General features: G+C 63.2%; 53 protein-coding genes and 1 pseudogene (2 of these 54 cut by a window edge). 20 read left to right on the plus strand and 34 right to left on the minus strand.

Annotation, left to right across the window (positions count from 1 at the left end; translation table 11 throughout):
* From Q8L25_RS26465 to Q8L25_RS26495, 7 genes are all read right to left on the minus strand, one after another.
* Positions 1-1,752, minus strand: partial view of an EAL domain-containing protein gene (locus Q8L25_RS26465; protein WP_308922220.1) — the 5' end (the start) only. It extends 1,872 nt beyond the left edge of the window; the window shows 1,752 of its 3,624 coding nt (coding positions 1-1,752); its start codon is at positions 1,750-1,752; the stop codon falls past the left edge of the window.
* 343 nt (positions 1,753-2,095) lie between these two features.
* On the minus strand, positions 2,096-3,040 hold the full coding sequence (locus tag Q8L25_RS26470) for an alpha/beta fold hydrolase (RefSeq protein ID WP_308922221.1): 945 nt from the start codon (positions 3,038-3,040) through the stop codon (positions 2,096-2,098).
* Entirely contained in the window at positions 3,037-4,671 is a 1,635-nt protein-coding gene (locus Q8L25_RS26475) for a GMC family oxidoreductase (protein WP_308922222.1), read from the minus strand. Before Q8L25_RS26475 ends, Q8L25_RS26470 begins: the two co-directional genes overlap by 4 nt.
* 10 nt (positions 4,672-4,681) lie before the next feature.
* Positions 4,682-5,188 carry a hypothetical protein gene (locus tag Q8L25_RS26480; RefSeq protein WP_308922223.1) on the minus strand — a complete coding sequence of 169 codons (507 nt, stop codon included), beginning with the start codon at positions 5,186-5,188 and terminating at the stop codon, positions 4,682-4,684.
* An 89-nt stretch (positions 5,189-5,277) separates the two neighbouring features.
* The gene (locus Q8L25_RS26485; protein ID WP_308922224.1) at positions 5,278-6,420 is read right to left on the minus strand and encodes an MFS transporter; all 1,143 of its coding nucleotides are present in this window, start codon (positions 6,418-6,420) and stop codon (positions 5,278-5,280) included.
* Between the two features lie 81 nt (positions 6,421-6,501).
* Positions 6,502-7,416: a LysR substrate-binding domain-containing protein gene (locus Q8L25_RS26490; RefSeq protein ID WP_308922225.1), complete on the minus strand. Its 915-nt coding sequence runs from the start codon at positions 7,414-7,416 to the stop codon at positions 6,502-6,504.
* Positions 7,413-8,177 carry an RNA methyltransferase gene (locus tag Q8L25_RS26495; RefSeq protein WP_308922226.1) on the minus strand — a complete coding sequence of 255 codons (765 nt, stop codon included), beginning with the start codon at positions 8,175-8,177 and terminating at the stop codon, positions 7,413-7,415. The genes Q8L25_RS26490 and Q8L25_RS26495 overlap by 4 nt, the downstream gene beginning before the upstream one ends.
* Positions 8,178-8,371: 194 nt before the next feature.
* Between Q8L25_RS26495 and Q8L25_RS26500 the strand changes: the two genes are divergently transcribed.
* Positions 8,372-9,151, plus strand: coding sequence for an inositol monophosphatase family protein (locus tag Q8L25_RS26500; protein ID WP_065307196.1), 780 nt, complete (start codon positions 8,372-8,374; stop codon positions 9,149-9,151).
* A gap of 66 nt (positions 9,152-9,217) precedes the next feature.
* Here Q8L25_RS26500 and Q8L25_RS26505 read toward each other — a convergent pair whose 3' ends face one another.
* Together Q8L25_RS26505 and Q8L25_RS26510 are read right to left on the minus strand one after the other, a co-directional pair.
* On the minus strand, positions 9,218-9,871 hold the full coding sequence (locus Q8L25_RS26505; protein WP_308922227.1) for a hydrolase: 654 nt from the start codon (positions 9,869-9,871) through the stop codon (positions 9,218-9,220).
* Positions 9,872-10,109: 238 nt separating this feature from the next.
* Positions 10,110-10,859: a hypothetical protein gene (locus tag Q8L25_RS26510; protein WP_308922228.1), complete on the minus strand. Its 750-nt coding sequence runs from the start codon at positions 10,857-10,859 to the stop codon at positions 10,110-10,112.
* Positions 10,860-10,891: 32 nt separating this feature from the next.
* Here Q8L25_RS26510 and Q8L25_RS26515 point away from each other — a divergent pair.
* Both Q8L25_RS26515 and Q8L25_RS26520 read left to right on the plus strand, forming a co-directional pair.
* Positions 10,892-10,942: pseudogene (locus Q8L25_RS26515) on the plus strand (hypothetical protein); the annotation flags it as partial.
* 24 nt (positions 10,943-10,966) lie between these two features.
* Positions 10,967-11,260, plus strand: a complete 294-nt coding sequence (locus Q8L25_RS26520) for a hypothetical protein (RefSeq protein ID WP_308922229.1) — start codon at positions 10,967-10,969, stop codon at positions 11,258-11,260.
* A gap of 62 nt (positions 11,261-11,322) precedes the next feature.
* Here Q8L25_RS26520 and Q8L25_RS26525 read toward each other — a convergent pair whose 3' ends face one another.
* From Q8L25_RS26525 to Q8L25_RS26535, 3 genes are all read right to left on the minus strand, one after another.
* The gene (locus Q8L25_RS26525) at positions 11,323-12,738 is read right to left on the minus strand and encodes a M23/M56 family metallopeptidase (RefSeq protein ID WP_308922230.1); all 1,416 of its coding nucleotides are present in this window, start codon (positions 12,736-12,738) and stop codon (positions 11,323-11,325) included.
* Between the two features lie 3 nt (positions 12,739-12,741).
* Positions 12,742-13,119 (minus strand): BlaI/MecI/CopY family transcriptional regulator, encoded by a 378-nt coding sequence (locus tag Q8L25_RS26530; protein ID WP_308922231.1) that lies wholly within the window; start codon positions 13,117-13,119, stop codon positions 12,742-12,744.
* A gap of 98 nt (positions 13,120-13,217) precedes the next feature.
* Positions 13,218-14,942, minus strand: coding sequence for a methyl-accepting chemotaxis protein (locus Q8L25_RS26535; protein ID WP_308922232.1), 1,725 nt, complete (start codon positions 14,940-14,942; stop codon positions 13,218-13,220).
* 250 nt (positions 14,943-15,192) lie between these two features.
* Here Q8L25_RS26535 and Q8L25_RS26540 point away from each other — a divergent pair, with 250 nt between their 5' ends.
* The gene (locus Q8L25_RS26540) at positions 15,193-16,566 is read left to right on the plus strand and encodes a DEAD/DEAH box helicase (RefSeq protein WP_308922233.1); all 1,374 of its coding nucleotides are present in this window, start codon (positions 15,193-15,195) and stop codon (positions 16,564-16,566) included.
* A gap of 58 nt (positions 16,567-16,624) precedes the next feature.
* Here Q8L25_RS26540 and Q8L25_RS26545 read toward each other — a convergent pair whose 3' ends face one another.
* Both Q8L25_RS26545 and Q8L25_RS26550 read right to left on the minus strand, forming a co-directional pair.
* Positions 16,625-17,722 carry a histidine kinase gene (locus tag Q8L25_RS26545; protein ID WP_308922234.1) on the minus strand — a complete coding sequence of 366 codons (1,098 nt, stop codon included), beginning with the start codon at positions 17,720-17,722 and terminating at the stop codon, positions 16,625-16,627.
* On the minus strand, positions 17,722-18,471 hold the full coding sequence (locus Q8L25_RS26550) for a LytTR family DNA-binding domain-containing protein (protein ID WP_308922235.1): 750 nt from the start codon (positions 18,469-18,471) through the stop codon (positions 17,722-17,724). The genes Q8L25_RS26545 and Q8L25_RS26550 overlap by 1 nt, the downstream gene beginning before the upstream one ends.
* A 153-nt stretch (positions 18,472-18,624) precedes the next feature.
* Between Q8L25_RS26550 and Q8L25_RS26555 the strand changes: the two genes are divergently transcribed.
* Together Q8L25_RS26555 and Q8L25_RS26560 are read left to right on the plus strand one after the other, a co-directional pair.
* Positions 18,625-19,143 carry a hypothetical protein gene (locus Q8L25_RS26555; RefSeq protein ID WP_308922236.1) on the plus strand — a complete coding sequence of 173 codons (519 nt, stop codon included), beginning with the start codon at positions 18,625-18,627 and terminating at the stop codon, positions 19,141-19,143.
* Complete coding sequence (locus tag Q8L25_RS26560) at positions 19,140-21,506, plus strand: CHAT domain-containing protein (protein ID WP_308922237.1); 2,367 nt, start codon at positions 19,140-19,142, stop codon at positions 21,504-21,506. Before Q8L25_RS26555 ends, Q8L25_RS26560 begins: the two co-directional genes overlap by 4 nt.
* A gap of 3 nt (positions 21,507-21,509) precedes the next feature.
* Here the strand turns inward: Q8L25_RS26560 and Q8L25_RS26565 are convergent, their stop codons facing one another.
* Complete coding sequence (locus tag Q8L25_RS26565) at positions 21,510-21,941, minus strand: hypothetical protein (protein ID WP_308922238.1); 432 nt, start codon at positions 21,939-21,941, stop codon at positions 21,510-21,512.
* A 266-nt stretch (positions 21,942-22,207) separates the two neighbouring features.
* On the opposite strand from Q8L25_RS26565, the gene Q8L25_RS26570 reads away from it, so the two are divergent.
* Positions 22,208-22,984, plus strand: coding sequence for a hypothetical protein (locus tag Q8L25_RS26570; protein WP_308922239.1), 777 nt, complete (start codon positions 22,208-22,210; stop codon positions 22,982-22,984).
* Positions 22,981-23,427, plus strand: coding sequence for a histidine kinase (locus tag Q8L25_RS26575; protein WP_308922240.1), 447 nt, complete (start codon positions 22,981-22,983; stop codon positions 23,425-23,427). The genes Q8L25_RS26570 and Q8L25_RS26575 overlap by 4 nt, the downstream gene beginning before the upstream one ends.
* A gap of 169 nt (positions 23,428-23,596) precedes the next feature.
* On the opposite strand, the gene phbB is transcribed toward Q8L25_RS26575, so the two are convergent.
* Positions 23,597-24,355 (minus strand): acetoacetyl-CoA reductase, encoded by a 759-nt coding sequence (phbB, locus tag Q8L25_RS26580; protein ID WP_308922241.1) that lies wholly within the window; start codon positions 24,353-24,355, stop codon positions 23,597-23,599.
* A gap of 163 nt (positions 24,356-24,518) precedes the next feature.
* On the opposite strand from phbB, the gene Q8L25_RS26585 reads away from it, so the two are divergent.
* Positions 24,519-25,394 (plus strand): universal stress protein, encoded by an 876-nt coding sequence (locus tag Q8L25_RS26585; protein ID WP_308922242.1) that lies wholly within the window; start codon positions 24,519-24,521, stop codon positions 25,392-25,394.
* 6 nt (positions 25,395-25,400) lie between these two features.
* On the opposite strand, the gene Q8L25_RS26590 is transcribed toward Q8L25_RS26585, so the two are convergent.
* The 10 genes from Q8L25_RS26590 to Q8L25_RS26635 form a co-directional block, all read right to left on the minus strand.
* The gene (locus Q8L25_RS26590; protein ID WP_308922243.1) at positions 25,401-25,763 is read right to left on the minus strand and encodes a hypothetical protein; all 363 of its coding nucleotides are present in this window, start codon (positions 25,761-25,763) and stop codon (positions 25,401-25,403) included.
* Between the two features lie 169 nt (positions 25,764-25,932).
* A complete protein-coding gene (locus tag Q8L25_RS26595) occupies positions 25,933-26,508 on the minus strand; it encodes a glycine zipper domain-containing protein (protein WP_308922244.1) in 576 nt (191 codons plus the stop codon).
* 122 nt (positions 26,509-26,630) lie between these two features.
* Positions 26,631-27,359, minus strand: a complete 729-nt coding sequence (locus Q8L25_RS26600) for an amino acid ABC transporter ATP-binding protein (protein WP_308922245.1) — start codon at positions 27,357-27,359, stop codon at positions 26,631-26,633.
* A complete protein-coding gene (locus Q8L25_RS26605; RefSeq protein ID WP_308922246.1) occupies positions 27,356-28,048 on the minus strand; it encodes an amino acid ABC transporter permease in 693 nt (230 codons plus the stop codon). The genes Q8L25_RS26600 and Q8L25_RS26605 overlap by 4 nt, the downstream gene beginning before the upstream one ends.
* Positions 28,045-28,731, minus strand: a complete 687-nt coding sequence (locus Q8L25_RS26610) for an amino acid ABC transporter permease (protein WP_308925812.1) — start codon at positions 28,729-28,731, stop codon at positions 28,045-28,047. The genes Q8L25_RS26605 and Q8L25_RS26610 overlap by 4 nt, the downstream gene beginning before the upstream one ends.
* A gap of 16 nt (positions 28,732-28,747) precedes the next feature.
* Complete coding sequence (locus Q8L25_RS26615) at positions 28,748-29,578, minus strand: ABC transporter substrate-binding protein (RefSeq protein WP_308922247.1); 831 nt, start codon at positions 29,576-29,578, stop codon at positions 28,748-28,750.
* A 96-nt stretch (positions 29,579-29,674) separates the two neighbouring features.
* Positions 29,675-30,652 carry a D-glycerate dehydrogenase gene (locus tag Q8L25_RS26620; RefSeq protein WP_308922248.1) on the minus strand — a complete coding sequence of 326 codons (978 nt, stop codon included), beginning with the start codon at positions 30,650-30,652 and terminating at the stop codon, positions 29,675-29,677.
* Positions 30,649-32,973 carry an NADP-dependent malic enzyme gene (locus Q8L25_RS26625; protein ID WP_308922249.1) on the minus strand — a complete coding sequence of 775 codons (2,325 nt, stop codon included), beginning with the start codon at positions 32,971-32,973 and terminating at the stop codon, positions 30,649-30,651. The genes Q8L25_RS26620 and Q8L25_RS26625 overlap by 4 nt, the downstream gene beginning before the upstream one ends.
* A gap of 52 nt (positions 32,974-33,025) precedes the next feature.
* Positions 33,026-34,381: a C4-dicarboxylate transporter DctA gene (dctA, locus tag Q8L25_RS26630; RefSeq protein ID WP_308922250.1), complete on the minus strand. Its 1,356-nt coding sequence runs from the start codon at positions 34,379-34,381 to the stop codon at positions 33,026-33,028.
* A 98-nt stretch (positions 34,382-34,479) separates the two neighbouring features.
* Positions 34,480-35,646 (minus strand): mandelate racemase/muconate lactonizing enzyme family protein, encoded by a 1,167-nt coding sequence (locus Q8L25_RS26635; protein ID WP_308922251.1) that lies wholly within the window; start codon positions 35,644-35,646, stop codon positions 34,480-34,482.
* A gap of 88 nt (positions 35,647-35,734) precedes the next feature.
* Between Q8L25_RS26635 and Q8L25_RS26640 the strand changes: the two genes are divergently transcribed.
* Positions 35,735-36,628, plus strand: coding sequence for a LysR family transcriptional regulator (locus tag Q8L25_RS26640; RefSeq protein ID WP_308922252.1), 894 nt, complete (start codon positions 35,735-35,737; stop codon positions 36,626-36,628).
* A gap of 9 nt (positions 36,629-36,637) precedes the next feature.
* On the opposite strand, the gene Q8L25_RS26645 is transcribed toward Q8L25_RS26640, so the two are convergent.
* Together Q8L25_RS26645 and Q8L25_RS26650 are read right to left on the minus strand one after the other, a co-directional pair.
* Positions 36,638-37,510 (minus strand): zinc-dependent peptidase, encoded by an 873-nt coding sequence (locus Q8L25_RS26645; protein WP_308922253.1) that lies wholly within the window; start codon positions 37,508-37,510, stop codon positions 36,638-36,640.
* Positions 37,511-37,789: 279 nt separating this feature from the next.
* Positions 37,790-38,287, minus strand: coding sequence for a winged helix-turn-helix domain-containing protein (locus Q8L25_RS26650; protein ID WP_308922254.1), 498 nt, complete (start codon positions 38,285-38,287; stop codon positions 37,790-37,792).
* 569 nt (positions 38,288-38,856) lie between these two features.
* Between Q8L25_RS26650 and Q8L25_RS26655 the strand changes: the two genes are divergently transcribed.
* The 10 genes from Q8L25_RS26655 to Q8L25_RS26700 all read left to right on the plus strand — a co-directional run bounded on the left by Q8L25_RS26655 (position 38,857) and on the right by Q8L25_RS26700 (position 47,282).
* A complete protein-coding gene (locus Q8L25_RS26655) occupies positions 38,857-39,105 on the plus strand; it encodes a hypothetical protein (RefSeq protein ID WP_308922255.1) in 249 nt (82 codons plus the stop codon).
* 405 nt (positions 39,106-39,510) lie between these two features.
* The gene (locus Q8L25_RS26660) at positions 39,511-40,521 is read left to right on the plus strand and encodes an ABC transporter substrate-binding protein (RefSeq protein WP_308922256.1); all 1,011 of its coding nucleotides are present in this window, start codon (positions 39,511-39,513) and stop codon (positions 40,519-40,521) included.
* Positions 40,522-40,549: 28 nt separating this feature from the next.
* Entirely contained in the window at positions 40,550-41,359 is an 810-nt protein-coding gene (locus Q8L25_RS26665) for an ABC transporter permease (protein ID WP_374694206.1), read from the plus strand.
* Positions 41,360-41,370: 11 nt separating this feature from the next.
* Positions 41,371-42,162, plus strand: coding sequence for an ABC transporter ATP-binding protein (locus Q8L25_RS26670; RefSeq protein WP_308922258.1), 792 nt, complete (start codon positions 41,371-41,373; stop codon positions 42,160-42,162).
* Positions 42,163-44,052 (plus strand): ATP-binding protein, encoded by a 1,890-nt coding sequence (locus Q8L25_RS26675; protein ID WP_308922259.1) that lies wholly within the window; start codon positions 42,163-42,165, stop codon positions 44,050-44,052. It abuts the gene before it with no gap.
* Between the two features lie 20 nt (positions 44,053-44,072).
* The gene (locus tag Q8L25_RS26680; protein ID WP_308922260.1) at positions 44,073-45,419 is read left to right on the plus strand and encodes a sigma-54 dependent transcriptional regulator; all 1,347 of its coding nucleotides are present in this window, start codon (positions 44,073-44,075) and stop codon (positions 45,417-45,419) included.
* Between the two features lie 113 nt (positions 45,420-45,532).
* A complete protein-coding gene (locus Q8L25_RS26685) occupies positions 45,533-45,892 on the plus strand; it encodes a hypothetical protein (RefSeq protein ID WP_308922261.1) in 360 nt (119 codons plus the stop codon).
* 170 nt (positions 45,893-46,062) lie between these two features.
* Positions 46,063-46,437: a hypothetical protein gene (locus Q8L25_RS26690; protein WP_308922262.1), complete on the plus strand. Its 375-nt coding sequence runs from the start codon at positions 46,063-46,065 to the stop codon at positions 46,435-46,437.
* A gap of 120 nt (positions 46,438-46,557) precedes the next feature.
* The gene (locus Q8L25_RS26695; RefSeq protein WP_308922263.1) at positions 46,558-46,839 is read left to right on the plus strand and encodes a hypothetical protein; all 282 of its coding nucleotides are present in this window, start codon (positions 46,558-46,560) and stop codon (positions 46,837-46,839) included.
* Positions 46,836-47,282: a hypothetical protein gene (locus Q8L25_RS26700; RefSeq protein WP_308922264.1), complete on the plus strand. Its 447-nt coding sequence runs from the start codon at positions 46,836-46,838 to the stop codon at positions 47,280-47,282. Before Q8L25_RS26695 ends, Q8L25_RS26700 begins: the two co-directional genes overlap by 4 nt.
* A gap of 7 nt (positions 47,283-47,289) precedes the next feature.
* Here the strand turns inward: Q8L25_RS26700 and Q8L25_RS26705 are convergent, their stop codons facing one another.
* The 6 genes from Q8L25_RS26705 to pbpC form a co-directional block, all read right to left on the minus strand.
* On the minus strand, positions 47,290-49,023 hold the full coding sequence (locus Q8L25_RS26705) for a M14 family metallopeptidase (protein ID WP_308922265.1): 1,734 nt from the start codon (positions 49,021-49,023) through the stop codon (positions 47,290-47,292).
* Between the two features lie 411 nt (positions 49,024-49,434).
* A complete protein-coding gene (locus Q8L25_RS26710) occupies positions 49,435-51,480 on the minus strand; it encodes a peptidase domain-containing ABC transporter (RefSeq protein WP_374694207.1) in 2,046 nt (681 codons plus the stop codon).
* A gap of 241 nt (positions 51,481-51,721) precedes the next feature.
* Complete coding sequence (locus tag Q8L25_RS26715; RefSeq protein WP_308922267.1) at positions 51,722-52,228, minus strand: hypothetical protein; 507 nt, start codon at positions 52,226-52,228, stop codon at positions 51,722-51,724.
* 96 nt (positions 52,229-52,324) lie between these two features.
* On the minus strand, positions 52,325-52,681 hold the full coding sequence (locus Q8L25_RS26720) for a phospholipase A2 (protein WP_308922268.1): 357 nt from the start codon (positions 52,679-52,681) through the stop codon (positions 52,325-52,327).
* A 217-nt stretch (positions 52,682-52,898) separates the two neighbouring features.
* Positions 52,899-54,239: an HlyD family efflux transporter periplasmic adaptor subunit gene (locus Q8L25_RS26725; RefSeq protein ID WP_308922269.1), complete on the minus strand. Its 1,341-nt coding sequence runs from the start codon at positions 54,237-54,239 to the stop codon at positions 52,899-52,901.
* A gap of 206 nt (positions 54,240-54,445) precedes the next feature.
* Positions 54,446-56,567 carry the 3' portion of a penicillin-binding protein 1C gene (gene pbpC / locus Q8L25_RS26730; protein ID WP_308925813.1) on the minus strand. 23 nt of this gene lie beyond the right edge of the window, so the window shows 2,122 of its 2,145 coding nt (coding positions 24-2,145); its start codon lies off the right edge, out of view; it ends in the stop codon at positions 54,446-54,448.

Here is a 56,567-nt window from a genome sequence, read left to right on the forward strand (position 1 = left end):
CGCGCCCTGGTCGCCGGCCAGCAGTTTTTCATACAGCTCGTCGAGCTGCGACTGGCCGTCGTGGGCGCGGCCCGGGCCCACCTGCAGGAAGTCTTCGCGCTCGAAACCCAGCATGCGGCAGGCCGTCTGGTTGACGTCGACGAAGCAGGCGCCGGCGCGGTCGACCAGGAAGATGGCGTCGGCGGTGGCATCCATCGCCAGGCGGAAGCGGCGCAGGTCTTCGTCGAGGCGGATGCGGGCCGCCATGTCGAGCGTCAGCTGTTCGTGGTGGCGCTTGATTTCGTCGTACAGCAGCAAGTTGTCATAGGCCACCGCGATCTGCGCGGCAACCGTGGCGGCGACGCGCTCGTCGACTTCGGAAAACTCGTGCGCGCCGAGCTTGTCGACCAGGTACAGCCAGCCGTGCACGCGCTCGCGCGAGGCGATCGCCACGCCCAGGAAGGAGTGCACGGACGGATGCGTGGCGGGCAGGCCCAGCGCGGCGGGGTCGCCCTTGAGGCCATTGACGCGGTGCGGTTGCTGCTGTTCCAGCAAGCGCGACAGCACGCCCACGCGCGGCGTGGTGGCGATCTGCTCGATGTTCTTTTCGGTGCCGCACGAGGAAAAATAGCTGAGCTTGTCGGCGCCCTCCTCCAGCACGCCGATGCAGGCATAGCGGGCCACACAGATATTCTGCGCCACCTTGCAGCCGGCCTCGATCAGCGCACGCGGATCGCGCTCGGCACCCAGGTCCATGCCCAGCTCGATCAGGGCCGTCAGGCGCAGGCTGACCGCCTGCAGGCTGGACAATGAACGCGACAGGCGCTCGGTCATGATCGCCAGATCTTCCGGCACCGGCGCCGCGCCATCGCCGGCCAGCTGCGAGATCTGCTGGCGGCTCGATTCGAGTTCGTCAAGGTAGCCGCTGACATGCTGTTCGATGCCGGACAGCTTGTTTGTCTCGGGCGCGCCGGCCGCGCGCGGCCTGGCGCCGGCCTGGGCCGCCGGCGCCACCAGGCCCAGCGCTTCATTGACGGTGCGCACGATCACTTCGGGGTCGGACGGTTTCGGCAGCACCCAGCGCACGCCGCAGGCTTGCGCCAGCAGGATGGCTTCCTGTTCGCGGTAGGTGGCCGTGTAAAAAATGATGGGCACGTCGGCCAGCACGGGATTTTCATGCACGCGCGTGACGAATTCGTAGCCATCCATATTGGGCATCAGGATGTCGGAGATGATCAGGTCGGGCCGCTCGGTGCGCATGATGTCGAGGCCTTCGACGCCATTGGCCGCTTCCAGCAGGCGGTGGCCGCTGTAGCCCAGCAGCGCAGTCAGGAACTCGCGGTTGAGCACATGATCATCAACGATCAGGATAGTGCAGATGTCGTTTTTAACTGGCGTCGACGGCGCCCCGGGTAAAAAAGATTCTAGCTCCGCCACGAACAGGTCGGGTTCGATCGGTTTGCCGATATAGCCGTTGAAGCCCGCTTCGAGCAGGCGCTCGCGGTCGCCCACCATCGCCAGCGCGGTGACGGCCAGCGCGGGAATCTTGCGCAGCACCGGGTCCTTCTTCAGTTCGGCCACCACGCCATAGCCATCGAGCTTGGGCAGGTGGACATCGCAGATGATGAGGTCGGGCACTTCGCTGCGCGCCATGCGCACGCCCTCTTCGCCATCGTAGGCGGCCAGCGGCGTGTAGCCGAAGGCGCGCAGCAGATACACCATCAATTCCATATTGGTGGCGTTATCTTCAATAATCAGGATTCGTGCGGACAATTAGCACTCCCACCAAAAATGACTTTCACTATAAACACCCGTATACCCTTATACACGTAACCTGGCCGGTGCTCTGTGCGTTCCAGCGCACATCCACGCCCAAGCCTGCCTGCCCATCCTACAATACGGCGTCGCCATTCTCAGTATAAATCGGCAGGCAGCGCTTTCACCACATGCCTGCTCGTCCGCCAGCCGCACGAGCACCGTGCGCGACAGCTGCCAGCTTAAACCAGGTAGCCACTGGACAACAGGCTTTTGTGAGGGGCAAGCTATTAAAAATGGGCAACAAAGGCGTCAAAAACGACACCCTTGTCAGCTTGATAAAAGACTGGCGAACTCAGCATTAATAATGCGCAAAAGCCGCCGCGCCGACTTCGGAAACGATAGTGATTTCTGACAGTACCTGGCGCAGCACGCGCGGGTCCGAGGCCAGCGCCACATGGCCCAGGCCGGCATAAGCGCTATTGCGGGCGCCGGGCAGGCGCGCCGAATCCTGCGGCGCGACGATATTGTCGTGCTGCGAATAGATCGAGGTGATCAGCGCGCGTGTTCCCGGCGATTCGTCCGCGTCCAGTTGCGCCAGCCAGGCGTTCGGCCGGCCGCCGGGCCGGCTCATCTGGCGCGCATTGCTGCCCAGCGCCAGGTTGGCCAGCGCCGTGCCGTGGTGCGGCGTGCCCAGGGTAATCACGCGCGCCACCTGCGCGCCGCCATGCCGGCGCAGATACGCGCGCGCCACCAGGCCACCCATGCTGTGCGCGACGATCACCACCTGCCCGGCGCCGGCCTGCGCCAGCAGTTCCCCGATCGCCTGCGCCACCAGCGGCACCACATCGTCGATGCCGGCGTTGACCGGCTCCAGGTCGACCGCGCCATGCACCACGCCGGCCTGCGCCAGCTGGGCGCTCAACGGCGCCCAGAAGCCCCGGTTGCACACATAACCGTGGATCAGCAGCACCGGCAAGCTGTTGCGCCCCGGCGCGGCCGGCACGCTCAGGCGCGGGCGCAGCATGCCCCACGACGAGGTGCGCAGATTGGCGCCCAGCTCGCCCACGAACAGGCGCGCCGCCGCCCCTGCGCCCAGCCGTGGTGGCGCCGCGCCACCCGCAATGCGCCGGCTATGCCAGAAATTGCGCGCCACGATCAGCGCGCGCAGCAGCAGCACGCCGAGCATGCCCAGCAGCAGCGCCACCCCGGCCTGGCGCACGCCGGCCTGCCACAGCAGCCAGGCCAGGCCCGGCACCGCCAGCACTTGCAGCAGCATCAGCCAGCGCAGGGCGCGCGCGATCATGCCGGCGCCCCGGTAGCGAAGCCGGGTGCGGCCTTGCCCGTCAGCTCTTGCGCCAGGCCGCTGGCCAGGCGCGCGGCCAGTGCATAGATCGACAGCTGCGGATTGGCGCCGATCGAGGTGGGAAACAGCGAACCGTCATGCACCGACAGATTCGCCAGGCCCCGGTAGCGCCCTTGCGCATCGCACACGCCGAGGCGCTCATCGTCGGACATGGCGCAGCCGCCCATCACATGGGCCGACACCACGCGCGCCAGCAGCGGCTTGAAAGGCAAGTCGTCGATGGCCTGGCGCGCCTGCGCCCAGCTGGTGTAATGGCGGGCCAGTTCATGCACCGGGTAGACGCTGCGCGCGCCGGCAGCGAACTGGATCTCGGCCATGGACAGCAGCGCGCGGCGCACGCCGTCCCAGATGAACGGCGTGAGCGGATAATCGAGCACCGGATTGCCATGGCTGTCGAGGCTGACCGCGCCGCCCGCCGCCTGCTCGTGAAAACCGTCGCGCAGCAGCGCCAGCAAGCCATGCGCGTGCGGAAACTGGCGCATCGTCTGCGCGTGTTCGTCGCCAAAGCCGCCCATGGTGGTGGCCATCAGCAGCGGATGCAGGGGCGGCGCTTCGAGCTTGTAGCCGATGGGACCATCGATGGCGTCGACACCCAGGAAATGGTCGGAATAGATCGTTTGCGGCGCGCCGGCATAGGCGTCGACCCGCTGCGCGAACAGGGCGGCGGAAATGACCGTGGGATGCAGAAAGGTGCGCCGGCCCAGCAGCTTGGCCGGATCGGGCGCGTTCGAGCGCAGCAGCAGCGCCGGTGTATTGATGGCGCCGCCGGCCAGCACATAGTGCCTGGCGCGCAAGGTCAGCTTGACGCCGGTGGGCGCCTGGCCGGCCGCGTCGAGGGCGGTCACTTGCAGGCTGGCGATGCGCTCGCCCTGCACGATGAAACGCTCGGCGCGCGCATGGGTCACGAGGTGGGCGCCCAGCGCCAGCGCGGCAGGAATGGTGGTCACCAGCATCGACTGCTTGGCATTGGTGGGGCAGCCCATGCCGCAATAGCCGAGGTTCCAGCAGCCGTTCACATTGCGCCGTATGGCGGCCGTCGGTATGCCCAGCTGCCGCGCGCCGCGCCGTAATAAATCGTTGTTTTCGTTCGGCGGCACGGGCCAGTCGCCGACCTGCAGGCGCCGCTCGACCAGCTCGAACCACGGCGCCATCGACGCCTGCGTATAGCCGGGCAGGCCGTGGTGGCGCTGCCAGTGCGCCAGGGTGGCGGGCGGGGTGCGGAAACTCGAGGTCCAGTTGACGGTGGTCGAACCGCCCACGGTGCGGCCCTGCAAAATATTGATCGCCTTGTCGCGCGTCTTGCGGGCGGCGGACTCCTGGTACAGCGCGGGGTAGGCGTCGGCTTCGCGCATCTTGAAGTCTGTCGAGGACTTCAAGCCGCCCTCTTCGACGATCAATACGCTCAGGCCGGCGCGCGCCAGCAGTTCGGCCGTGATGCCGCCGCCGGCGCCGCTGCCGATGATCACCACGTCGGCCTCCAGCGTGCGCTCAAGCTGCAGGGTGGAAGCGTCGGTGACGCGCCAGCCGGCGGCCAGGCCGGCCGTGATCGGATCGGGTATCGGTGAACTCATGCTGGCGCCTTCATGACAATTCGGGCAGCGGCCCGGGATAGCCGATGACGGCCCAGCTGGCGCTGTCGGCATACCAGGCGCCCAGGATCAGGTCGTGCAAGGCCAGGTAGGCCGTCTGCAAGGTGGCAAGGCGGTGCAAGCGCCAGTTTTGCAGGAATGCCGCCACCTGGCGCGGATCGGCATTCTGCCAGCCGCCTTCGACGCCAGCGACAAAACGGCGCGCGGGCGCCAGCGCCAGCAGGCCGAACAGATCCTGCACCTCGCCCTGCTGGGCCAGCGGCAAGCCGTGGATCGCCGTGCGCACGCCGTCGATCGAGCGCGCCAGGGCCGGCGCGCCGGGCGGCAAGGCGCTGCCCAGCATGGGCGGCACGATGGCGGCCAGCGCCGCGCGCGCCTCGCCGTCGAGTTTGAACCGGCGCAAGGGCGCCGGCCCGCGCGCCAGGCGGTACACGGCGCCGCCGGCCGCCACGGTGCAGGCGCCCAGCAGGCCCAGCTTGAAAAACGATCTGCGTCGCATGATGTTGTCTCCCCTGTTGAACGGCTTTTTTCCGGCCAGTGTACGCCAGGAGCGCGGGTCAGGCACGCGCAAAAACTGGAGCGCGGAGTCTAACTCGTGCGCAGCAGCAGGAGCATCGCCAGCAGCGCGGCCGCCATGCCACCCAGGCTGATGAAGGGCAAGCCCCAGCCGGCGATCAGCGCGCCGCCGAGCAGCCCGCCGGCCGCCGTGCCCAGGTTGAACGAGGCGATATTCAGACCCGCCGCCACCGCCGCCACGCCGGGGTCAAGCTTCAGGGCCAAGCGCAGCAGCCGCATGGTCGACAGGGTGACGATGGCAAAGAACAGCAGGCCCAGGCTGCCGCACAGGGCCAGCATGGCCAAGGGCTGCGCACGCAACAGGTAAAAGCCCAGCAGATTGAGGGCCAGCGCGGCCAGCGCCAGCAGGGTCCAGCCGCGCGCGTGCGAGCCGTCGGCGAGCTGGCCGCCGAGCAGGTTGCCGCCGATGGCGCACACGCCAAAGCTCAGCATGGCGGCGCCCAGCCAGTTGGCGTCCAGCCCGCTGACCTGCAGCAAGAACGGCGAGATATACGTAAAAAAGCTGAAGGTGGCCACGCTGACCAGCGCCGCGATACCGGCCGCCAGCAGCATGGCCGGCTGCGACAGGGCGCGCAGGCTGGCCAGCGCGGACAAGGTCTGCGGCGGTTGAGCTGTCCTCGGCATGGCCCACAGCAGCCCCATGGCGCCGGCCAGCGCCAGCACGGCGATCGCGGCAAACACGGCGCGCCATGACCACAGTGCGCCGAGCCAGGTGCCCAGCGGCACGCCGCAAGCCAGTGCCAAAGTCAATCCCAGCCAGACGACAGCCAGCGCCCGTCCCGAGCGCGACGGTTCAACCAGCCTGGTGGCGGCGTTCGAGGCCACCGCCATGAACACGCCATGCGCCAGGCCGACCAGGAAGCGCAGCAACAGCAAGCTGGTCAAGCCCGGCGCAGCGGCCATGCCGACGCTGCCCACCGCCAGCACCAGCATGGTGGCGGCCAATACACGCCGGTCGGACCGGCACGCCAGCAGCGCCGTCAGGATCGGCGCGCCGATGGCCGCGCCCAGCGCATAGGCGGCAATCGCGCCACCGGTCGCCGCCACGCTGGCGTGCAGCTCGCGCGCCATGCCGGACAACAGTCCGGCGGCGACAAATTCGGACAGGCCAAAGGCAAAGCTGCACAGCGACAGCAAATAGATGGCAATCGGCATGATGACTCCTCGATACGAAACCACCATGCTGGCGCGTGCCAACTGATCTGTAAAATAGTTTGTTTGTCTCGGATTGAGACGTCAAAAGTCTTGTTGTTCACCGGCAGAAAAGCGCAGCTGTGCCAGCAGCCGCTCGCGTACCGGCAAGGCCTGACGTGCATTCCACGCCATGGACAGATCCAGCCGCACCAGCGGCCCGGGCGCATCGGTGATCAACGGCAGCATCACGGCGCCGATTGGCAGCATGCCCGCCAGGCTGGCCGGCAGCAGCGCCACGCCAAAGCCGGCCGCCACCAGGCCGGCCACCGTTTGCAAGCGCCGCGCCTGCTGCACCACCTTCGGCACGAAACCGGCATGCAGGCACAGGCTGGCCAGCTGGTCGTGAAAGCCCTGCCCCAGGGCGCGCGGCGAGGCGACAAAGTCTTCGTCCTGCAACTCGGACAAGGCCACCGCCGGCCGCCCCGCCAGCCGATGACCGGCCGGCAGCGCCGCCATGATCGCTTCGCCGGACAAGCGCTCGAACATCAGCGCCGGCGTACTGCGCCCCGGTGCGCGCAGCAGCGCGATATCGAGCTGGCCCGCTTCCAGCAGCTCCACCAGTTCCTGGGTCGGCGCTTCGCGCAGGGTCAGGTGCACATCGGGAAAATCGGCACGGAAGCGGCGCAAGGCATCGAGCACGTGGGCATACGGCGTGACCTGGATAAAACCCAGGCGCAAATGTCCGGCGCTGCCCTGCGCCACGCGGCGCGTCTCGGCCACGCCCTCTTCCAAGGCGAGCAATACTTGCCTGGCGGTGGCGAGAAAAGCCGTGCCGGCGGCCGTCAGGCCGACCTTGCGATTGCTGCGTTCGAACACCGCATAGCCCAGCTGGTCTTCCAGCCGCAGGATCGCCTGCGACAGCGGCGGCTGGGCCATGTGCAGCCGTTCGGCGGCGCGGCGGAAGTTCAGTTCTTCGGCCACCGCGATAAACTGGCGCAACAGCCGCGTTTCAATCATCGCGGCTTTTTCGCCATCACCAGGATATGGCGGGCGATGCCGCGCAGGATATTGACTTCTTCCGTTTCCAGCCCGGTGCGTGAAAACAGGCGTTTCAGGCGCGGCATCAGTTTTTTCGGATTGTCGGCGTCGAGGAAATCGATGGCCACCAGCGCTTCCTGCAAATGCACATACATGCCGTCGACCTGGGCCAGGCTGGCCGCGTCGCCATGGAAACCGACCGGGCTGGCCGCCTGAGAGTCACCCAAGGCGGCCACCCGGCATTCATAGGCGACTACCTGCGCCGCCTGCGACAGGTTCAGCGAGGAGTATTCGGGGTTGGCAGGAATATTGATCAGCACATTGCACTGCTCGACGATCTCGTTGGGCAGGCCGAAGCGCTCGTTGCCGAAAATCACGGCCGCGTGCAGCTCGGTGCCGGCGGCCAGCTGGGCCGCAATCGCGCGCGGCGCGGTCACCGGCGGCGAAAATTCGCGCAGGCGGGCCGAGACGGCGGCCGCGTAGTTGCAGCCTTCCAGCGCCTCGGCGATCGAGCCGACGATGCGCGCGCGGGCCAGGATATCCTGCGCGCCGCTGGCAAAGGCCACCGCTTCCGGGTCGCTCAGGGCGTCGGCAAAGCGCGGGTTGACCAGCACCAGGTCGGAAAAGCCCATCGTTTTCATGGCCCGCGCGACGGCGCCGATATTGCCGGAACGGCTGGTCTCGACGAGGATAAATCGGAGGCGTTTGAAAAGAGACGTATTGATTTCGGGCAGATTCATTTAAAATAGCGCCATTGCGCGGTATCGATACAGGAAATGTCGGGGACGACGTCACAAAACGCTGACGCCAGGCCGGGATTTTAACCACTTCGCCACCGCTTTGCTCTTTAATTCATTCTTGCACTCCTGCGCTCCAGTACACACCGGTACTGCCGGGCGCTCGCGTGCTTTTAACGGAAGCTCACATGCACCCAATGCTCAATACGGCCATCAAGGCCGCCCGCCGCGCCGCCACCGTCATCAACCGCGCGTCTTTCGACCTCGACCGCGTCGTCGTCACGGAAAAACAACATAACGATTTCGTCACCGACGTCGACCAGGCGGCCGAACAAGCCATCATCGAGGTGCTGTCCAAAGCCTACCCGGACCACGCGTTCCTGGGCGAGGAATCGGGCGCTTCCGCCAACTCGCACGACGAGAATGAATTTCAGTGGATCATCGACCCGATCGATGGCACCACCAACTTTATCCACGGCTTCCCGCAATACTGCATCTCGCTGGCGCTGGCCCAGCGCGGCATCGTCACGCAAGCCGTGATCTATGACCCGGTACGCAACGACTTGTTTACGGCCAGCAAAGGCGCCGGCGCCTTCCTGAATGAAAAGCGCATCCGCGTCACCAAACTGGACCGCGTTGCCAACGCCATGCTGGGCACCGGCCACGGCGCCGGCCCGCGCGCGCTCGACGAATACCTCAAAATGTACGCCATCATGGGCGAACGCAGCCAGGGCGTGCGCAGCGCCGGCTCGGCCGCGCTGGACCTGGCCTACGTCGCCTGCGGCCGCCTCGACGGCTTCTATCAAAAGGGCCTGAAGCCGTGGGACATCGCCGCCGGCGCGCTGATGATCACGGAATCGGGCGGCATCGTCGGTGAATTCTCCGGCGAGTCGGACTATCTGTACAAGGGCGACGTGATCGCCGCCAGCCCGAAAGTGTTTGGCCAGATGGTGAGTTTGCTGGCGCCATTTGCCTGATCATCATACGCAGCATAAAAAACCGGCCTCGGCCGGTTTTTTTACGCCTGCTTGGCGTGAAGAAAATCAATGCCCTTCGCTGGCGTTAAACATGGTCTTGGCGTAGATCAGGCCCAGGCCATAGCCGCCGCCGTGCGCCACGGCCGTCGCCACGGTCTCATTGTAGGTCTCGCCACGGGCCCAGTCGCGCTGCAGTTCCAGCAGGTATTGCACCGACGTCATCGGCTGGGCGCCCGCCTGTATCATGCGCTGCATCGCCATCTGGTGCGCTTCGTCCGACACGTCGCCGCTGGCGTCGGCGATCACATACACCTCGAAGCCCTGCTCCAAAGCCGACAATGCCGGGCCGACGATGCATACCGAGGTCCACAAGCCGGCCAGCACGATCTTGGCCTTGCCGTGGGCGTTGACGCGCTCGGCGATGCGCGGGTCTTCCCAGGTATTCATGCTGGTGCGGTCGATCGGGGCCAGGTCCGGGAAGACCGACTGGATTTCGTTGAAGATGGGGCCGGAGAACGATTTTTCCGCCACCGTGGTCAGGATCGTCGGCACCTTGAATTCAGACGCCGCTTTCGATACCAGCGCCGCGTTATTGCGCAGCAGGGCCAGGTCGATCGAGCGGGTGGCGAACGCCATCTGCGACTGGTGGTCGATCATGATCAGGGTGTGGTCGTTCGGGGTCAGCAGTTTTTGAGCGGCTTGGGCGGTGGCGATAGGCATGATGGCGTCCTTTGAATAGAAAAATAGTCGAAAAAATTGAATATGGTAAAGCGTGCTTCATGATGCTGAACTTCCCTGCTGTATCAGTGTGTGCCGAGCGAGTGCATGCAGTATGCAGCAAGCAGCGCATAACTTAAAACGCAAAGTTTGCGAAGTCATATTCGATTTTTTCGATTATTGTTTTCAGCCAAAAAAAAGCTGCCGAGACATCCGGCAGCTTGCAAGGCATGACTCTCCATCAATCCGACACGGGATAGCTCTCGATGGTGGTGATGCCGGAAGGCGTGGTCACCTTGACCGTCAGCACGCCGTTGCGCGCAGTGTTCTGCTGGCAACTGGTGCCGACCTGGCCGACGTCGCTGATCATCTGCACCACATGGATCCAGTTGGCCGCCACTTCGCTGTCGTTGTTCGGCACGATGATGTCGCGCGTGCCGACGATGACGCCATTGCTGGTGGAAAAATTGATGGTGGTGCCCGCCGGCAGCGGATTGCCGGGCAAGTCGATCGCCTGCCCCGTCACGGCCGCGCGGTTGACCGGAAACACGGTCGGGTTGCTGTCGCGGATGGCGAGCGGGAAGCTGCGCACGGCGTTTTCAAACGCGGTGCCGTCGACGCAATGGTCGAGCGCGATCGAGGTGCCGTTCAGCGGCGTGATGCGCGCAGTGCTGGTTGACAGCACCTGCACCAGGGCGCGGCGTACGTGGACAGTATTGGCGGCGGTGGTATTGACGCTGGAGGCGGCGCGCAGTACACCATTGTATTGCCCGTCACCAGTGGCGTTCCAGGCGCCGCTGCCGTTCGAATCGATATACGCTTCGCCGCTGGCGCGCGTGGCGTTGCCGGTGTTGTAGGCGTCGTCGCGGAAATCGGCATTGCTGCCCGTGACGGCGCGGTCATTGCGGAACGGTTCGCCCAGGTCGGCATAGCCTTCGCCCGCATCGTAGACATGGTTGCCGTTGGCGTCAGTGAAGCTTTCTTCGCCCAACGTTCGGTGACCTCTACCATCAACGCTGGCGCATCGAGGAAGCCTTCAAGCGTCTCAAACACCGACTCCATCTGGAGCACGTGACGGGACTGTCACAGCAGGCCCTGATGCAGAATCTCGCCGCCAAGGTACTGTGCGATAACCTGCAGGCGCTGGCGAACTGCGCCGCCGGCCAGCAACATGCATTGCCGCCGGACAGACACGTCAACCATACCTATGCCCATTCGGTACTCAAGCCGCTCTTGCCATCGTTGCTGCTTGGGCTGGCGGCAGCCCACTTGCTCACCGACGCGTTGGCGCTGATCGCCAAGCGAACGTTTAAACATCGCCCAGGACAATCAAAGTCAGGGCACACCAACGCCTACAAGCCCCATAAATACATGGCCTACAAGGCTGCCTGATGGCAGCCTATCGCTTAACTTGGGTGGATTGGGTCGGACCCCATTCCTTGCTTTGGGGTTAATTAACGGCCGAACTGCTCCTTGCGCATGCGCAGGGCGCGCGCGGTGGCGTTGGCGTCGAGGCCGGCCAGCCACTGTTGCGGGTCCTGCAGGCGCCCGTTGCGGCTGACCTGGAAATGCAGGTGCGGTCCCGTCGCCAGGCCGGTATCGCCCACCGTGCCGATGGCCTGCCCGGCCGTGACGGCCATGCCGGTCGTCAGCGTGACCCGGTCCAGATGGGCGTACAGCGACTCGATGCCGCCGCCATGGTCGATACGCACGGCCTTGCCCAGGCGCGCATCTTCGCTGACGCTGGCGATGCCGTCGGCCGCCGCATGCACCGGCGTGCCGCGCCGGGCGCCCAGGTCGATGCCGCGATGGCCTTGTGGCGTCATCTGGCGCACCACGCCAAAGAACCCCGTGACGCGCATGGTGTCCAGCGGGTTGCGCCAGGCAGCTGGCGCAGTGAGCATGGCGGCGGGCGTGGCCGCCACCGACCAGGCCAGTGCCGGCTGCAGCGCCAGGCTGGCCGCGCCGATGGCGCACAGCAGCAGCGCCGTCAGCGCGCGCAGCAGCGGATGCGGGCGCGCCTGGCCGTCGCGCAGATGGCTCAGGCGCTCCGCCATGCGGCCGCCGCCAAAGGCCAGGCCCGGCAGCGGCTGGGCCTGCAGGCCCAGCTGCTTCACCAGCGCCGCCGCATATTGCTGGCGCTCGCGGTGCTGCCGTCCGGCCAGCACCTGGCGGTCGCAGCCCAGTTCCTGCGCCCAGGCCAGCTTGCCCGCCAGCCAGCGCGCGGCCGGATTGAACCACAGCAGCGCCCGCAGCAAGGTTGCCAGCAAGAGCATCAGCGGATCGCGGCGGCGGGCATGGGTCAGCTCATGGGCGATCACCAGTTGCTGCTGCTCTGGGGTGAACTGCGCCAGGTGCGCCGGCAGCAGCAAGCGTGGCCGCCAGATTCCCACCAGCATCGGCGAAATCGGCGCGTCCACCTCCAGCACGTCGACGCCATGCAGCCGGCGCCGCCGCGCCAGCGCGAGCAAGGTGCGCAATATGGCGCGGCCACGCCGCCAGCGCCAGGCCGTGACAGCCACGCCCAGCAGATACACCAGGCCCCAGGCGGCCGGCACCAGCGCCAGCCAGGAAGCAGCGGAGGGCAGCGGGGCGGCTGGCGCATCGCTGGGCATCGTCACGTCGGGCGCCGCGCCGGCCAGCGCCACCGGCACGCTCAGCTCGGGCACCATGCTCAGCTGTTGCGTGTCGGGCAGCAGCGGCAGCACGAACGCGGCGGCCAGCACCAGCTGCGCGACTAGCCAGACGCCGCGCTGGGCGGCCAGCGCGGGCCAGCGCCGTTGCGCCAGGCTCAGCAAACACCACAGCAACAGGCCGGTGACCAGGCAGGCGGCGCTGGCCTGCAGCAGCGTGAGAGAAAACAGCAGCATCGCTTATTCCTTCGCGTCGAGTGGCCAGTCCTGCAGCAGTTGTTCCAGCTGCGCCAGCTCCTGCCGGTCGACCAGTTTGCTGCCGGTAAACATCGTCACCGGCAAGGGACTGTCCAGCTCCATCACGCGCCGGCCGAAATCATGGGCAAACGCGGCCAGGGTGGCCACCTTGTCGGCGCCGGTTTCATATACCTGCACGCCCTGCTCGCTGCGCTGCACCAGCATGCCTTTTTCCAGCATGCGCTCGACCGTCTTGCGGGTCGATGAAAACGACCAGCCCAGCTCGGCCTCCACGCTGGCGTGCAGCGCGCGCGCCGACAGCGGCTGGCCTTTCCACAGGGCTTTCAACAAGGTCAGTTCGGTAACGGATGGCGTGGCCATGGCACTCCTTTGCGGTAACATATGCAACGATTATGCGACAACCGTCACATGGTGCGCAAGCCATTTCCGCGACAAGTGTCACATGCTTTTTATTTGCCTTAGAATTCTTCCCATTCATCTTCGCCGGGACGCGGCTTGCCGGCTGGCGCATGCGGCGCCAGCGATGGCTTGACCACCCTGGCAGCCAGCGTTTTTACCGGCGCCCGCGGCGCGGCGCGCGTCAACGCGGGACGCCTGGCGACCGGCGCCGGCATGACGGTGGCCGCCGCTTCGCCGGTGCGGAACACGCTCACGGCCTCGGCCAGCCGCGCCGCCTGGTCCTGCATCGCTTCGGCGGCTGCGGCCGCCTGTTCCACCAGCGAGGCGTTCTGCTGGGTCACCTGGTCCATCTGGACGATGGCCTGGTTGACCTGCTCGATGCCGGCGCGCTGCTCGTCGCTGGCGGCCGCTATCTGCCCGACGATGCCGCTGACCTGCCGCACGCTGTCGACGATCTCGCGCATGGTGACGCCCGCATCGTCGACCAGGCGCGCGCCGCTTTCCACCTGCGCCACCGAATCATTGATCAGCTCCTTGATTTCCCTGGCGGCCTGGCCTGAGCGCTGCGCCAGGTTGCGCACTTCGGTGGCGACCACCGCGAAACCGCGCCCCTGCTCGCCGGCGCGCGCCGCCTCGACCGCCGCATTCAGCGCCAGGATATTGGTTTGAAAGGCGATGCCGTCGATCACGCCGATGATGTCGACGATCTTGCGCGACGAGGCATTGATGGCGCCCATGGTGTCGACCACCTGCGCCACCACCGCGCCGCCCTTGCCCGCCACCGTGGAGGCCGAGGCGGCCAGGCCATTTGCTTCACGCGCGTTCTGGGCATTCTGCTGCACCGTGCCGGTCAGCTCTTCCATCGACGAGGCCGTTTCTTCCAGCGAACTGGCCTGCTGCTCGGTGCGCGACGACAAATCGAGGTTGCCGGCGGCGATCTGGCGCGAGGCGGTGGCGATGCTGTCGGTGCCGCCGCGCACTTCGGTGACGATGCGCAGCAGGCTGGCCGCCATCTCGCGCAGGGCCTGCATCAGTTCGCCGGTTTCATCTTGTGATGTCACCTCGACGCGCACCGTCAGGTCGCCCTCGGCCACCTGCCGCGCCACCTCGATGGCCGAGCGCAAGGGCCGGCTGATATTGCGCGCCAGCCACATCGCGATCATCGCCGCCAGCAGCATCGTCAGGGCGCCGCCACCGAGCAGCACCCAGCGCGTCTGCGCCTGCAGCGATGCCGCCGCGCTGCTGCGCCCGGCCAGCAGGCTTTCTTCCGCATCGCCGATTTGCGTCAGCAGCGCGCGCATGGCGTCCATGCCCTGCTTGCCCTTGCCCTGCCGTTCCAACGCCAGCACCGGTTCGATCTCCGCCGTGCCTTGCGCCGCCGCGCGCCGCAGGGCGATCACCGGGTCGAGCGCGCCACTCAGCCACGCCTGCTGCGCCGTCTCCAGCTGCGCCAGGCGCTGCTGCTGGGCCGGGTTGTCACTGGTCAGCGCGCGGATCTCGCCCAACTGCCGCAGGAAGGCGGCCTTGCCCTTCGTATACGGGTCGAGCGAACTGTCCAGGCCGGTGGTCACATAGCCGCGCTCGCCCGTTTCCATATTGAGCAGGCTTTCCAGCAGTTCGCTGGCCTTGCCCAGCACCTGGTAAGTGTGAGTATTGATGGCGTTGGCATCGGACAGCCTGGCGAAATTGACGGAGGCCACCGTGACCAGGACGGCCACCAGCAGCACGGTGGCGCCAAAACCGCCATACAGGCGGGTGGCGATGCGTAGATCGGCAATGCGCATGATGATTCTCCAGGTGAAAAATCGTGGCGCGGCATCTCCCGCGCGGAGCTGACGGAAATATTATCGAAAAGTTCAAAACAGGCGCGCCACCTTGATCTGAATCAGTTACAGCGCTTTTTGACTATGCTGTTATACTTCGCGTGTGCGGCACAAATGACCAGTCCCCTTGCCGCTGTCTTTCGACCCTAATCTGATTGCCTGCGACTGGCGCCTCCCGATGGCGACAGGCCGATCTCACAATAAAGTTACCATGTCCTTTTCCTCCCTCGGATTGTCCGACGCTATCGTTCGTGCCGTTACCGAACACGGCTACACCGTACCGACCCCGATCCAGACCCAGGCGATTCCCGCCGTACTGGCTGGCGGCGACCTGCTGGCCGGCGCACAGACCGGCACCGGCAAGACGGCCGGCTTCACGCTGCCCGTGCTGCACCGCCTGTCGACCGACGCCAATGGCGCGGCCATCACCAGCAACAGCTCGACGCGCCCGATCCGCGCGCTGATCCTGGCGCCAACACGCGAACTGGCGGCCCAGGTCGAAGAAAGCGTGCGCGCCTACAGCAAGTACACCAAGCTGAACTCGACCGTGATCTTCGGCGGCGTCGGCATCAACCCGCAAATCAAGCAGCTGAAACATGGCGTCGACATCCTGGTCGCCACGCCGGGCCGCCTGCTGGACCATATGGGCCAGGGCACGGTCGATCTGTCGAAAGTGGAAATCCTGATCCTCGATGAAGCCGACCGCATGCTGGACATGGGCTTTATCCGCGACATCAAGAAAGTGCTGGCCGTGCTGCCGCCGAAACGCCAGAACTTGCTGTTCTCGGCCACCTTCTCGGAAGAGATCAAGGCCCTGGCCGATGGCCTGCTGAACAAGCCGGCCATGATCGAAGTCGCGCGCCGCAATTCGACCGTCGAAGTGATCAAGCAGAAGATCCATCCGGTCGACCGCGACAAGAAGCACCCGATGCTGTCGTACCTGATCAAGTCGAACAACTGGACGCAGGTACTGGTCTTTACCCGCACCAAGCACGGCGCCAACAAGCTGGTCGAGCAATTGGGCGCGGACGGCATCGGCGCGCTGGCGATCCACGGCAACAAGAGCCAGTCGGCCCGCACACGCGCGCTGACCGAGTTCAAGGATGGCACCCTGCAAGTGCTGGTGGCCACCGACATCGCCGCGCGCGGTATCGATATCGACCAGTTGCCGCACGTCGTCAACTACGACCTGCCGAACATTCCGGAAGACTATGTGCACCGTATCGGCCGTACCGGCCGTGCCGGTGCCAAGGGCGAAGCCGTGTCGCTGGTCTGCGTGGATGAGCACGAAATGTTGAAAGACATCGAAAAGCTGATCAAGCAAACCCTGCCGCGTGAAGTCATCGAAGGCTTCGAGCCGGACCTGAACGCCCGCGCCCAGCCTGTGCAACTGCGCAGCGGCACCGGCGGTCACCGCAACAACAGCCGCGCGCCAGCCGGCGCCGTGGTGCGCGTGAAAACCGGCGGCAGCGGCGCCAAGCCACGCAGCGCCGGCCCATCGGGCGGCGGCGGTGGCGGCGGCAACCGTTCCGGCAATGCGCCGCGTTCGGCGGCCAACCACCGTTCGGGCGGCCGCGGCCGCTAATACCAGGCCACAAGCCTGTACGACCAACCGCCCCCCAGGCAACTGCGGGGCGGTTTTTTCATGGCGCCACAGGCGGAGCCAAAGGCAAGACGATGCGTGCCAGCACGCCGCCACCGGGCCGGCCCGCCACGCTCAGGCGCGCCCTGCCGCCATATTGCAGGGCCAGCCGTTCACGCACGCTGCGCAGGCCCAGGCCGCCGCCGCGCGTGGCCGGCGCCGCCTGCAGGCCGACACCGGTGTCGCACACTTCCAGCAGCACCATCCCTGGCGCTTGCGGGTCGCGGCATGCGGTCACGGACAGGCGCACGGGGCCGGCCTTCGGCTCGATGCCGTGCTTGATGGCGTTTTCCACCAGGGTATGCAGCAGCAGGGGCGCCAGCGGCACCTCAAGCAGTTCCGGCGCCAGCGTGCAGACGGTATCGAGCCTGGCACCCATGCGTATCTTCATCACTTCCAGGTAAGCCCGCACGGAATCGATTTCCGAGCCGATGGTGCCGCCGCCCTGCGTGCCGGCCGGCACCGCCGCGCGCAGATAGCGGATCAGATGGCCGGTCATGGCTGCCGCATCGTGCGGCTTGCTGGTGGCCAGATACTGCACATGCGCCAGGGTATTCCACAAGAAATGCGGTTCCACCTGCGCCCGCAGCAAGGCCGTTTCCGCCTGCGCCAGGGCGCGCTCGCGCTCGGCCAGGGTGGCTTGCGCCTGCGCCGCCGCCAGTTGCGCCGCCAGCGCGCGCCGTTCCTGGCGCAGGTGGCGCAAGGTGGCGCGTCCGGCCACCAGCAAGGCCAGCGCGCACGCGCCGAAGACGATGAAATCGGTGGCGCGGTCGCCCTGCATGAAGCGGGCACTGAGCGGCAGCGGCAACAGCGCGGCGGCGGCCGCCGCCAGCGCGAACACGATGACCGCCCCCAGCGCCAGTTCGCCCACCGCGCTCAAGGCGGCCACGCTAGCGGCCGCCAGCTCGCCGCGCACGCGGCGCGTGGCCAGCGCCAGCAGCAGCATCGCGGCGCCCAGCGCCACGCCGGCCAGCACGCCCTGCGCCGACCAGTCGCCGCCCAGCACCTGGCCACCCAGCCATTCGAGCAGGGCCAGCCCCAGCAGGACCAGCATGCCGGCCAACAGGCGCACCGCGCCCCGTGAAACAGGCGGCCCCATCACATCGCGCGGAACAGATGGTGGTTCGGCAGCGACACTTTCAGCCGCGGCAGATCGACCTTCAGCTCGATCTCCATCACCTCGCCATGGCGGTGCACGGCGCGGATATGGCGCCGGTTGACCAGGGTGCTGCGGTGCGTCTGCAGGTATTGCCCTGGCTCCAGCCGGTCGCTCAGCTGGCGCAGCGAATGGCGGATCAGGCCGTCGCAGCCCTCGCCCACCACGCGCGTATATTTGCTGTCGGCCTCGAAGTAGTACACATCGTCGACATGCAGCATGCACACTTCCTTGCCGACCGCCACATGCAGCCACTCCAGGCGCTCCACCGGCGGTTCCGGCGCCGGCGCCACTGCGACGCCCAGCTGCGCCAGCGCCGCCGCCAGCCCCTGCAACGGCGCGCCCTGCTGCAATTTCGCCACCACTTTGGCCAGCCGTTCCGTCGCCAGAGGCTTGAGCACATAATCGACGGCATTCGCCTCGAAGGCCTGCAGCGCATGATTGTCGAACGCGGTGACAAACACCACCCGCGTACCGACGGTCAGCGCATGGGCCACCTGCAAGCCCGTCAGGCCCGGCATGCGGATATCGAGAAAGGCGATGTCCGGGCGCAGCGCCTGGATCATGGCCAGCGCGGCCACGCCATCCTCGGCTTCGCCCAGCACCCGCAAGCCGGGCCACAGCGCCAGCAGCTGTTCGCGCAGGGCGGCGCGCATATGCGGTTCATCGTCGGCCAGAACGGCAGTGCTCATGTGATACTTTCATTAAAATAAATCACGGCCATGATAGGCCAGTCATGACGGCGCGTCCATCACCGGGCGGGCCTGGACCAGGCACCGGCCATATTGCCGTCAAGCACTGTTGTGACTGTTATACTGATGCTCAATTCACAATCTCTGCCGGCCATGCCATCCACCTTTTCCTTGCTACCATCGTGCCTGCTGGCGCCCTTGCTGGCGCTGGCCGGCATGGCGCAGGCGGCGCCGCTCGACACGTCGACCTTGCTGCAGCTGCACAGGCTGCAGCAGCTGGAACTGGCGGCCGGACACCCGCTGGCGCTGGAAACGGCGCTGTGCATGGACGAGCAGCTCGGTCCCGCCTGGAAACTGCCGGGCGCCGGCGCCTTGCCGCCCAGCCGCTGGCAGTCGGTGGCGGAACGGATACGCCTGAGCGCCGAGCAATGCACGCTGCCCGATGATGGGCGGCAATATCGCGACACGGCCAGCTGGCGCGCGGCGCTGCGCGGCAAGCTGGCGCAGCGCGAGCAGATGGAAGCGGAGCGGCGCCGCCTGCGCGCCTGCGTGGCGCAGGCGGCCGACGCCGAACAGCTGAAGCAGTGCATCGCCGCGCCAGGCCAGCCCCCGCTCACGCCCGAGACCTGGCAGCGCTGGCTGACCCTGTACGCCAACCGCAGCGTGCAATGACACAGCATGCCGCACGCCGTCGCAAGGTACTGGCGGCGCTGGCCTGCCTGGCCGCGCCGTGGGGCCGCGCCGCGCCGCAGCCGGGCGCCATCGCGCCCGACACCAGCGTGTTTCCGCAGCTGGACGCCAAAATGCGCGCCGGCAACCGGCTGTTACTGGAAAAGAAGTTCCTCGCCGGTCACACCTTGCTGGCCGAGGCGCTGGCCATCGTGGAAGCCGACCCGGCGCGGCGCTGGCCGTTTCGCGCCATGGTCCTGCCACACCTTGGCTTTGCCGAGCTGGCCCTGGGAAACACGCGGCAGGCGGTCGAGCTCCTGTTCCAGGCAATCCAAACCCAGGACCGCATCACGGCCGAACAGCTGCAGCCGTTTGCCAGGCTGCCGGCGGCGATGGAAACCGCGATGGGAAAACAGCTGTTGAAGATCGAGTATGGCCGCCAGCTGCTGTCGGCCATCGGTGCACCACAGGCCGTGCGCACGGTCGGCGAGATACCGTTCGACACCACCCACGCCACGGCCGAAATGTGGTTCACCACGGCGCGCGCGCTGCATGCCGATGGCGACTTTGCGCGGCTGGCACGCTTTTACCGCGAACGCATCGCCACGCTGCAGGCGGCCGCCGACGACCTGCCCGCCATGCTGGCGCAGGAATACCGCCACTTCAAGGTCGGCCTGCTGCTGTGGCAGGCGGGCCAGGAGGCTGCCGCCGGCGAGGCCTACGCCGCGGCCTTGCGCACCAACGGCCAGCGTTTTTCCTGCCTCGAACGGACCGGCGCCACCATGGAAGGCCTGTGGTCGGGTGTCGCCATGCGCCGCACCATCGTCTCGGCCCAGCTGGAACAGGCGCGCCGCGCAGGCGGCTTGCAGCGCCATGCCGGCGCGCTGCTGCAGAGCGTGCTGGCCGCCAAGGGCGGCGGCGCGCGCTACCAGGAAGCCTTGATGCACAAGCTCAATGCCAGCCTTGACGCGCCACTGATCGCCTGCCGCCAGCAGCTGCGGCAGCTGGAAGACCAGATCGCCGCGCTGCCGCAGACGCTGACCGATGTCACCGTCTTCATGCAACTGTCGGCCATGCACGGCATGCTGGTCAGCCAGGCGTCGGCCGCGCTGCGGATAGCCGGCCTGGACAGCATCGACCTGGCCCTGCTGCAAGACAGCCTCGGCAAGCATGCGCTGATCGGCTTTTTCGTCTATGCGCCACCGTCGGCGACCGCGCTGGAGCCGGCGCCGCCACGCTATCTGCGCTATTGCGTGCACGCGACAGGCATCGCCCTGCACGACCTGGGGCCGCAGGCGGCGCTGGAACAGGCCGTGCACCGCTACCGTGCCGCACTGACGCGCAAGACGGACGCCGCCGGCGCCGCGACGCTGGCGCAGCTGCTGCTGCGGGACCTGCCCACCGCCGTGCTGGCGGCGCCCGAATGGATCATCGATGCCGACGCCGCCCTGCACCTGCTGCCCTTCGACGCCCTGCCCGACGCCGGGGGCCAGCCGCTGGCGCTGACCCGCAACTGCCGCCATGTCAGCTCGCCGGTCCAGTTGCTGCCACGCCAGGACCAGGCAGCCAACGCCAGGCCTGGACAGGGACAGGGACCTGGGCCGGCCGCCATCTTCGCCGATCCCGCCTATGGCGCCGGCCTGGCGCAGCCGGCCAGCGCCACCATGCGCTTCGCCATGCCGGGCCACGCCAGCGCCGGCGAGCGGCAACGCCTGGTGGCGGTCGCGCCCTTGCCCGACACGGCCGGCGAAGCGCAGGCCGTGCTGGCCAGCCTGCGGCAACTGGGCATCGCCAGCGTGCTGCACCAGGGCATATATGCCAGCATCGGCGCCATGCAGGCGAGCGAGGCGCCGATCGTGCTGCATGTGGCCGCCCATGCCATCCTGGGCCAGGATATCGACGCCGCCACGGCGCCCACGCCGCGACAGGAACAGGAGTGGATGGACATGCTGCTGCCGGGCCGGCGCGCAGGCCTGCTGCTGTCGCGCGGCGGCCAGGCCGACCTGATGCTGGCCAAGGATATCGCGCGCCTGCGCTTGCACGGCACGCAGCTGGTGGTGCTGTCGGCCTGCAATACCGGCAATGGCACGGTGCTGCCGGGCGAAGGCCTGGCCAGCCTGCGCCGGGCCGTGGAAATGGCCGGCGCGCGCAGTTCCATCACCTCGCTGTGGAGCGTGCCCAGCGAGGCAAGCGCGGAACTGATGCGGCATCTGTACGGCCATATCGGCGCCGGCATGGCACCGGGCGCGGCCCTGCACCGCGCCAAGCAGGCCCTGATACGGCAGGGCCGCCCGCCGCTCGACTGGGCCGGCTTTGTATTTGCGGGAACGGATGCGGCGCTGGTGGCGCCGCAGCGCGCCGCATAAGACTCAGCGCTTGGCCTTGTTCTTGGCCTTGTAGGCCTCGATTTCCGCGGCGGCCTTGTTGAAATCAAGCTGTGCCAGGCTGTCCTTGACGGCGCTGACCAGCATTTCGTTGGCCACGTCGATGCTGGCTTTCTTGGTGTTGACATAGGTCGATGTGCGGCCCGCATCGGCCTTGACGCGCGAGCTGCTGTCGATCAGCGTGACCGCCGCCCATGCCACGGAGACGCCGTCGAGCACGGTGGCATCGCCACTGACCTGCAAGCTGAGCTTCTTGGCATTGAGCACGGCGCACTGCGCATCGCTGATCGGCCAGCCGCCGGAAGCGGTCACGATTTCCCGGATGCTCTCCACCGTGCTGGTGTTGAAGGTGCATGCGGCCTGCGCCGCAGGCAGCATGGCGCACAAAGTCAGAGCGGAGAAAACGAATTTTTTCATGATGACATTTCCTTGATTAAAGATGCCTGCGCATCGGTCTGTGGTGCGGTCAGCGCCGTGCGGTCACGCCCGGCTGCATGGACACCATTCTGGTTGAACATCGTGCGCCGCACAGCCGGCTTTGGACCAAGCCCGCCAACAGCGCGACAAACGCCCCCTGGGCGGCGACGAATGGCCGGCAGAATGCCATGAACATTGCCTAAACGCAATGCTTTGCCACCCGCTGGCGCCGATAATCGGCTTTCCCTCCCGCTACGCCGAACGCCATGAAACGCTTGCCTGCGATTGCCCTCTTTTTGTCGAGCCTGCTGCTGGGCGGCTGCGCCACGTCCGGCAGCGGCGCGCCCGCCAGCGCCCAAGTGCTGGCGCTGGCCGATGACGCCAAGGCCCTGCAGGCGTTTGGCGAACTGGCGCTGCGCCACCGCGACAGCTATGACCGCCTGCGGCCCTACCTGAGCGAGCGGCAGGACGCCAGCGAAAAAACGCTCGACCGCCAGCGCCGCGCCATGCATGCGGACGTGGCGCTGCTGCAGCTGGGCGTGTCGCAATACCTGCAGGGCCTGGGCCAGCTGGCGCGCGACGACCGTTTTGCGTTCACCAGCGAGATCAACGCGGCCGGCGTGACGATACGCGCCTGGCCCGGCACCGGCATCGATGACCGCGCGGTGACGGCCTACACCATCTTGCTGCGGCTGCTGGCGCGCATGCACGGCGAGGCGCGGCAGCGCCAGATGCTGGGCCAGCTGATGCAGGAAGGCGATGCCGCGCTGCAAACCCTCGTCTCGGCGCTGAACAGCCTGCTGCGCCTGTACGACAAGGCCGGCGACAATGAACGCGATATCGTGCTGGGCCTGCTGGAAACGGATATCGCCTTTGCCGATACGCCAGCGCAGCGCCTGCTGGCGGTGCTGGCGAAAACCGTGCAGCAAAGCAAGGTCGACGAATACCGGCTGTACGGCCTGCGCCACACCCTGGCGCAGCGGCAACTGGCGGCGCTGGCGCAGGAACATGCGCGCCTGGCCGCCTTGGGAGAATTGCCATGAACGAGCGCCGCGAAGCCGCCCTCGGCAGCGCCATGCGGGTCGAACAGCTGGGCGACAGCCTGTCGCAGGCGGCTGCCGCCTTGCATGCGGCGGTGATGCGCGCCATCCGCCAGCGCGCCAGCCTGGGCCAGGCCGGCATTACCCAGGCCCAGGCACAAGCCGTGTTCGCGCTGGAAGTGGCGCTGCGCCAGCAAGCCAATGCGCTGTATGCCGACGCCGCCGGCCACGTCATCACGGGGCTGGACACGGCCCAGCACCAGCTGAGCGGCCTGCTGGACACTGTGCGCCAGCGCATCGCCCGCCATGACAGCGTCAGCCACTGGATCAGCCTGGCGACCGGCTTGTTGAACCTGGGCCGGGCCGTGCTCGCGCGCAGCCCGGAACGCATCCTGTCGACCCTGGCGACGGTGCGCGAGCGGCTGCGCGAGGCAGGCGGCGATTGACGGACCGCGACACACGGACCGGCATCCCTTCCCAAAAGGCAAAGGGCAAGGCATCGCTGCCCTGCCCTTTGCCTTGCCGCCACGTCACTGTCACTGCCGCTCTACTGCGCCGGCAACCGCCCGCCTCTGTGTGCGCGCTGGGTGCCGGGTCTCCTCCAACACCAACTCGTCAACTCATGTGCTGCCCGCCATTGATGGCGATATTCGCGCCCGTCACGAACGCCGCTTCGTCCGAGGCCAGGTAGGCCACCAGCGCGGCCACCTCGTCCGGTTCGCCAAGCCGCCCCAGCGGAATCTGCGGCAGGATTTTCCTTTCCATGATGTCGGTGGGAACGGCCGTGACCATCTGCGTGCGCAGGTAGCCGGGCGAGACGGTATTGACGGTCACGCCATGGCGCGCCACTTCCAGCGCCAGCGACTTGGAAAAACCGTGCACGCCGGCCTTGGCGGCCGCATAATTGCACTGGCCGAAAGCGCCTTTCTGGCCATTGACGGACGAGATATTGATGATGCGGCCCCAGCGGTTCAGCAGCATCGGTTCGATCACCTGCTTGCTCATGTTGAAGATGCTGTCGAGATTGGTGCGCATCACTTCGCTCCAGTGCGCGCGCTCCATCTTGCGCATGCTGGCGTCGCGCGTGATGCCGGCATTGTTGACCAGCACGTCGACCCGGCCGAACTGCTGCAGCACATGGCCGACCGCCGACTGGCAGGCGTCGAAATCGCCGACGTCGGCGGCCAGCGCATGGAAGTTGAAATCCTGTGCGCGCTGCTCCTCCAGCCAGTGCGCCACGCGCGGATTACCGGGCGTATGCATGGCCACCACGGCAAAACCGGCGCCATGCAGGCGGCGGCACAGGGCCGTTCCCAGGCCGCCCATGCCGCCGGTGACCAGCGCCACGCGTTGTTCCGCCCATTGTTCTGTCATCGCATCTCCCTCTTGAATTGTTTTTCTGAGTGGGATCAAGTGTAGGAGCAGTTTTTATCAGCGACTTTGCGCAAGATCAAAGGCTCAGACTGTTGCAGCCGTGCGCGGGCGAGCCGCCGCTCTGTGCCAGAATGAAGGCCAGTTTCCATTGAAAGGCCGGCTCATGACGTATAAAACCGTGTTGCTCCATATCGATGACGGCGCCGGGCGCGCCGCCCGCATCGCGCTGGCGGCCAGCGTGGCGCAAGCCTGCGGCGGCCACTTGACGGGCGTGGCCCTGACGGGCGTGTCGCGCCTGCTGTACCAGCACCAGCCCGACCTGGACGCCGATCCCAACCTGTCGCTGCACCTCAATTTCCTGCGTGAACGGGCGGCGCGCGCGCTCGACGGTTTCGATCAGCAGGCCAGCAGTGCCGGCGTGGCCTCGTACGAGCAGCGCGTGGTCGACGACGAAGCGGCCGGCGGCATCAGCCTGCTGGCGCGCTATGCGGACCTGGTGGTGATCAGCCAGTACAACGCGGCCGACAAGTCGCCGTCGGTGATGCGCGACTTTCCCGCCTATGTGCTGCTGCATTCGGGCCGGCCGGTCCTGATCGTGCCGCATGCGATGTCGCCGGCGCAGCTGGCGCAGCCCCATCACCCGGCCGCCGCGCGCAATGTGCTGGTGTCATGGAATGGCAGCAAGGAAGCCAGCCGCGCCGTCAGCGCCGCCCTGCCGCTGCTGCAGCGGGCCGGCCAGGTGCATGTGGCCGTGTTCGACGCCCAGCTGCATGCGGCCGAGCATGGCGACCATCCGGGCGCCGACCTGCTGCAATACCTGGCCCGCCACGGCGTGCAGGCAAAACTGCTGTTACTGGACGGCGGCGCCACGCGGCGCGGCGATATCGGCGAAGCCTTGCTGACGCAGGTGTCCGAACTGTCGGCCGACTTGCTGGTGATGGGCGCCTATGGCCACTCGCGGCTGCGCGAAACCATCCTCGGCGGCGTCACGCGCACGGTGCTGCAAAGCATGACGGTACCGGTGCTGATGGCGCACTGAGCTGTTTCAGTCTTCGGAATGCCAGGTCTGCGCGCGGATCTTGGCCACCTGGCGCTGGGCCAGCCATTGCCACAGCTGCAGCGCGTCGTCCTGGCGCAGCGCCGTCATGCGGCGCGGGCTGGCCAGGGCGATCTCGCAATCGCGGTCCGACCATTCCTCGAAAGTGACTTCGCCACCGCTAGCCACTTCCACTTGGTACATCAGGCCGTCATCGTAGCCGAAACGCAGCATGGCGCTGGCGGGGCCGCCGTCGGGACCGGGACTGGCCTCGCGGTACACCTGCTCCAGCGCTTCGGCCAGCTGGGTCGGCGTGGGGGCGCTGATATTGCGCCCATCGGGCCGGGTGAGAATGAACCATGCTTGTGTCATGACGCGCCCCTATCCATACTCGTTAGCTTGCGGCTGGCAAGATGACGGACAGTAACGATGATTCCAAGCAACTCTGGCGCATGGGAACCATCCCTGTCGGCACTATTTATGCGATTAATAGTAACAGGGATCAAGCCGCCGGCGCACGGCTGTTTGTGCGCATGTGGCATCAAGCCACGCGCACGGGGATGCTGAGCGGGTCGAAGTCTTCCCAGTCGCCGTTGACGATGCTGCCCTCGGCCTGCTCCAGGTTTTGCGCGCCCAGCTGGCGCAGGGTGGCCAGCGCCCGTTCGCCCTCCTCGTCGCCCTCGATGGCCACCGCGATCAGCATGCCGGGCTGGCGCGGCCGGCGCTGGTTTTCATGCGGGCTGCCTTCGCCCGGCTCCACCTCTTCCGATTCGCCGGCGCCCTTCATTTTGTTGAAGCTGTACAAGGAACCCACATGGGCGCCCACCAGCGCGCCGACCAGCGGGCCCAGCGGACCGGTGGCCAGGGCGGTGGCCGCCCCCACGCCGGCGCCCACCGCGGCGCCGACGGCGGCCCCTTCGGCCAGGCCTTCCGGGGTTTCCTTGGCACCCGGCGACATGTCGCGGTCGCCACCGAGCTCATGCAGATCATGCTGGCCCGGCTGGTTGACGAAAAAAGCGCTGATGCGGCTGTCGGCAAAGCCCGCCCGGACCAGGGCCGCGCGCGCCGCGTCGACCTCGTCCTGTAACTGGAAATGACCTGCAAGGATGCGTGACATGATGGTTCTCCTGGTCGCTAGTCGATGAACTTGGCGCAAGGGCGCCACCGTGCATAGCGTGCGCCTGCGGCCCGATGGCGACTGTACGCTTGCGCACACTGCCCAAAAATCACCTGCCGCCATCAGGGGCGGCGGATATCGGCCAGGAATTGCCGCGCGCGCGGATGTTGCGGGCGGCTGAAAAATGCATCGGGCGTGGCCCGTTCCAGCACCTTGCCGTGATCCATGAACCAGACCCGGTCGGCCACTTCGCGCGCAAAGCCCATCTCATGCGTGACGCAGACCATCGTCATGCCGCCCTGCGCCAGGTCGCGCATCACCTGCAGCACTTCGCCCACCATTTCCGGGTCGAGCGCGCTGGTCGGTTCATCGAACAGCATCAGCGGCGGCTGCATGGCCAGCGCGCGGGCGATCGCCACGCGCTGTTGCTGGCCGCCGGACAACGCCGCCGGCATCGCTTTGGCCTTGTGCGCCAGGCCGACCCGGTCGAGCAGCTCCAGCGCGCGCCGTTCTGCCTCCTTGCGCGGCAGGCCGCGCAGGCGCTGCGGCGCCAGCGTGCAATTATCCAGTACCGACAGATGGGGAAACAGATTGAACTGCTGGAACACGAAGCCGATCCGCGAGCGGAAGGCATTCACGTCCAGCCCCGGCGCGTGGATATCCTGGCTGGCCACCGTGATGCGCCCGGAGGCGATAGTCTCCAGGCGGTTGATGGTGCGGATCAGGGTCGATTTGCCGGAGCCGGACGGGCCGCACACCACCAGCACTTCGCCCCTGGCGACCTGCTCGCTGACGCCGTCGAGCGCGTGGTAGTTGCCATAGTATTTGTTGACCTGGTCAAACGTGATCATGCGGCCGCCGTCAGGGTGCGCGCCTGGCGGCGCTCGAGCCAGAAGGCGGCGCGCGACAGGCTGAAACAAAGAATGAAGTAGGTCAGGCCCAGCAGGAAATACACTTGCACCGGCTTGACCAGCACCAGGCCATTGATCTGCGAGGCGATGAACGACACTTCGGACAGGCCGATGATGTAGCCGAGCGAGGTTTCCTTGATGGTCGAGACGAACTGGTTCACCAGCGAGGGCAGCATATGGCGCAGCGCCTGCGGCAGGATGATGGAACCCATGGTGGCCGCATAGCCCAGGCCCAGCGAACGGGCCGCCTCGAACTGTCCCTTCGGCACGGCCTGCACGCCGGCGCGCACGATTTCGGCCAGGTAGATCGCATCGAACACCACCAGCGCGGCCAGCATGGTGCCGAACTGGCCGCTTTCATGGCCCGTCAAACTGGGCAAAAAGAAATAGGCCCAGAAGATCACCAGCAGCAAGGGAATCCCGCGCACCAGCTGGATCAGGCAGGCCACCGGCCAGCGCAGCGCGCGCCAGGGACTGAGGCGGGCCAGGCCCAGCAGCAAGCCCAAAGGCAGGCTCAGCACCAGCGCCAGGCTGGCCAGCACGACCGTCAGCGCCAGGCCGCCCAGCGGTCCTTCCGGATAGCGGCCGACCAGGAAATACAGCCAGTAATCCTGTATCAGGGCTATCATCGCGCCAGCCTTTTTTGCAGCAGGAAGGCCGCGCCGGCGATGCCCAGCGAAATGGCCAGGTAGGCGGCGCTGGCAAAGGCAAACGCCTCCACGCTGCGAAACGAGGCGGACTCCACGCGCTGGGTCTGGTACATCAGCTCGGCCACGCCGATCACGGTGGCGATACTCGTGTTTTGCCACAGGTTCAGGGTTTGCGACAGCAGCGGCGGCGCGGCCAGGCGCAGCGCCTGCGGCAGGATGCACAGGCGCATGGTGGCCAGGTAGCCGAAGCCCAGCGCCCTGCCCGCTTCGAATTGCTGCATGGGAATCGCGCGGATGCCGCTGCGGATATCTTCGGCCATATAGGCGGCCGTGTACAGCGTCAGCGCGACGACGGCGCTGGTGGCCTCGACATTGCCGGCGTACAGGCGCTCCTTCCAGGCCTGCGGCAGCAACTCGGGCGCGGCAAAATACCAGAACAAAAAATGCGCCAGCAGCGGCACGTTGCGGATCAGCTCGATATACACGGTGCCCAGCGCATTCAACAGGCGCGACGGCGCCAGGCGCAGCATGGCCACGCCACAGGCCAGCGGCAAGGACAGCAGCAAGGTGATGCCCATCAATTGCAGCGACAGCAGCAAGCCGGCCAGCAACCAGTCGCGGTAGTCGCCGGACAGCAGGATATGCGGATCAAACATAGGGATCGACCATCAAGCCTGATCAGGCGTCGATCTTGTCCGAGTCGATTTTAAAGGTGCGCTTTTCGAACTTCACATTGCTGGTCGGGCCATACCATTTGAAGAACAGTTTTTCCGCCTCGCCCGATTTTTCCAGGCCGCGCAACACATTGTCGACCGCCGTCTTGAAGCCCCTTTCGCCCTTGCGGATGCCGAAGGCCAGCACTTCCTTGCTGATGTTTTGCGGCAGCACCAGATAGTCTTTCTGCGCCGCGCCCAGCTTGGCGTAATTGTTCAGCAGCGAGACTTCATCGTCGACATAGCCGGCGCCCTTGCCCTGCTGCAAGCCGTGATAGGCCTGGCCCGCCGTCTCGAACGTCACCACGTCGACGCCGGGCACGGCCTTGCGGATATTCGGTTCCTGGGTGCCGCCCTTGACGGTCAGCACTTTCTTGCCCGCCAGGCCGGCAACGCTGGTGATATTGCTGCTTTTTTTCACCAGCACGCGCTGGCCGGTGGCAAACGTCGACAGCGAAAAATCGATCAGGCTTTCGCGCTCCTTGTTGTGGGTCAGCGACGCCGTCAGGATATCGACGCGGCCCTGCTGCAGTTCAGGGATACGGGCCGCCACCGCCAGCTGCTTGATCACCGGCTTTACGCCCAGGCCCCTGGCGATTTCGCGGCACAGGTCCACTTCATAGCCCACCAGCTGGCGCGACTTGGCATCGATAAAGCTGTTCGGCTCATCCGTGCCCAGCGCGCCGCAGACCAGCTCGCCCTTGGCCTTGATGGCGGCCAGCTGGTCGGCATGGGCCAGCTGGGAAAACGCGACAGTGGTCAGTACAAGTGCGGCGAGGTGAAGACGGGTCTGCATGGAAATCCTGTAATGGCATCGAGAATGCCGCCATTAAACCCCGGCCGCCATATATACAAAAAGGAATCTTTTCGGCATTACTTATACGTAAATCGTTTATGCACAAATCGTTGATGACAACGCATCGCGCGGCGCGCGCCCCGCCAGCAGATCCGCGACATTGTCGAGCGCCCGGTGGCCCATGGCCTCGCGCGTTTCCACAGTGGCCGTTCCCATGTGCGGCGTCATGAAGACATTGGGCAGATCGCGCAGGCGCAGATCGTAGTCCGGCTCGCAACGGAACACGTCGAGTCCGGCTGCAGCCAACTGGCCGCTATGCAGCGCGGCAATCAGATCGTCTTCGTTGACCAGCGTGCCGCGCGCCGTATTGACCAGCACCGCGCCGCGCGGCAGCAGCGCCAGCAGCGCCCCGTCGACCTGGCCGCCGAGCGCGCCGCCGGGTGCATGCAGCGACAAAACCTGGCACTGGGGCAGCATGGCGCGCACATCCGCGACATACCGGGCGCCCTGCTCGCTTTCCGGCGCCAGCCGGCGCCGGTTGTGGTACAGCACCGTCACGCCGAAGCCGCGCGCCCGCCGCGCCACCGCCTGGCCGATGCGGCCCATGCCGATGATGCCCAGCGTCTTGCCATGCAAATCGCGGCCCAGCATATCGCCCAGGCCAAAGCGCTGGCGCCAGCCCTGCTCCATGACGGCCGCATACTCGCGCCCGCGCCGCAATGCCCCCAGCATCAGGAACAGCGCCAGGTCGGCGGTCGCTTCCGTCACCACATCCGGTGTATTGGTGATAACAATGCCGCGCGTACCGGCGGCGGCAAGATCGACATGATCATATCCCACGCTGCAGGTGGCAATCAGCCTGAGCGAGGATGGCAGCCGTTCTATTGCCGCGGCATCGAAACGGACGCGGCTGGAGATCAGCACGGCCTGCATATGCGCATTGCCCTGCAGCATGGCGATCGTCTCGTCCGTGCCCAGCTGGCGGGCTTGCGAGGTGACGGCGCCAAAGCTGCTTTCGGCGCGCGCGGCGATGGCGGGCGGCAGCGGCGCCGCACACAGCAGCCGGGAATTCACGGCGCCGCCTGTCGTGCGCCGGCGGCATCGACCACGCACAGCGCCGTCATGTTGACGATGCGGCGCACGGTGGCCGATGGCGTCAGGATGTGCACCGGCTTGGCGCAGCCGAGCAGGATAGGGCCGACCGCGATGCCGTTGCCGGCGGCGGTTTTCACCAGGTTGTAGGCGATGTTGGCGGACTCGATATTCGGCATCACCAGCAGGTTGGCGTCGTGCTTCAGGTCCGAGTTCGGCATCAGCTTGTGGCGCAGCTTGCTGTCGAGCGCCGTGTCGCCGTGCATTTCGCCGTCGATTTCCAGGTCCGGCGCGCGTTCCTTGATGATCGCCAGCGCGGCGCGCATCTTCTGCGCCGAGGCGCTGTCGCTGGAACCGAAGTTCGAGTGCGACAACAATGCCGCGCGCGGCGACAAGCCGAAACGGGTCATCTCTTCGGCGGCCATGATGGTGATCTCGGCCAATTGATCCGCGTCCGGGTTTTCATTGACGTGGGTGTCGACCATCACCAGCTGGCGCTCGGGCATGATCAGCACGTTCATGGCGGCGTAGACATTGCTGCCGGCGCGCTTGCCCAGCACCTGGTCGATATATTTCAGGTGCAATTGGGTGGTGCCGAAGGTGCCGCAGATCATGCCGTCGGCGTGACCCTTGTGTATCATCATCGAGCCGATCAGGCTGTGGCGGCGGCGCATTTCCAGCTTGGCGTATTCCTCGGTGACGCCCTTGCGGCTGGTCATCTCGTAATACGTGGTCCAGTAATCGCGATAGCGCTCGTCGAAATCCGGGTTGATGATGTCGAAGTCGACGCCTTGCTTCAGCCGCAGGCCGAACTTCTGGATCCGCGTTTCCAGCACGGCAGGACGGCCCACCAGGATGGGACGCGCCAGTTTCTCGTCGACCACCACTTGCACCGCGCGCAACACGCGCTCTTCTTCGCCTTCGGCGTAGACGATGCGTTTGAGTTCGTTCGCGGTTTTCTTGGCCACCTGGAACAGCGGCTTCATGAAGGTGCCGCTGCGATACACGAATTGCTGCAGGCTGTCGGCGTACGCTTGCAGGTCTTTGATCGGACGCGTCGCCACGCCCGAATCTTCGGCCGCCTTGGCCACCGCCGGCGCGATCTTGATCAGCAAACGCGGATCGAACGGCATCGGGATCAGGTATTCCGGGCCGAACGACAGGCTGGTGAAACCATAGGTGGTGGCGACGATGTCGGACTGCTCGGCATGCGCCAGTTCGGCGATCGCGTGCACCACGGCAATTTCCATTTCGCGCGTGATGGTGGTCGCGCCGCAATCGAGGGCGCCACGGAAAATGTAGGGGAAGCACAGCACGTTGTTGACCTGGTTCGGGTAATCCGAACGGCCGGTGCAGATGATGGCGTCGCCACGCACGGCTTTCACGTCGTCGGGCAGGATTTCCGGATTCGGGTTGGCCAGCGCCAGGATCAGCGGGTTCTTGGCCATGGTCTTGACCATGTCCTGTTTCAGCACGCCGCCGGCCGACAGGCCGAGGAAGATGTCGGCGTCGGGGATCACTTCGGCCAGGGTACGGGCCGGGGTGTCGCGCGCGAAACGCTCCTTGTCCGGGTCCATCAGCTCGGTGCGGCCCTTGTAGACCACGCCGGCCAGGTCGGTGACGAAAATGTTTTCAAGCGGGAAGCCCAGGTCGACGATCAGGTCCAGGCAGGCCAATGCCGCGGCGCCGGCGCCCGAGACCACCAGTTTGCAGTGTTTGATGTCCTTGCCGACATACTGGATGCCGTTCAGGATGGCCGCGCCGACGATGATGGCGGTGCCGTGCTGGTCGTCATGGAAGACGGGAATCTTCATGCGCTCGCGCAGCTGGCGCTCGATATAGAAGCACTCGGGCGCCTTGATGTCTTCCAGGTTGATGCCGCCGAAGGTCGGCTCCAGCGACGCGATGATGTCGACCAGTTTATCAGGGTCCAGTTCGTTGATTTCGATGTCGAACACGTCGATACCGGCGAACTTCTTGAACAGCACGCCCTTGCCTTCCATCACCGGCTTGGCGGCCAGCGGACCGATATTGCCCAGGCCCAGCACGGCCGTGCCGTTGGTGATCACGGCCACCAGATTGCCGCGCGCCGTGTATTTGTAGGCGTTGGCCGGATCGATGACGATTTCTTCGCAGGGGGCGGCCACGCCGGGCGAATAGGCCAGCGCCAGGTCGCGCTGGTTGAGCAGGGGCTTGGTGGGCGTGATGCTGATCTTGCCTGCGCGGGGAGCGGCGTGATAGTCGAGCGCGGCGAGCCGGTGCTGTTCGCGTGCGGCGGACTGTTTGCGGGAATTTTCTTGCATGATCAAATCGTTTCAAAGGTGGGAAGGCGGGGCCATGCCGGCCCCGCGCTGGTCAGGTGGACGCCTTGATGGTATTGACTGGCGGCACAATCTCGCCGGTGGGCAGGTCGGGCGCTGGCGTGCCAGGCAATTCCAGCCCTGCGCTAGCCGCCGCAAAGGCACGGCGCATCTGCTCCAGGTCCAGCGCACCCTCCCACTTCGCCACGGCGATGGTTGCCACGCCGTTGCCAATCAGGTTGGTGACGGCGCGCGCCTCGTTGAGGAAACGGTCTATGCCCACCAGCAGCACCAGCCCGGAAATCGGAATCTTGTGCATCGACGCCAGCGTGGCCGCCAGCGCGACGAAACCGGCGCCGGCCACGCCGGCCGAACCTTTCGAGGTCAGCAGCATCACGCCCAGGATCACCAGCTGGTCCCACAAGGTCATGTCGACATTGGTGGCTTGCGCGATAAAGATGGCCGCCATGGTCAGGTAGATCGCCGTGCCGTCGGCATTGAAGGTATAGCCGGTGGGCAACACCAGACCGACGATCTTTTTCTGGCAGCCCATCGCTTCCATCTTGACCAGCATCTGCGGCAGCACCGCTTCGGTGGACGCGGTGCCCAACACGATCAGCAGTTCGTCCTTGATATATTTCAAAAAACCCCACAGCGGCACGCCGCAATAGCGCATCACGGCACCCAGCACGATGATGACGAACAGGATGCAGGTGACGTACACGGCAATCATCAGTTCGGCAAACGAACTGAGGGTGCCGATACCGTATTTGGCGATGGTAAACGCGATGCCGCCGAACGCGCCGATGGGCGCCAGGAACATCACGATGCGCACCACGCCGAACATGCCGTGCAGGAACATGTCGAGGCCGTCGACCAGCGGCATGACCTTCTTGCCCAGCCGGTTCAGGGCAAACGAAAACAGCAGCGAGAACAAAATAATCTGCAACATGTTGCCCTGAGCAAAAGCACCGACCACGCTATTGGGTACGATGTTCATCAGGAATTCGGTGGTGGTGTGATGTTCGGCCGCCGCCGTGTAGCTCTTGATCGAGGCCGTATCGATCTGGCTGGCGTCGATATTCATGCCCACGCCCGGCTTGACCAGGTTTACCACCAGCAGGCCGAACACCAGCGCCACGGTCGAGCAGACTTCAAAATAGATCATCGCCTTCGCGCCGACCCGCCCGGTTTCCTTGACGCTGCCCATGCGGGCGATGCCGACCACCACCGAGGCAAAGATGATGGGCGCCAGCAGCATCTTGATCAGTTTGATGAAGAGGTCGCCCAGCGGCTTGAGTTCGACGCCGATATCGGGATAAAAATGGCCGAGCAGTATGCCAGCCGTCAAGCCGATGATGACTTGGATATACAGGGTGGAAGCGAGTTGCTTGAAACGTTGCGCATTCATGGGGTGTCTCCTCCAATGAAAAACAGGTAGGGGCACGCCGCCGCATTGCCGGATCTGGGTACGGCTTGCGCGGCGGCGAACAAATCAGACGCGCTCGCTTATTCAGCCAGCTTGACCATCTCGCGGTACAGGTCCGCCTTGCCTTCGAAGCCGATGCCGGGCAGTTCCGGCAGCAGGATATGGCCGTTGTCGACCTTCACGCCATCGGGAAAACCGCCATACGGCTGGAACAGGTCCGGGTACGATTCATTGCCGCCCAGGCCCAGGCCGGCGGCGATATTCAAGGACATCTGGTGGCCGCCGTGCGGAATGCAGCGCTTGGCAGACCAGCCGTGCTCCTTCAGCATGTCCAGCGTGCGCAAATATTCCACCAGGCCGTAGCTGAGCGCGCAGTCGAACTGCAGCCAGTCGCGGTCGGCGCGCATGCCGCCGTAGCGGATCAGGTTGCGCGCATCCTGCATCGAGAACAGGTCTTCGCCGGTGGCCATCGGGTTGGTATAGTAATTGCGCAAGGTGGCCTGCAGTTCGAAGTCGAGCGGATCACCGGGTTCCTCGTACCAGAACAGATCGTATTGCGAGAGGGCTTTGGCGTATTTCACGGCCGTATCGAGGTCGAAGCGGCCATTCGCGTCGACCGCCAGCTTCTGGCCGTCCTGCAGCACGCTGAGCACGGAATCGATGCGGCGCAGGTCTTCGTCGAGGTCGGCGCCGCCGATCTTTTTCTTCACCACCGTATAGCCGCGGTCGATATAGCTGCGCATCTCGTCCTTCAGCTTGTCGTGGTTCTGGCCCGGGTAGTAATAGCCGCCGGCCGCATAGACAAAAATATTGCGGTCCGGCGTACCGTTGCCGTAACGGTCGGCCAGCAGCTGGAACAGCGGCTTGCCTTCGATCTTGGCCACCGCATCCCAGACCGCCATGTCGATGGTGCCGATGGCCACCGAACGCTCGCCGTGGCCGCCCGGTTTTTCATTGGTAAACATGCAGTTCCAGATCTTGTGCGGATCGAGATTGGTGCCAGCGTCGTCGACCAGGCTGGCCGGGTCCGCTTCCAGGATGCGGGGAATAAAGCGTTCGCGCATCAGCTTGCCCTGGCCGTAGCGGCCGTTCGAATTGAAGCCGTAGCCGATCACCGGCTTGCCGTCGCGGATCACGTCGGTGACTACCGCGACCAGGCTCAAGGTCATCTTGCTGAAATCGATATAGGCGTTGCGGATGGGGGAACTGATGGGTACGGTTTTTTCGCGGATTTCAACGATTTTCATGGGAGTGTCTCCTGTCAAAGTAAAACAGAGCTTACTCTTGAATTAAATGCTTATAATTCACCTCAATTAAAACCATTATTCACTTCAGATGAAAAATGATGCTGCGCCCGACCTGGCGTTTTTCGTGCTGCTGGCCAAGCTGGGCAATATGGCGGCCACGGCGCGCGAGCTGGGTGTCACGCCGCCGGCCATCACCAAGCGCCTGAGCCTGCTGGAACAGCGGCTCGGCGTGCGCCTGGTGAATCGCACCACCCGCCGCATCAGCCTGACCAACGAAGGCGAGCTGTACCTGGCGCAGGCGGCGCAGATATTGCACCAGATCCGCGACATGGAGGAGTCCGTGTCCAGCGGGCGCGCGGCACCGAAAGGCCTGCTGCGCGTCAACGGCACGCCCGGCTTTGGCCGCACCCGCATCGCGCCCATCGTCTCGCGCTTCGCCCATGCCTATCCGGAAGTGGAGGTGGAACTGCATCTGACGGACCGGCCGATCAGCCTGGTGGAAGAAGCGTATGACGTGGCGATACGCTTCGGCGAATTGCCGGACACGCGCTTGACGGCCAGGAAACTGATGAGCAACCGGCGTTTCCTGTGCGCCTCGCCGGCCTATCTGAAGCAGGCGGGCGAGCCGCAAACGCCGGAAGAGCTGCACCGCCACCGCTGCATTTTGCACCGGCAGAATGACGATGTGTACGGCACCTGGCGCTTGCAAAAGGGGCGCTCGGTGGAGCTGGTGAAGGTGCGCGGGGCCGTGTCGAGCAACGATGGCGATATCGTGCTGAACTGGGCGCTGGACGGCCACGGCATCGTGCAGCGCTCGGAGTGGGACGTGGCGAAATACCTGGACAGCGGCCGGCTCAGGGAGGTGATGCCGGGCTACACCCTGCCCTCGGCCGACCTGTATCTGTACTACCTGAGCCGCAGCAACCTGCCGGCCAAGATGCGCGTGTTTATCGACTTCCTGGTGGCCGAGTTCAAGACCTGAAACCCGGCTTTACCATTGCGGCGCGTAGTTGGGAAACGGCGAGTGCATGTGCTCGGGCTCGGGCGGCGCCGTGGCCCAGTCGCGCGGGTCGACCTTGTAGAACTTGAGAAACTCGGCGTACAGCTCGGCGTGATGCTCGGCCATCTGGTACGGTTTTTCAAAAAACGTTTCGGTGGCGACGGCGAAGAACTCGGCCGGATTGGTGGCGCCGTAGTGGTCCATCACGCTGTGCTGGTGGTAGATGGCGTCGTGGCGCAGATGTTCGAAGTCGCGCGACAGCACCGTGGCCCAGCTGCGGTAGCTGGTGACGTTGGGCAAGTATGGCGCGCCATTGGCGGCCCCCGATTCGCTGTCGAGTTGGTGGGCGAATTCATGCAGCACCACGTTCTGGCCATCGGTCCAGTCGGCCGCGCCGCGCTGTACATGGTCCCAGGCCAGCACCACCCGGCCATCGCCCCACGATTCGCCCAGCAGGCCATTGGCCGCAGGCGTGACCACGCCGCCCGGCCCCACCTCATCGCGCGTGACGACGAATTCGTTCGGGTAGACCAGGATGGTGTCGAGCTCGGGATAGACCAGGGTGTCGCGGTTCAGCAGCAGCAAACAGGCCTGGCCGGCGATGGTGTAGCGCATCTCGTCGGTGATCTCCAGGCCGCCGCAGCCGACAAACTTCTTTTGATACAGGAACTGCACCACCAGCCGGCGCAACTGCTCCTGCAGCGGCGCCGGCATATGGCGGTAGACAGGGATATTGCTTTCCAACATGGCAAGCCCCTCGGGCGGAAGCGGGCGCGACAGGGCGCGCTTCAGGCGCCAGCGGGGCAACCACAGCGACAGCACGATGCCGATGGTGACCAGGGCGATCCACAGCAGGGGATTCATGAGGCGGCCCGGGTCAGGCGGGCGGAACAGCGGTTGCCAGGTGCTGGCGGATAGAGGCAGGCGAAATCAGGCACGGCAGGGACTCCTGGTTGAGGCAGTCCAGCCAAGATGGGGCTGATTGCCATCTTTTCAATCGCTATGAAAATGGCGGCCAGCATGCCAAAAGCCGGGTCGTGACCCGGCTTTGGTGTCTTGCTGAGTGCAGCAGATGGTCAGATTGAGAATCAAAGTGACTATCATTACGCCATCTGGCGGCCAGCAGGCCGGCCAGAGGCGGGTTTATTCGCTTTTCTGCTGCGGCATGCCGAACAGGGCGGCCACCAGCGGATCGCGCGTGACCGGGCCACGGTTGACGCGGATGGCGTAATGGGTGTCATCGGCCAGGATATGGAAGTGACGGCCGCTGCCTGCCATGCTCTGCTCGCGCAGGCCCGGACGGTCCTTGCGCGGTGGCGCGCCTTCGCGTTTCGGCTGGACGATGGCAGCCAGGAAGGCACGCACGCGCTCAGGATCCGGGGTCAGCTGGTACACGGCCTTGCCCAGGTAGGTGGCCGTGCCTTCGATATAGCGGGCCAGTTCGATCACGCCCGCTTCGCGCAGGTCGCGGATATATTTGCGGGCGCCCGATGGCGAGAATTTGAGGAACCAGGCGATTTCATCAGCCAGCATTTCGTGCAGCGACAATTCACCGATCAGCTTTTGCATGTTCTCGATACGGCGCAAGGTGGCCGAGGTGGAACGTACGCGCTCGATGGGTGCCATGGAAATCGGGTTCATGCGCTCCGGGGGGATCGGTGCGGCACGCTCTACCATTGCCATTGAGGAACCTTTTTCGGATCCACGAAGTTCCTGGTGCGCTGCCTTCATTTCGCTCTTCACGTGAGACTGGGTCATTGCATGCATTTGAATACTCCTTTTAAACGATTGCCGGTAGCCTGAATTGCTGAGTACCTGGTGTGTGCCAGGAAATCACTAATTCCAGACGTCTGACCACAGAATGCCTGCTGGCGTCATCTCGGTCTGTGCGTTAACGAACATTAGCGGACAGTAAGATCAAGAAAGTTAAAAATATTTCTGTACGGAAGCAGTAACTTTCGTGCGGCGTTTGCATTGCGGTGCTGAATCCAGTATTGCACTTCCATTCCTTGCTTAACGTGCGATGGCGAACAGATGCGTGAATTGGCTTGACATAAAATCAAGCTGATCGTCAGGCATGTAACTAGTGCACTGCCTGGCGCCCACGATCGATGACTGGCATGGCTTGCCGTTGCAGCCGCTGTTGCAAGCGCTGTAGAAACATGGACGGCACCAGCCGGCATCTCCCAACCTGTCTTTGCAAAGGAATCATGATGATGAAAATGCCTTATCTGCTGGCCGCCGCGGCCCTGATCAGTCTCTCCGCGTGCAAGAAACCCGCCGACGCCCCGCTGCCGGAAGCCGCACCGCCCGCCACCGCACCGGCGGTGACGCCTGCCCCGGTCGATCCGGCCGCGCCCGCCACCACGCCTGAAACGGCGCCCGGCGTCACGCCTGCCCCCTTGACCGACCCCGCCACCGCACCGGCCGTGCCACCGGCCACGCCGCCAGCGCAGTAATCAAGCCTGTCGTTCCACCCGGCGCCGCGCAGCAAAACATCACAGTCATAGCGCGGCGCGCCCCCACTCCTCGGGGGAGTTACGCGTTGCGGTCTTCGATCCAACGCGTTTTTTTATGCTTGGAGTCGATTTCACGCCGCAGGTTCACCGCATCTGTATTGTTCTGTATTGATCTGCCTCAAGTCTTCATCGGCCAGTGCGGCTATCCGCACAGTTTTTTCGCCATGCGTGCGAAAAAACGGAAACCGTCCGGTAAACGTTTTGTGCACGCCACAATTTAACGTTTAGAAACAATCACTTGCCATTCTTTCCAAAATACGTTTCACTGGCACGGAAGATGCTCTTATGTTTTCCATGGCCGCCGTCAGAGCAGCCCGTAAAACACCATCATCTATTGGAGACAGCATGACCCACCCTGCCCGAGTTTCGTCTTTTTCATCCTTTTTCAACACCAAGGCCCTGGCCGTCACCGTCGCGCTGGCCGCGCAATTCCCCCTGTCCGTGCACGCCGCCGACCTGGTGCGCCTGGGCAACCTGAAATTCGCCCACTACGGCGCGGTCGCCTACATGAAGGAAATCGCCCCGAAATATGACCTGAAGATCGAGGAACGCATCTTCGCCAAGGGCCTCGACATCGTGCCGGCCATGATCGCCGGCGAGATCGACGTCTCGGCCAGCGCGCTGGAAGCGGCCATCACCGGCCGCGCCACCGGTCTGCCGGTCTACCTGGTCGGCGGTTTCGCCAAGGGTGGCGTGCAGATCGTCGGCCGCCCCGACCTCAATATCAAGGGCATCGCCGACCTGAAAGGCAAGAAAGTCGGCGTCACCCGTGGCGGCCCGCAGGAAATCCTGCTGTTCGCCGAACTGACCAAGGCCAAGCTGACCTGGTCCGACAAGCCGGGCAAGGACGTGCAGATCCTGTACATGGGCTACCCCGACCTGAACCAAGCGCTCTTGACCAAGGATATCGACGTCATGAGCCAGTCGGAGCCGTATTCGACCCAGGCAATCCACAAGAAATATGGCGCCGCCATCATCAAACCGTATGACACGCCGCTGGGCGAACCGGTGCGCGCGCTGGTGATGACGGAAAAAATGTACAAGGAAAAACCGGAAGTGGCGCAGCGCTTCATGGACTGCTTTGTCGCCGCCACCCGCGCTTTCCTGGCCGATCCGAAACTGGCGGAAAAATACGTGCGTGAATCGATGTTCAAGAACCAGATCACCAGCGAGGACTACCGCGACGCCATCGACAACGCCATCTTTACGGAAGACATTACCCAGAGCCACGTGCAGCTGACCACCGACTATATGGTGAAGTTCGGCGTCGGACGCATGGCCAAGCCGCCTGCCGCCAAGGACTGGGTCAAGCTGGACCTGCTGGAAAAAGCCAAGAAGTCCTACGCACCACGCTAACCCTGGAAGACTGACGATGAATGTACAAATGATGAAACGCCTCGCGCACGGCTCCATCGTGCCGGTGGCCGTGCTGCTGTTCTGGCAAGCCCTGTCGACCTTCGGCTGGATCAATCCGCAGATCCTGCCCTCGCCGGTGGCGGTGGTGGTGAAATGGTATGAATACCTGATCCCGATGGAAGCCTATACGCCCGAGGCCGGCAACTACCTGGTGTGGATGTTCTCGGGCGAACTGCCGCACGACGCCTGGGCCAGCCTGTCGCGCGTGCTGGGCGGCTTTGCCATCGGTGCCGGCCTGGCGCTGCCGCTGGGCCTCCTGATGGGCACCAACAAGACCATCTACAAGCTGTTCGATCCGCTGGTGCAGGTGCTGCGCCCGATTCCGCCGATCGCCTATATTCCGCTGGCAATTTTATGGTTCGGCCTGGGCAACCCGCCCGCCTTCTTCCTGATCAGCATCGGCTCCTTCTTCCCCGTGCTGATGAACACGATTGCCGGCGTGCGCCAGGTCGACGGCATTTATATCCGCGCCGCCCGCAACCTGGGCGCCAGCCAGATGACGATGTTCCGCCGCGTGATCTTGCCGGCGGCCACGCCGTATATCCTGGCCGGCGCCCGCATCGGCATGGGCACGGCATTCATCGTCGTGATCGTGGCGGAAATGATTGCGGTCAACAGCGGCCTCGGTTTCCGCATCCTGGAAGCACGCGAATACTTTTGGTCCGATAAAATCATCGCCGGCATGTTTACCATCGGCCTGTTCGGTCTGGCCATCGATATCGCCATGAATGCCCTGAATAATCATCTGCTGCAGTGGCACCGCGGCCTGGAACATTGAGAGGAAGCGCCATGACCACCATCAATATCAAAGCAGTCAACAAGATCTTCACCACCGGCGGCAGCGACGTGATCGCCTTGAAGGACATCAACCTGGACATCGCCAGCGGCGAGTTTATCTGCCTGCTGGGGCCATCGGGCTGCGGCAAGTCGACCCTGCTCAACGCGCTGGCCGGCTTTTCGCAGCCCACTTCCGGCCAGATCCTGGCCGGCGGCAAGCTGATCACGGAGCCGGGGCCGGACCGCGGCATGGTGTTCCAGGAATATGCGCTGTTTCCGTGGATGTCGATCGAAAGCAATATCGCCTTTGGACTGGAAATCGCCGGCAAGTCGCAGGCCGAGATCAAGGAGCGGGTCGACATGCTGCTGAACATGCTGGGCCTGACGGAATTTCGCCTGCGCTTTCCGAAAGACCTGTCGGGCGGCATGCGCCAGCGCGTGGCGATTGCCCGCGTGCTGGCCCTCGATTCGCCGATCATGCTGATGGACGAACCGTTCGGCGCGCTCGATGCGCTGACCCGCCGCAACCTGCAGGATGAGTTGCTGAAGATCTGGAAAGTGTTCGGCACCACCATCGTGTTCGTCACGCACTCGATCGAGGAATCGATCTACCTGGCCGACCGCACCATCGTCATGACCTACCGTCCCGGCACCATCAAGCGCGACGTGGCGATCGACCTGCCGCGCCCGCGCGACCCGAGCGACCCCGAGTTCAACCGCCTGAAACGGATGCTGGGCGAGATGGTGATGGAAGAGCAGCAACGCCATCACAATGCGGAAACGATGGCCAGCACGGCAGACTGATTGTTACAGCGACTGCACACCTTGAAACCGCCGGCAAGCGCCCTGCTTGCCGGCGCCTCGCTGATATCGCTGGTGGCGCTGACCTGGTCGACCCATGCCTGGGTGCAACAGCGCCAGCTCGATGAATTGCACCGTACCCTCGATACACGCGCCGAGCTGTACGCGGCGTCGATCGGCGGCGCGCTCAACAAGTATGAATTCCTGCCGCTGGCGGTGGCGCAAAGCGAGGCCGTGGCGCAGCTGATCGAGCAGCCGACGCCGGCCAAGGTCAGCGAACTGAACGCCTACCTGGTCGATATCAACCGCCGTGCCGGCGCCTTTGCCGTGTATGTGCTCGACGAAAACGGCACCACCCTGGCGTCGAGCAACTGGCAGGACGCCAGTTCCTATGTCGGCGTCAACTATGGCTTCCGGCCCTATTTCAAGAACGCCATCGCGGGCGGCATCGGCCGGTTTTATGGCATCGGCGCCTCCACCTTCGAAGCCGGCTATTTCATTTCGCAGCCGGTGCTGCGACACGGGCGCATCATTGGCATCGTCGCCGCCAAGGTCAACCTGGACTGGATCGAGCAGTCGTGGCGCTCGCCAGGCGCGGGCGAGCAGATCTGGGTCAAGGACGCCAATGGCGTGATCATCCTGGCCAGCACGCCGTCCTTCAAATTCAATACCCTGGCAGCCCTGTCGGCGGTGGCCAAGCAGGATATCAGCGTGCAACGCCAGTTCCTGCAAGAAAACCTGCCCATCCTGCCGCACCGTGTGCGGCGCCAGTTCGCCGATGGCGCCAGCGTGATGACACTGGAGCGTGCACCAACCGACCAGCTGCCGGCCTTGCCAGGCAAGGCCGACTACCTGGCCGTCAATCGCCCGCTGGGTCCGCTGCAATGGCAGATCACGGTGCTGGCCGAACTCGACCAGGTCGACGAAGCGGCCCGCAACGCCGCCATCGGCGCGGCCCTGGGCTGGGCGCTGCTGATGCTGGCCCTGATGTATGCACGCCAGCGCCGGCGCCGGATTGCGGACAAGCTCAAGGCCCAGCAAACCCTGGCGCTGGCCTATGAGCAATTGGAAATCAAGGTGGCCCAGCGCACGGCCGACCTGGTGCACGCGAATGGCCGGCTGCAGGCGGAAGTGGCCGAACGCGAACGGGCCGAGCAGACCCTGCGCTACGCCCAGGCCGAACTGGTGCAAAGCGGCAAGCTGGCGGCCATCGGCCAGATGGCGGCCGGCGTCACGCACGAGCTGAACCAGCCGCTGGCGGCCCTGCAGACTTTTTCCGACAACGCCAAGGTGTTATTGGCGCGCGGGCGCATCGACGACGCGCTCGACAACCTGTCGACCATTTCCGACCTGGTCAAGCGCCTCGGCTACGTCACCTCGCAACTGAAGGGTTTTGCGCGGCGCAGCGACGATGCGCGCAAACCTGTGTCGGTGCGCCAGGCGTTTGCGCAAACCATGCTGCAAGTGCGCACGCGCAAGAATTCACAGCGCTTGAGCCTGCATGAAAGCTGGCCCGGGGAAGACATCGTCGTGCTGTGCAACGCCATTGGCCTGGAACAGGTGTTCAGCAACCTGATCACCAACGCCATGGACGCCGTGCCGGAGACCGAAGCGGTGCAGATCTGGCTGCAGGTGCGCAGCGAAGGCGCGCTGGCCGTACTCCACGTGACCGACAATGGCCCCGGCATCGCGCTGGCCTCGCTGGACCGTATTTTCGACCCCTTCTATACCACCAAGGAACATGGCCTGGGGCTGGGCCTGTCGATCAGCGCCGGCATCGTGCGCGCGGCCGGCGGCGCGCTGGCCGTGCGCAACCGCTCCAGGGCCGAAGGGGGCGGCGCGCAGTTTACAATCACACTCACGCGTGACGACGATCACAAAGAAAACAAATAAAGAGACCAAGGATTTAGCGGATGCATGAGAACAACTTCGAGGGCATGCAAGTGCTGCTGGTGGAGGACGACGCCGTGGTGCGCAAGGGCGCGCGCCAGTCGCTGGAACTGGCCGGCCTGCAAGTGACGGCGGTTGCCACGGCCGAGGAAGCCCTGCCCTTCCTGGTGCCGGAATTTGCCGGCATCTTGCTCAGCGATATCAAGCTGCCCGGCATCGATGGCCTCAGATTGCTCGATATCGCCGTGGCGCAGGACGCCAGCCTGCCGGTGATCCTGGTCACCGGCCATGGCGACGTGTCGATGGCGGTGGGCGCCATGCGCCGCGGCGCCTACGACTTTATCGAAAAACCGTTCTCGGCCGATTTGCTGGTGGAAGTGTGCCGGCGCGCGCTCGACAAGCGCCACCTGGTGCTGGAAAACATGAACTTGCGGCGCCAGCTCGAGCAGCGCGTGGGCATCGAGGCGCGCATTGTCGGCCGCAGCCCGGCCATGGCCAAGGTGCGCCAGCTGGTGCTGAACCTGGCGCCTAAATCGGCCGACATCATTATTCTGGGAGAAACCGGCACCGGCAAGGAGCTGATCGCGCGCTGCCTGCACGACTTCAGCGAGCGGCGCGATCATCCGTTTGTGGCGATTAACTGCGGCGCCCTGCCCGAATCCATTTTCGAGTCGGAACTGTTCGGCCACGAAGAAGGGGCGTTTACCGGCGCCCAGCGCCAGCGCATCGGCAAGATCGAGTATGCGAACGGCGGCACCCTGTTCCTCGATGAAATCGAAAGCATGCCACTGGCACTGCAAGTCAAGTTGCTGCGCGTGCTGCAGGAACGCCAGGTCGAGCGGCTCGGGTCGAATAAGCTGATTTCGGTCAACTTTCGCGTGATCGCCGCCGCCAAGGAAGATTTGAATCTGCTGGCCGAACAGGGCAAGTTTCGCGCCGACCTGTATTACCGCCTGAATGTGGCCAGCCTGACCCTGCCAGCCTTGCGCAACCGGCGCGAAGATATCCCGCTGCTGTTCGAATTTTTCGTGCTGCAGGCGGCGCTGCGCTACGGCCAGCCGGCGGCGCTGGTCAGCGGCGAACTGCTGGGCTCACTCATGGCGCAGCGCTGGGCCGGCAATGTGCGCGAACTGCATAATGTGGCCGACCGCTTCGTGCTCGGCTTGCTGGACGACACCTTGAGCCCGGCCGGCTGCCGCGAAGCCTCGCTGGCCGAGCAGGTCGACGCCTTCGAGATCTCGATTATCGAAGAGGCGCTGCGGCGCCATAACGGCAATGTGATCGAGGCAGCCACGGCGCTGAATATTCCGAAGAAAACCCTGTACGACAAGCTCAAGCGCTTCGATATCTCCACCGAGCAATTTCGCTGATGCCTGCATGTTTGCCAGCCATGCGCCCACATGGCGCAGAGGCGTGCTCCTACTTGCCGTGATCGCTTTCGGTGACAAAATGAATGCTCTTAATCCAGATCAAGGAGCTTTCCATGAAATCATCCTCACTGATGTTCGCCGCCCTGCTGGCCGGCGCCGCTTCCCTGGCGCAAGCCCAGTCGAACCCCAACCCGCCGGTCGATGCACCGATGCGTGACAGCACCAGCACGCCGCAAAACGGCGAAGCGGAAAAAATCCAGGATCCTGCGGGCCAGCTGGACAAACGGGAAAAGAAACACGCCAAAAAACCGACCAAAAAGGTGCAGTCCGAGGCGCACAACAATCCCAACAAGCAAGGCACGCCGATGCCGCCGCCACCACCGAACATGCAAAACGCGGCCGACAAGAAGGGCTCAAGCAGCAATATGGGCGTCGCACCACCACCGCCTCCGCCACCGCAGCCAGCACAATAACCGTCGCCGCCCAACGGTGCCATCGCCGCGAGGCGGTGGCAAACGGCCGGTTCACTCGGACAAAAGTGATATCAGGCAATTGCCCACAAGACCATGAGGCGTGCTCCTACTTGCGGTCCTCGCCCTGCATGTGACAATGCCGCATCATTATTCACCACAGGACACGCACCATGAAAACCGCCGCTCTTTTGCTTTCCGCCACCCTGATGACCGTCGGCGGCGCCTGGGTACAAGCCCAGTCGACCACCAATCTGAACCAGACCGGCAACCACGTCAATAACAAGGCCGATCCGGGCCAGCAATCGGACCAGTCGGACAAGCTCGACAGCAACGGCAAGCCCATGCCGGGCAGCAAGATGCGTCAACACGACCGTCCTGCCAAGGTCAAGCAAGCAAGCAAGCGCCACCCGGCACCGACGCCCGCCACGCCTGCCACCCCCGCCACGCCGCCGGTTCCCGGCACGCTGTCGCCGCCACCGACCCCGGGCGTGCCGACCATGCCGATCCCACCCGTGCCGCCGACCACGCCAGCGACCATGCAATAAGCCTCTTCCGCCATGGCGATGCCATGCCGCCTGATGGCATGGCATAAATCTTTTCTTTAAAGTAACTTTTTTTGGCAACCTTGCGTTAAGATGGATGCATCTCTTTCTTAATAAGAAATCATGTTTTCCGTCGAACGCAAGTGGTGGTTTTACCTGCCCCTGATGGTGCTGGCCTGCCTGTCCACGCTATTTCTCTTTCGCAGCGCGCAAGTACCCAGCACGGGATCGCTTGCCTATTTCCTTATCTTTTGCCTTGTGCTCTGCCTGTTTGCACCGCTTGCTGTCATTCCTGACGTGGCTGTTGCTGTTATGGCTGGCACCCAAGCTGGCGGACCGTCGCATCGCCGCCAAATGACGGCCCGACGTTGGCAAACTACCTCACTTGAAAACAATCTGTCATGAAAAAATACCTCGCATGCCTGCCCCTGCTGCTGCTGCCACTTGGCAACGCCTGGGGTGTCCTGGTCACCATCTCGTCCGGCAGTTCGGCAAAAGAAGAAATGGTCACCTACAAGACCGAATGCGGACAGGCATATTATTATCTCGATATAAACAAAACCACGAAGCAAGTCAATTATTCAGTAGAACCGATCCGTGCAGGCACGCGCAGTGAAGTCGATATTTCACAGTCCGAACTGGCCCGCCTCTTGCTAGACGAGACATTTTTCCACAATATCGGCACCTCCTGCGGCGCGGGCATGAACGTGGATGTGCGAGGTTTCCATCTCGGTGGAAAAACGCCCCGGCAAGGCGTGCGCTATTGGGCCACCATCCGCGATGATGGCCAGGTGCTGAGCCAGCGAGGCCTGCATGACATTTCGATCGAGGAAATGTCGGACCGTTGAGGCCAGCTCACCGCGTGGCCGGCGATCCGTCGCGTTCCATCAGCACCGGATACGTCCACCTGGCGCGGCCCATATAGTCCGAACGGTCCCGCCACCAGCGCAAGCGCGCCTGCGGGTCGCTGGCCAAGGCCGGGTCGCTGGCAATCGCGGCCAGGAAGGCGGTACGCAGTGCAGGCTGCGTTTCCATCATCCGATCGGCCCATGGCGCCAGCAAATGGCGCGCGATGGACGACTCTGGTGGCAGCGCCTGGTCGAACCAGCCCATGGCCAGGTAGGAATCATCGCTGTCCGGCTCCAGCAAGGCCGTCGCCAGCAGGTGAAAAGGCTGGTTTGCCGGCACACGCACGGCGCCAGGCGGCAGCGTGAGGTTCTTTGCCGAGCGCAGCAGCGTTCTGTCCTTGCCTGACGCCATCCGCACCGTCTCGACCGTGACGCTGCGCGGCGCGTCCAGCACCTCCATCGCAATGCCATGCGCGCGCAGCGAGCCGATAATTTCCTGTTGCTCGGGGCCTATCCACCAGGCGCGCGGCAGCGCCACTTCCTTGATCGGCCTGACGCCAAATACCGGCATGTCGATGGTCACCGGCTCGCCGGTCCAGCGCAGCTCGGTGGCGCCGGAAGCTTTCGATACATAAGACTCATAACGATACCCCTTGAACGCCTGCCGGGCAAACGGCGCCGCTTCGCGCTCCCAGCGCACCATCAGCTGCGACGGTTGCGCCGCGCGGTCGCGCGCCTTGGCTGCGGCTATCTTTGCATGGTCGCGCGCCACGGTTGCCAAGGACTGCTCCAGCAGCACATAAGTACCCAGCACCCGGCGCTTGTACGGCTTCATCGCATGATTTTCGACCAATACCGTCGGTATCCCCGTAAAGTCGCCATAGCCGGTCGAATAGCGCGGCCCTTCGGCGCTGATGCGCAGGCCAAGGTGCGGTGTCTCCTCGTTGACCCAACTGGGGTAGATCGCCGGCACGTGGCCCTGTCTGGCCAGCGCCGCATCGATATCGGCGCGGTAGTCCCGCATCAGCCAATCCGCCGTCGCTTTGGAGCGCGCATACGTGCCCCAGCCGGCAAAGGTGTAGGTCACGTCATATTGATAATCGATGCCGTCGCTGACATGCACGTCGATATACAGCGCGGGATCGTACTGTTTCAGCAGCTTGACGACGGCGGCGATTTCCGGCGACTGCAGGCGCGCATAGTCGCGGTTCAGGTCCAGCCCCTGCGCATTGGTGCGCGCGCCTTTCACTTGCGGACCACGCTGGTGCGGGCGGCCATCCGTACTGGCGTTTTCATGCGCATCGACATTCAGGATGGGAATAAAGACCAGGTCGACCTGGTCGAGCATATCCTCGCGGCCGCGCAGGGCGATATCGCGCAACAGCATCAGCCCGGCATCCTTGCCGTCGATCTCGCCCGCATGTATGCCGGCCTGGACCAGCACCACCGGCTTCTTGCCGCCCGCGCCGTTCGCGGGCTTTTTCGCCAGCACATAAAACAGCTCGCGGCCCTGGTAACTCTTGCCGAAAGCATGCACGGTGATCAACCTGGAGGCAGCGCCCAGCGAGCGTACATAAGCCATCGTCTGCGCATAATCCGGCGATGCCAGGAAGTTCGATTGTTCGAGCGGTGTTGCCCAGCGGTCCGACGCGGCCATTGCAATCTGTTCGCTGGCGCCATGCCAGGGCGAAGCGGGTGGCAGGACATCGATGGCGGCCGCGGCCGCAATACTGGTACTCATGAATAAGATAAGGGAGGAAATCAAGGTTGCCAAAACCGGCCTTTCAGGATGCGTGGACAAACGGCGAAAGGACACCACTAACGATAATGATATCTCATTATCGTTTTTAGTTCTTTTCCTTATCCTGAGATTGCGCCACTTGAGCAGAAAACGCCAAGGCACGCAGTTTCCACCGGCAGCGGCGTATTGGCAGGCCTGGCAATGGGCGCACACCGATTCTCCCACACCTGCAAGTTTGAACTTCACGACGCCGGTGCTAGGAGCAAGGAAAAAGGAGAGTATGTATGCCAAGCCCGAGTCGATGGCTGGATCATGGCGGACTAGCTGGACGAGGACGGCGACGTACGGCCCACCTGCGGCATCGCGCTGACGAACATCATCAGCGCTCCTTGTGGCCGTCCTCAGCAATGGTCACCCGCCGACCAAGGGCTGAGCCGGGCGTAATTCCATAACCTTTCCCGCCTGCAATCCAACAACACGTTCAGCTGCATCAATAGTTTCCCGGCGGTGCGCCACCATGATGCGAGTCAACCGCAATTGGCTCAATACCATATTGACTCTGCGCTCGTTATTCATATCCAGATGGCTAGTTGCCTCATCAAGTGCCAATATGCGCGGCTGCTTGTACAAGGCCCTGGCTAGCAATATGCGTTGCTTCTGCCCGCCAGAAAGGCTGCTGCCCATGTCACCGACAAGGGTCTGATATCCCATTGGCATCTGCACGATTTCATCATGAACTGCCGCCTGTTTCGCACAGCGCTCAACAATCTCACGCTCGACGCCAGCATCAAAGAAAGCAATATTATCTTGCAACGAACCTGCCAGCAATACATCGTCCTGCATTACCGTTCCGACCAGTTGCCGGTATGCACGCATACCAATCTGTGTGATGGGAACATTGTCGATCAGGACTTCTCCCTCGCTGGGCGCCAATAGACCAAGAATAATCTTGCATAAGGTCGTCTTGCCGCACCCACTTGGACCGACCAAGGCCAAACTCTGGCCCGCAGGAATATGTAAATCGATGCCATCGAGTATCCAAGGCTCACCTTCCGCATAACGAAAGCGAATATTTTTCAGGGTCAGACTGCAATCAAAACGATGCAAATCCGTTTCATGTTCATGCAACGCTTCAGCGGGTTCAAGCACGATGTCAGCCAAACGTTCGGCATGCAAACTCAGCATCTTCAGGCTGACCAGCAAATCAATCAAGCTAAACAATCTGGAGGAAAACGTTCCTGCATAGCTGGAAAACGCCATCAGCATGCCGATCGTCAACGCATTTTTCATGACGAGCTCAGCACCGACATAAAACAAGGCAAGCCCCTGTACGCTGAAGATGGCAGTGCTGCTAACCTTGAACAGAATACTCAGTTTCTGCGTTTTGACGTCACGGTTTATCACATCCTGCTTCAGGTTTTGCCAACGCACCCGCCGCTCCGCCTCCTGCCCAAACAACTTCAGCGGCATAATGGCACGAATCGTTTCAAGGAAATGACTGCTTTCTTTCGCCGACAAGACCAAGCGTTCCTGAGACGCCTCACGCAACGGCTGATAAAACGTCCAGCGTAGCAACGCATACAACAAGACCGCTGCTAACACCAAGAACGACAGCTTGGGGCTATACATGAGCATCATGCCCAAGGCCATAATGGCCATCAATCCATCGAGCGCACTTTCAACAAACAGGCTAGTCAGTGTTCCCTGTATCGAAGCAATACTGCCGAAGCGCGAGACGATGTCGCCCAGATGGCGCTTCTCGAAGAAGGACAACGGCAAACGGGTCAGATGGGCAAAGATACGTATTGACCATTGCAGGCCAATATCCATGCTCCAACGCATGAGAAACCAACTGCGTGCGAGGCTGATCGCTGTCTGCGTAACAATCAACAACGCAAAACCACACACCAGCACTTTCAGCAGATCCAGATCTCCGCTGACAATTACTTCATCAATGACGAACTGATTGAACAGGGGCGACGCAATCGCAAAAATTTCCAAAGCAAGGGCAAGCGCCAATATCTGGACTAACGCACGACGCAGGCCAAGCACATGGCCGGTCAAATCGCGTATGGCAACCTTGCGTCGCTCATCTGCCACAATAAAATCAGCATTTGGCGCCAACTCCATGGCCACACCAGTGAAATGTTTGGAGACAGTATTCAACGGCATACGGCGCTCACCAATTGCAGGATCGAGTATTGTCACCATAGTGACACCGCGCCACGTCTTGCTGACTTTTTTCAGAACAACGAAATGATTGAGATTCCAATGCAAAATACTGGGAACTTGCAACTGTGACAATTCATCCAGTTCCAAGCGTAATGGACGTGCCGCGAGCTGCATTGATGCGGCATGACGCATCAACTGCTCCAGCGTTACCCCTTTCAGGCTGATGGGAAAACGGCGACGTAATTCGGCCAAATCCGTGTGATGACCATAAGAGCTGGCAACCATGGCAAGGCACGCCAAGCCACATTCGCTGGACTCCGTTTGTAGGACAGTGTGCATAAATTAAATAGAGAGGAACACAGCCTGCTACAAGCAAGCTCGAAAAGCGACACCCTTGCTCACGCTGCCGCCGCGTGGTGGAAAAAAACAGGTCTGAAAAAATCATGTCACGATGCATGGCGCTATAGCCAATTAACCCGCCCATGGAAATCATCGGGAAATTTCCATCTCCAACGGGAGAAAAATACTAAAGCTCACGGCGATCAAATAGCCATATGCCATCTTTTTTCACAAAAACGAATTTATCAAAATAGGGGCTACCTTTGTCAGGAACTCCACGAAATTCTGCAGATAGCGATATCATTTCTGGATCATGCAGTACCCAATTATATATTTTTATTGCCAAATAATAATTATACTGATTGTTTTTTGGAGGAAATTTTATATTAGCCATGCCATTTTTTGTGGCAATTTCTGAAAAACCATCTATCGGGGCCTGAACAAAACTTAATTGCACAAAGAATCTGGCTATCTGATTCACTGCTTCCCTCACAACAATCAAATCTTCATTTTTTTTAATCCCTGAAAGATCCATCCTGTTTTTTGTTTTTATATATGGAGGCTCTTTTAAAAAAATTAAATCCATCTCCCCCCCGGAAACTGAATGTTCGCGCGGCGAGGAAGTCATGCTGGCGGCACATCCTGAAATACAAAAAAACATTAAAAACATCAAAAAACAAAATAAATTCTTCAAGATAATCCCCTGATAAAAACCAATTTACATCATTATGGGAAGAAAAGAGGAACACGATTTTACTTGTTCCTCAATCCTGCGATTATTATGCGTTAATCAATAAAGCTCATTCATCACTTGATCAAAGTCGCTACTTCGTCCGCCAGCGTTTCCGCTACTTCCGCCACCTTGATAAAAGGAGCCTCCAAAAATTGAAACCCCTGCGCCGTACACTTCCGCCATAACGTTGCAAGCGAACGAATCGTTATAGTTCGTTTCACAAATATTGTGCATATCTGCTTTAAATATCGCGTCAGCTTCTGCGCGACTGTAAGGCGAACCCGAGCTGTAGTTATTATCATGCATGTCGCAAGCATCACGGAAATTGAAACCAAATGGGGCGTCCGGTACCAAGGTACAACCATCACCACCGCCAGCGACCGCTGCCAATTCTTTTAGTACAATCATGCGCATTTTTGTTATCCTGTTTTTAGGTTGAGTTGACCATCCGGAAAGATGGTTTGATGCCACCGGCCAGCGTGCTGTCACACAATGACCGGTTTTCGTAGTAAAAGCAGAACGGATGAGGTCACGCCTTGTTCGTTCTGCTCCCGACTAAAACATGCTATCGTGACAAGATGTGACATAAATATTGCAAAATGAATATTGAAATTCCATTCGTGGCGTTTCCTTAGCGTGTTATGGCCAATAGTGGTTCAGCAATCCACTCCCATATTTTTCTCTTATCCTGCAGTACGTCAGCCTCCAGCGTCATGCCCGGTTTCAGTGCCTGAAGCTTGCCATATGCATCTATCGTCTGGCGATCAGGCTTGACCTTGATACGATACAGCGCCTCATTACCATTAAATCCGGCAATATTTTGCTGGGCATTGGAGAGGATGGTGCTGGCAATATTCTGTGGCAGTTCGGCCGGTGCAAACGGAGTCTTGCTTACATCAGTTACCGTCCCGCGTTGCAATCCAAACTTTTGATAGGGATAGGCTTGATAACGAATCTGTACAATCTGTCCAACTGCCACGAATCCTGCGGTACGGCTAGGTGCATATAAGTGCACTTCCAGCGTCGGCTCATGCACCAGACCATCTTGCCCAGAAGCGAACTTCTCTGTTTGAGGAATCAAGGTTGCAAGCGGTTGTCCGGCATTGACAGCCTGTCCCCGTTGATAGGTGATAGTTGTAATCGTGCCGGACTGTGGTGCTATGATAAAAGTTGCCTTGCGGTTACTGTTCTCGGCAACCTCCTGCTTTAACATTGCTTGTGCTCTTTGTAGCTGAGCAAGATCAGTTGACAAGCTATTGAACAGCGCGGCCTGCTCGGCCTCCAGGTTCAGCCGATTAGCCTGCAACTGAAGACGCGTTCTTGTCAGGCTGGAAACTCGCAAACCAAGATCAATAAGGTCTTCCTGTTTCTGTTGGGTTTGTACTGGAGAGACATAACCATTTGCCTGCAAGGTTTCATATTTTTTCAGACTTTCTTGAGATAAGTTATAACGCCGCTTTGCCAGATCTATTTCCTGTGCAAGCTGCAACATCTCTGTCTCCTGATTTTTCAGGCGTCCAATAATTTCCGATTTTTTATCACCATGTTGCGCAATGCGTACACGCTGTTCCGCATCAAGGCTTTGCCGCCTGCTGAATAATTGTTGTTCGATCAAAAAAGTCAATTCCCCACCGCTGCTGTGACGCTCGCTCGATAGTTCAAATAATGTCTGACCTGCAGATACTCGGTCACCTTCATGCACGAGACTGCGAATTAAAACACCATCATTTCTTGCATTAATCCCAATACTTCCCGTATCAGGAATCAAGATACCGGCCGTGCGCGCTTTTTTTGTTACGCTACCTACTATAGAAAAAACAATTAAAGCACCTGCAATAATTAAAGAAACACCTGCGATTAACCAGTTGGATAAAGGTTGACTCAATCGAATAGCGCCCAACCATTGTTGATTGAACGAAGTTACAACTTCATCTCGAAACAATGGCAATTCTGATTCATTATCAATCGACATAAAAATTCAAAAAGCAAGTAGCCTCAGGCAAGAAGATGGCAAGAGTATAATTTCCGAATGGAAATGTAAATATTTTTTATCAACTTATTCGATAATTTTTCGATTTTTTAATAATTTTTTATCTTGACAAATTGGCTGGATTTTTAGTAAAAATACAATTTCACTCAATCCGAAGAATCTGATTTTCTTGTAATAAAGGGGAAATTTCAGTCAACAGAAAAAAAAGGTGGAATGATGTCAGTGACGACAGACGAATCTAGTCTCGCCAGCGCATTGCCGCGCACCTGAAAGGCCGATTGCGCCACCGCCTTGCCGCTGGCGTTGGCCAGCGCCAGCCTATGCCGGCCCGGCACCGGTTTCCAGCTGATGCTATCGTCGGCCGGCCCCAGGTCCTTGCCGTCGAGCCGCCAGCGCAAGCCCTGGCCCGCCTGCGCCTGGAAAAACACGCGCTGCAGGCGCTGCGGAATATCGGGATCGATGGCCAGGATGCTGTCGTCGGCCGGATAGACGATGGCCGGTGGGCGCGCGGTGGCGTCCAGCACGGCAATCAGCGCGCTTTCAGTGCCGGCGATAAACCATTCGCGGCGCGGCGCTTCGACCGCCGGCTGGTAAGTCACCACCTGTTGCAGCACGCCCGCGGGCGGCCTGGGCGCATGGCTGGCCACCTGCCTGTGCAGATAGGCTATCACGTCGTGCCAGACGGGTGCGGCGCCCGTCACGCCCGATACGTCCCACATGGGCTTGCCGTCGAAATTGCCGACCCAGACACCCACCGTGTAGCGCTCGGAATAGCCGACGCACCAGTTGTCGCGCATGTCCTTGCTGGTGCCGGTCTTCACGGCGCTCCAGAAATTCGTGCCCAGCTCATTGCGCAAGCCAAAGGTCATGCTGCGCGCGGCGCGGTCGGACAGGATGTCGCCGACGATAAAGGTGGCGCCCGCCTCCATCACGCGCAGCTTGCCTGCGCCAGCCTGCCCCGGCCGCACGCTGGCCGTGCTGTAGAGGCCGCCATTGGCCAGCACGCGGTAGGCGTTGGCCAGCTCCAGCAGGGTCACTTCGGACGAGCCCAGCGCCAGCGAGGGGCCATAATATTCGGCCGGCTCCGTCAGGCTGGACAGGCCGACCTCTTTCAAGCGATTATAAAAACTGTCCTGGCCCGTCAGCAGCACCGTGCGCACGGCCGGGATATTGAGCGAGCTGGCCAGGCTGGTGCGGGCGCTGACATGACCCTTGAAGTTGCGGTCGTAGTTTTGCGGCACATACATGCCGGCGCCGGTGGCGATATCGAGCGGCGTGTCGTCCATCACGGATGCCGCCGTCAGCAAGCGGCGCTCGATGGCCAGCCCATATAAAAAGGGTTTCAGGGTCGAACCGGCCTGGCGCGGCGCAGTCACGCCATCGACTTCGCTGCCGCCGGCATTGCCGACATAGGCAAGGATCTCGCCGCTGCGGTTGTCCAGCACGATGATGGCGCCGTCGTTGACATTGCGCTCGCGCAGGGACGCCAGTTGCTGGCGCAGGTTGTCCTGCGCAAAGCGCTGCAGCTGACCGTCGAGGGTGCTGGCCACTTGCGCGCCGGCCTGCTTCAACAGCTGGCGCGCCACTTGCGACGCCGGCGCTGGTGCGGCGAACTGACTGCTGCGCTGCAAGGCCGTTTGCACGCGCTGGCCGATCAGCTGGCAGCTGCTGTCCATGCGCCACTCCTGCGCCAGCGCGCAGGCGCGCCGCGTCACCGCCGCCAGTGGCGCGTTGGGCGCGCGCACCAGGCTGGCCAGGATAATGCCGTCGGTCTGGTTCAGCCCCGACGGCGCCTTGCCGAACAGATAGTTCGAGGCGGCGGCAACGCCCTGCAGGTCGCCGCGAAACGACACCAGGTTCAGATACGCTTCGAGGATCTGCGCCTTGCTCCAGCTGGCTTCGATCGCGCGCGCGGCGCGCATCTGCTGCCATTTCTGAGCCACGCTACGGCCGCTTTTTGACGGCAGCAGCGCGGGGTCGAGCTGGCCCGCCAGCTGCATGGTGATGGTGGAGGCGCCCCTGGCCTTGCTGGAGAACAGATTGTCCCAGGCCGCCGTGGCCACCGCCGGGATATCCACCCCGCCATGGCGCATGAAGCGCCGGTCCTCGGCCAGCAGCACCGCCTGCTGCAGGGCCGGAGAAACATCGGCCAGCGCCACCCACGGCAGGCGGCGCGCCAGCATATCGACCCGCAACGATTGCAGGCCAGCACCGCCACGGTCCAGCAACCGCGCTTCCGAGCTGCGATACGCGGCCTGTACCTGGGCCGGCGTGGGCACCGCCTGCGCCAAGCCAGGCAGGGCCAGGCTG

It is taken from the genome of Janthinobacterium sp. J1-1 (genome assembly GCF_030944405.1).
Lineage (GTDB): Bacteria > Pseudomonadota > Gammaproteobacteria > Burkholderiales > Burkholderiaceae_D > Janthinobacterium.

Coding starts and splice junctions, on each gene's coding strand:
- phbB (WP_308922241.1), bottom strand. CDS start 24,355: ATGACAGAACAATGGGCGGAACAACGCGTGGCGCTGGTCACCGGCGGC.
- Q8L25_RS26600 (WP_308922245.1), bottom strand. CDS start 27,359: ATGATCACGTTTGACCAGGTCAACAAATACTATGGCAACTACCACGCG.
- Q8L25_RS26685 (WP_308922261.1), top strand. CDS start 45,533: ATGAAATCATCCTCACTGATGTTCGCCGCCCTGCTGGCCGGCGCCGCT.
- Q8L25_RS26605 (WP_308922246.1), bottom strand. CDS start 28,048: ATGATAGCCCTGATACAGGATTACTGGCTGTATTTCCTGGTCGGCCGC.
- Q8L25_RS26525 (WP_308922230.1), bottom strand. CDS start 12,738: ATGCTGCTGTTTTCTCTCACGCTGCTGCAGGCCAGCGCCGCCTGCCTG.
- Q8L25_RS26505 (WP_308922227.1), bottom strand. CDS start 9,871: ATGCCTATCGCCACCGCCCAAGCCGCTCAAAAACTGCTGACCCCGAAC.
- Q8L25_RS26520 (WP_308922229.1), top strand. CDS start 10,967: ATGCAGAATCTCGCCGCCAAGGTACTGTGCGATAACCTGCAGGCGCTG.
- Q8L25_RS26590 (WP_308922243.1), bottom strand. CDS start 25,763: ATGACACAAGCATGGTTCATTCTCACCCGGCCCGATGGGCGCAATATC.
- Q8L25_RS26500 (WP_065307196.1), top strand. CDS start 8,372: ATGCTCAATACGGCCATCAAGGCCGCCCGCCGCGCCGCCACCGTCATC.
- Q8L25_RS26660 (WP_308922256.1), top strand. CDS start 39,511: ATGACCCACCCTGCCCGAGTTTCGTCTTTTTCATCCTTTTTCAACACC.
- Q8L25_RS26540 (WP_308922233.1), top strand. CDS start 15,193: ATGTCCTTTTCCTCCCTCGGATTGTCCGACGCTATCGTTCGTGCCGTT.
- Q8L25_RS26495 (WP_308922226.1), bottom strand. CDS start 8,177: ATGAATCTGCCCGAAATCAATACGTCTCTTTTCAAACGCCTCCGATTT.
- Q8L25_RS26695 (WP_308922263.1), top strand. CDS start 46,558: ATGTTTTCCGTCGAACGCAAGTGGTGGTTTTACCTGCCCCTGATGGTG.
- Q8L25_RS26575 (WP_308922240.1), top strand. CDS start 22,981: ATGAACGAGCGCCGCGAAGCCGCCCTCGGCAGCGCCATGCGGGTCGAA.
- Q8L25_RS26690 (WP_308922262.1), top strand. CDS start 46,063: ATGAAAACCGCCGCTCTTTTGCTTTCCGCCACCCTGATGACCGTCGGC.
- Q8L25_RS26625 (WP_308922249.1), bottom strand. CDS start 32,973: ATGCAAGAAAATTCCCGCAAACAGTCCGCCGCACGCGAACAGCACCGG.
- Q8L25_RS26595 (WP_308922244.1), bottom strand. CDS start 26,508: ATGTCACGCATCCTTGCAGGTCATTTCCAGTTACAGGACGAGGTCGAC.
- Q8L25_RS26535 (WP_308922232.1), bottom strand. CDS start 14,942: ATGCGCATTGCCGATCTACGCATCGCCACCCGCCTGTATGGCGGTTTT.
- Q8L25_RS26650 (WP_308922254.1), bottom strand. CDS start 38,287: ATGAACCCGATTTCCATGGCACCCATCGAGCGCGTACGTTCCACCTCG.
- Q8L25_RS26645 (WP_308922253.1), bottom strand. CDS start 37,510: ATGAATCCCCTGCTGTGGATCGCCCTGGTCACCATCGGCATCGTGCTG.
- Q8L25_RS26560 (WP_308922237.1), top strand. CDS start 19,140: ATGACACAGCATGCCGCACGCCGTCGCAAGGTACTGGCGGCGCTGGCC.
- Q8L25_RS26485 (WP_308922224.1), bottom strand. CDS start 6,420: ATGCCGATTGCCATCTATTTGCTGTCGCTGTGCAGCTTTGCCTTTGGC.
- Q8L25_RS26585 (WP_308922242.1), top strand. CDS start 24,519: ATGACGTATAAAACCGTGTTGCTCCATATCGATGACGGCGCCGGGCGC.
- Q8L25_RS26720 (WP_308922268.1), bottom strand. CDS start 52,681: ATGCGCATGATTGTACTAAAAGAATTGGCAGCGGTCGCTGGCGGTGGT.
- Q8L25_RS26680 (WP_308922260.1), top strand. CDS start 44,073: ATGCATGAGAACAACTTCGAGGGCATGCAAGTGCTGCTGGTGGAGGAC.
- Q8L25_RS26700 (WP_308922264.1), top strand. CDS start 46,836: ATGAAAAAATACCTCGCATGCCTGCCCCTGCTGCTGCTGCCACTTGGC.
- Q8L25_RS26665 (WP_374694206.1), top strand. CDS start 40,550: ATGATGAAACGCCTCGCGCACGGCTCCATCGTGCCGGTGGCCGTGCTG.
- Q8L25_RS26475 (WP_308922222.1), bottom strand. CDS start 4,671: ATGAGTTCACCGATACCCGATCCGATCACGGCCGGCCTGGCCGCCGGC.
- Q8L25_RS26570 (WP_308922239.1), top strand. CDS start 22,208: ATGAAACGCTTGCCTGCGATTGCCCTCTTTTTGTCGAGCCTGCTGCTG.
- Q8L25_RS26470 (WP_308922221.1), bottom strand. CDS start 3,040: ATGATCGCGCGCGCCCTGCGCTGGCTGATGCTGCTGCAAGTGCTGGCG.
- dctA (WP_308922250.1), bottom strand. CDS start 34,381: ATGAATGCGCAACGTTTCAAGCAACTCGCTTCCACCCTGTATATCCAA.
- Q8L25_RS26565 (WP_308922238.1), bottom strand. CDS start 21,941: ATGAAAAAATTCGTTTTCTCCGCTCTGACTTTGTGCGCCATGCTGCCT.
- Q8L25_RS26640 (WP_308922252.1), top strand. CDS start 35,735: ATGAAAAATGATGCTGCGCCCGACCTGGCGTTTTTCGTGCTGCTGGCC.
- Q8L25_RS26490 (WP_308922225.1), bottom strand. CDS start 7,416: ATGATTGAAACGCGGCTGTTGCGCCAGTTTATCGCGGTGGCCGAAGAA.
- Q8L25_RS26480 (WP_308922223.1), bottom strand. CDS start 5,188: ATGCGACGCAGATCGTTTTTCAAGCTGGGCCTGCTGGGCGCCTGCACC.
- Q8L25_RS26705 (WP_308922265.1), bottom strand. CDS start 49,023: ATGAGTACCAGTATTGCGGCCGCGGCCGCCATCGATGTCCTGCCACCC.
- Q8L25_RS26615 (WP_308922247.1), bottom strand. CDS start 29,578: ATGCAGACCCGTCTTCACCTCGCCGCACTTGTACTGACCACTGTCGCG.
- Q8L25_RS26725 (WP_308922269.1), bottom strand. CDS start 54,239: ATGTCGATTGATAATGAATCAGAATTGCCATTGTTTCGAGATGAAGTT.
- Q8L25_RS26655 (WP_308922255.1), top strand. CDS start 38,857: ATGATGATGAAAATGCCTTATCTGCTGGCCGCCGCGGCCCTGATCAGT.
- Q8L25_RS26550 (WP_308922235.1), bottom strand. CDS start 18,471: ATGAGCACTGCCGTTCTGGCCGACGATGAACCGCATATGCGCGCCGCC.
- Q8L25_RS26670 (WP_308922258.1), top strand. CDS start 41,371: ATGACCACCATCAATATCAAAGCAGTCAACAAGATCTTCACCACCGGC.
- Q8L25_RS26555 (WP_308922236.1), top strand. CDS start 18,625: ATGCCATCCACCTTTTCCTTGCTACCATCGTGCCTGCTGGCGCCCTTG.
- Q8L25_RS26635 (WP_308922251.1), bottom strand. CDS start 35,646: ATGAAAATCGTTGAAATCCGCGAAAAAACCGTACCCATCAGTTCCCCC.
- Q8L25_RS26710 (WP_374694207.1), bottom strand. CDS start 51,480: ATGGTTGCCAGCTCTTATGGTCATCACACGGATTTGGCCGAATTACGT.
- Q8L25_RS26545 (WP_308922234.1), bottom strand. CDS start 17,722: ATGGGGCCGCCTGTTTCACGGGGCGCGGTGCGCCTGTTGGCCGGCATG.
- Q8L25_RS26530 (WP_308922231.1), bottom strand. CDS start 13,119: ATGGCCACGCCATCCGTTACCGAACTGACCTTGTTGAAAGCCCTGTGG.